Raw genomic sequence first — 42,367 nt, forward strand, 5'->3', positions numbered from 1 at the left:
CGCGCCGGTAACGGCGAGGCCGGAGGTGGCTCGATCACCGCCTTCTATACCGTGCTGTCCGAAGGCGATGACCAGCAAGACCCGATTGCCGACTCGGCGCGGGGTGTCCTCGATGGCCACATCGTGCTGTCCCGGCGTCTGGCCGAGGAGGGGCACTACCCGGCCATTGATATCGAGGCTTCGATCAGCCGGGTCATGCCGCAGGTGGTCAGCCCCGAGCAGATGACCGAGGCGCAGCAGTTCAAGCAGCTGTGGTCGCGCCTGTCGCAAAGCCGCGACCTGATCAGCGTCGGTGCCTATGTGGCCGGCGGTGATGCCGAGACCGACCTGGCCATTGCCCTGCAGCCACGCCTGGTGCATTTCCTGCGCCAGGGCCTGAACGAAAACGTTGGCATGCAACAGAGCCGCGAGCATCTGGCCAACGTGTTCGCCCAGCCTGCGACTGGCGGCTGATAGGCCATGGCCCAGCCCAGTCGTGCCGCGCGCCTGGCACCAGTGGTGGAAATGGCCGAAAACGCCGAGCGTCAGGCTGCCCAGCGCCTGGGGCAGTTCCAGCAGCAGGTGAACATGGCCCAGGCCAAGCTCAGTGAGCTCGACCGCTTTCGCGAAGATTACCAGTTGCAGTGGATCAACCGTGGCGGGCAGGGCGTGTCCGGTAGCTGGCTGGTCAACTACCAGAGCTTCCTTGGTCAGTTGGAAGCTGCCATGACCCAGCAGCGCCAAAGCCTGGCCTGGCACCAGAGCAACCTGAAGAACGCCCGGGGCACCTGGCAGCAGGCTTACGCCCGGGTCGAGGGCTTGCGCAAGCTGGTGCAGCGCTATATCGATGAAGCGCGAGTGGCCGAAGACAAACGTGAACAGAAGCTGCTCGACGAACTGTCCCAGCGTTTGCCGCGTCACGACCGCTACTGAGGCAGGTATTGGTCGCCAAGGGTTGCCGCTGGGTGGCTGGGCTGCTAAACCTTCTAGTTGTCTGTAATCGTCGTAACGGAAGGAATCGCCTACATGGCAGTTGAATCTGTGGTGTCCCAGGATGGGAAAAAGCTGACGATCAAGGTCAAAGGGCGTTTTGACTTTGGCAAGCATCAGGAGTTTCGCAATGCCTATGAGCACAAGCCAGCCAGGCCGGACTCGGTAGTGGTAGACCTCAAGGAGGCGACCTACCTCGACAGTTCAGCGCTGGGCATGCTGCTGTTGCTGCGTGATCATGCCGGGGGTGACGAGTCGGATGTGCGGGTGGTCAATGCCAGTTCCGACGTGCGCAAAATCCTGGCTATCTCCAACTTTGACAAGTTGTTTGACATCAGTTGAACCAGGTCTGTGCTGATGTCGAGGCGCTCAGCGTACTGATCGCCGAAGATGGCGCGGCCGATCGCTTGCTGCTCGCCACCATCGTACGCAAGCAGGGGCACCAGGTGCTCACTGCCGAGAATGGCGAGCAGGCGGTTGCCCTGTTCGCCGAGCGGCGCCCGCATGTCGTCCTGCTCGATGCCATGATGCCGGTGATGGACGGCTTCGAGGCGGCCCGGCAAATCAAGGCCCTGGCGGGTGAGGCGCTGGTGCCGATCATCTTTCTGACGTCGTTGAGCGAAGAGCAGGCGCTGGTGCGCTGCCTGGAGGCGGGTGGTGACGATTTTCTGGCAAAGCCTTACAGCCCGGTGATCCTGGCCGCCAAAATCAAGGCCATGGACCGCTTGCGCCGGCTGCAGGCAACGGTGCTTGAGCAACGTGACCAGATTGCCCGGCATCACAATCACCTGCTCAACGAGCAGCGGGTAGCCAAGGCGGTATTTGATCAGGTGGCCCATGCTGGCTGCCTGAGTGCGCCGAACATCCGCTACCTGCAATCGCCCTATGCCTTGTTCAACGGTGATTTGCTGTTGGCCGCCTACACGCCGGCTGGCGACATGCATGTGTTGCTGGGGGATTTTACCGGGCATGGCTTGCCGGCCGCGGTCGGCGCCATGCCCCTGGCCGAAGTGTTCTACGGCATGACGGCCAAGGGCTACGGCCTGGCCGAAACCCTGCGGGAGATGAATGCCAAGCTCAAGCGCATTCTGCCGGTGGACATGTTCTGTTGTGCGCTGCTGCTGAACCTGAGCTTCCAGAGGCGGGTGGTCGAAGTGTGGAATGGCGGCATGCCCGACGGCTACCTGTTGCCGGCCAGTGGGGGCGAGCCGCAGCCGCTGGTGTCGCGGCACCTGCCGCTGGGCATCCTGGCGCCTGAGCAGTTCGACGACACCACCGAGGTGCTGCCGCTGGCGTTGGGAGAGCGGTTGTTCTTGCTGTCGGACGGGGTGGTCGATACCAGTGATGAAAACGATCAGTTGTTTGGCGTCGAGCGCTTGCGCCGGGTGCTGGCGGCCAATCGTCAGCCGGCGCTGTTGTTCGAAGAGGTGCTGCAGGCGCTCGACGGCTTTCGCGGGCGCTCGCGCGACGACGTCAGCCTGCTGGATATCGAGGTGGTGGAGCCGCAACTGTCGTCGCCGTTGCCTGTGATCTATTCTGATAGTGGCCAGTCCAGCCCGCTGGACTGGTCATTGCAGTTCGAGTTTCGTGCCGAGACGCTCAAGCGCTTCAACCCCTTGCCTTACCTGCAGCAGTTGCTGCAGGAAATTCACGGCCTGCGGGCTCAGGGCGGGGCGCTGCACAGCGTGTTGACCGAACTGTATTCCAATGCCCTGGAGCACGGGGTGCTGGGCCTGGATTCTGCGCTCAAGCGCGATGCGCGCAGCTTTGCCAGCTATTACCAGATGCGCAACGAGCGTCTACAGGCGCTGAGCGCAGGCTTCATCCGCGTGCACCTGCGGGTTGAACCTCTTGGTCAGGGCGGGCGTCTGATTATCGAGGTCGAAGATAGCGGCAAGGGCTTCAATGTGAGTAAAGTGCTGGCCAGGCCTGTGTCCGAGCAAGGGTTGTGCGGGCGCGGGCTGAATCTCGTGCGCCGCTTGAGCCGGCGTGCCGAATGGGCCGACGAGGGGCGCCGCGCATGCGTGGAGTTCGCCTGGGAGGCTCAGGCATAATCCAACTTGATCAAGGAGTGAGCAAGTGTCCGACATTCACATCGATCGCAAGGTGCTTAGCGATTTGCAGGAGGTCATGGAAGATGGCTACCTGTACTTGCTGGAAACCTTTCTTGACGATTCCGAAAAACGCCTCAGCCAGTTGCATGAAGCGAAAAACGCCGACGAGCTGGCGCATGCCGCGCACAGCTTCAAGGGCAGTAGCAGCAACATGGGCGCCTTGGCGTTGGCCGAGTTGTGCCGGCAGCTGGAAGACCGGGTCAATAATGGGCCGCTGCAGGGGATCGAGGATCTGATCAATCAGATCGACCGCGAGTATTCGGCGGTGCGTCAGTTATATCGCGAAGAGCGTCGGCGCGTATCGATCGGCTGAGCAAATTGTGGCGTCAGTAATGGAACCTGGCGCGACTTTTGCGTGAACTTCGCCAACTTACGCTTTCGACCCCTGTAGTGGAGACGCCTACATGCCCGTCGCTTCCAATTCCCTGCTGCAAGCCAGTGCGCCGGCAAAGCCATCGCGCGTCGCTACCGGCGCGCCGGAAAAATCGCCGCAGGCCTCCAACGACAAGGCTGGCGGCTTTTCTCAGGTGTATGCCAAGGAGTCTCGCGAGGCGAACGCTACGGCTGGCGACCCGCCGCTGCGGGAAAACGCCAGCGCCACGCCTGCCTCCGTCAACGACGGCAAGAAAACCGCCGGTGATGACGCGAAGGTTGCCGATAGCGGCAAAAAGTTGCCTGAGGAGCAGGATGGCGCTGAAGCGGATCCGGCGCTGAGCGCAGATCCGACCTTGCTCGACTCCAGCCTGGTGGCTGGCCAGGTGACCGATGCGCAGCCGGGCGCCCAACTGATTCAGGCCCAGGCCGAAGCGGTGGCGCCAGTGGTGCAGGCTGCTGCGCAGCTTCAGGTACAGCCTGCGGTCGTGGCGTCGCCGGCAGCAGAAGCTGTGCTTGAACCGCAGGCTGCTTTTGACCCTGAGGCAGATCCTCTGGCCGACCTGCCGGCCTTGCGCCTGGCCCTGGAGCAGAGTGCCCAGGCCCAGGGCACTACCTCCACCCACGCGGCCAAGCCTGCTGCTGCCCAGCCTGAGGCGATGCCTGCCCAGCCTGCCGTCAATACCCTGGCGGCCCTGCTGGACAAGCCGGGTGCCGATGCCGAGCAGGGTGAGCCGGGCGAAAAAGCCTTCAGCGGCCTGATCGATGATGGGCTCAAGGACCTGAAAAGTGCTTCGAGCGATACCCGCGTCGACAACTTTGCCGAGCGCCTGAGCAGCCTGACCCAGGCGGCCACGGCCAAGACTGCCAATGCCGTGCCGGTGGCGACGCCGCTCAACCAGCCGTTGGCGATGAACCAGGGCGGCTGGACCGAAGGCCTGGTCAACCGGGTCATGTACCTGTCCAGCCAGAACCTCAAGTCGGCGGATATCAAGCTTGAGCCCGCCGAGTTGGGGCGCCTGGACATCCGCGTCAACCTGGCGCCGGAACAACAGGCCCAGGTGACCTTTGTCAGTGGTCATGCCGGGGTGCGCGAAGCGCTGGAGAACCAGGTGCACCGGCTCAAGGAAATGTTCGCCCAGCAGGGGTTGGGGCAGCCGGACGTCAACGTCGCCGATCAGTCCCGTGGCGGGCAGCAGCAGGGCGCCCAGGATGCACCGAAGTTCAGTGGCGTGGCGGCGCGGCGCAATGAAGCTGGTGAATCCGCTGAAATTGCACCGGGCGCAATGCCGGTCGAGCAGCAGTCGGTTGTGGGCTCCAGCGCGGTGGATTACTACGCCTGATTGGCTGCGGTCTTTGTGGGAGCTGGCCTTGCCAGCGATGCAAGGCGCAGCCTTGCCCTTCCAGGTTGGCATAACACTTGCTCAACCCTCGCCATGTGACTGAAATCTCCGATGAATGACGGATTATTGGCATGGCGAAGAGCGAAGCAGAGAAAGACCCCGCCGCAAAAGGCAAACTCAAGCTGATCCTGCTGTTGGTACTGGCGTTGTTGCTGGCCGTCGGTCTGTCGGTTGGTGCCACCTGGTTCTTCCTGCACCAGTCCGAGAGCAAGCCGGCCGTCGATCCGGCCCTGGCCAACCTTAAGCCTGCGGCCATCTACGAGCCCCTGGCGCCAGCGTTCGTGGTCAACTTCAACCAGAACGGCCGCCAGCGTTTCATGCAGGTGAGCATCACCATGCAAGGCCGCGACCAGGCTGCACTGGATGCCCTCAAGGTGCACATGCCGGTGATCCGCAACAACCTGGTCATGCTGTTCTCGGGGCAGGGGTTCGATACCCTGGCCAGCCCGGTCGGTCAGGAGATGCTGCGTCAGAAAGCCACTGCCAGTGTCCAGGAAGTGGCACAGAAGGAAGTCGGCAAGCCGGTCGTCGACCAGCTGCTGTTCACCAATTTCGTATTGCAGTAGGAGCCCCAGATGGCCGTGCAGGACCTGCTGTCCCAGGATGAAATCGATGCCTTGCTGCATGGCGTCGACGATGGGCTGGTGCAAACCGAAAGCAATGCCGAACCCGGCAGTGTCAAAAGTTATGACCTGACCAGTCAGGATCGGATCGTCCGCGGACGCATGCCGACCCTGGAAATGATCAACGAGCGCTTCGCCCGCTATACCCGCATCAGCATGTTCAACCTGCTGCGTCGCTCCGCCGACGTGGCGGTGGGCGGCGTGCAGGTGATGAAGTTCGGCGAATACGTGCACTCGCTGTACGTGCCTACCAGCCTCAACCTGGTGAAGATCAAGCCGCTGCGGGGTACCTCGCTGTTCATCCTCGACGCCAAGCTGGTGTTCAAGCTGGTGGACAACTTCTTTGGCGGCGACGGTCGTCACGCCAAGATCGAAGGGCGTGAGTTCACCCCGACCGAGCTGCGCGTGGTGCGCATGGTCCTGGACCAGGCTTTCGTCGACCTCAAGGAGGCCTGGCAGGCGATCATGCCGGTCAACTTCGAGTACATCAACTCCGAGGTCAACCCGGCCATGGCCAACATTGTCGGGCCGAGCGAGGCGGTGGTGGTCTCGACTTTCCACATCGAGCTCGACGGCGGCGGCGGTGACCTGCACGTGACCATGCCGTACTCGATGATCGAGCCGGTGCGCGAGATGCTCGACGCCGGTTTCCAGTCCGACCTGGACGACCAGGACGAGCGCTGGATCAAGGCCCTGCGCGAAGACGTGCTGGACGTCAGCGTGCCGCTCAGTGCCACGGTTGCCCGTCGCCAGCTCAAGCTGCGCGACATCCTGCACATGCAGCCGGGCGACGTGATTCCGGTCGAGCTGCCGGAAGAGCTGATCCTGCGGGCCAACGGCGTGCCGTCGTTCAAGGCCAAGCTGGGTTCGCACAAGGGCAACCTGGCCCTGCAGATTATCGATCCGATCGAGCGCCGCTGAGGCGCTTGTGGTTCCAACTCCGAATTGATTGCCCGTCGAGGACAAAATGGCTAACGAAAACGATATCACCTCCCCGGAGGAGCAGGCCCTGGCCGATGAGTGGGCTGCGGCCCTGGAAGAAACTGGCGACGCCGGGCAGTCCGATATCGACGCCTTGCTGGCTGCCGATGCCGGCAATACATCGCCCAACCGCCTGGCCATGGAAGAGTTCGGCAGCTCGCCGCGCAGCAACGAGCCGGTCACCCTCGATGGTCCGAACCTGGATGTGATCCTGGATATCCCGGTGAGCATTTCCATGGAAGTGGGCAGCACCGAAATCAACATCCGCAACCTGCTGCAGCTCAACCAGGGGTCGGTGATCGAGCTCGACCGCCTGGCCGGCGAACCGCTGGACGTGCTGGTCAACGGCACCCTGATCGCCCACGGCGAGGTGGTCGTGGTCAACGAAAAGTTCGGCATCCGCCTGACTGACGTGATCAGCCCAAGCGAACGCATCAAGAAGTTGCGCTGAGTGAGCAGGCTCCTGCGCAACGGCCTGGCCCTGTGTGGTGGCCTGTATGTGGATGTCGCCCTGGCCGCCGTTACGCAGCCGGCCGCTGCCGTGGTGGCGCCGACGGCGAGTGGCAGCGCGGCGGGGCAGTTGACCCAGCTGGTGCTGGGCTTGCTGTTGGTGCTGGGGCTGATCTTTTTCCTGGCCTGGCTGCTGCGCCGGGTGCAGAACGCCGCACCGGGCAGTGCTCAGGTCATCGAGATCCTCGGCAGCCGTTCGCTGGGGCCGCGAGATCGCCTGCTGCTGATACAGGTTGGCAAGGAGCAGATTCTCATCGGCCATTCGCCAGGCACAATCGAGGCCTTGCATGTATTGGCCGAGCCAGTCGAAGTGCCCGTCAGCGCGCGTCAGGCAACACCAGAATTCGCCCAGCGCTTGATGGAGCTGATGGGCAAGGATCAGAAGGGAAGATCGTGATGGGCGCGTTGCGCATGATGTTGACGCTGGCGCTGTTGCTGGCGGCGCCAATGGCTTTGGCGGCTGATCCGCTGTCGATTCCGGCGATCACCCTGTCCAGCGGGGCAGACGGGCAGCAGGAGTATTCGGTCAGCCTGCAGATCCTGCTGATCATGACGGCGCTGAGCTTCATCCCGGCGTTCGTCGTGCTGATGACCAGCTTCACCCGCATCATCATCGTCTTCTCCATTCTGCGCCAGGCCCTGGGCCTGCAGCAGACCCCGTCGAACCAGATCCTGACCGGCATGGCGCTGTTCCTGACGATGTTCATCATGGCGCCGGTGTTCGACCGGGTGAACCAGGATGCCCTGCAGCCGTACCTGAGCGAAAAGCTCAGCGCCCAGGATGCCATCAGCAAGGCCCAGGTGCCGCTCAAGGACTTCATGCTGGCGCAAACCCGCGAGAGTGACCTGGACCTGTTCATGCGCCTGTCCAAGCGCACCGACATCGCCAGCCCTGATCAGGCGCCACTGACCATCCTGGTGCCGGCCTTCGTCACCTCGGAGCTCAAGACCGCGTTCCAGATCGGTTTCATGATCTTCATCCCGTTCCTGATCATCGACCTGGTGGTCGCCAGTGTGCTGATGGCCATGGGTATGATGATGCTCTCGCCGCTGATCATCTCGTTGCCGTTCAAGATCATGCTGTTCGTCCTGGTCGATGGCTGGGCGCTGATCATGGGTACCCTGGCCGGCAGTTTCGGCGGCGTCTGACGTCGCGAGGAGAAGTAGTCCATGACCCCTGAAGTGGCTGTCGACCTGTTTCGTGACGCGCTGTGGCTGACCACCCTGATGGTGGCCATCCTGGTGGTGCCGAGCCTGCTGGTGGGGCTGGTGGTGGCCATGTTCCAGGCCGCCACGCAGATCAACGAACAGACCCTGAGCTTTCTGCCGCGCCTGCTGGTCATGCTGATCACCCTGATCGTGGTCGGGCCCTGGCTGGTGCAGAAGTTCATGGAATACATCCTGTCGTTGTACGGCAGCATTCCGCAACTGATTGGTTGACCTGGCCGTGCTCGAGCTCACCGATGCGCAGATCAGTACCTGGGTGGCCAGCTTCATCCTGCCGCTGTTTCGCGTCACCGCTGTGCTGATGACCATGCCGATCTTTGGCACCACCCTGGTGCCGGCGCGCATTCGCCTGTATTTCGCCCTGGCGATTACCGTGGTGATCGTCCCTGGGCTGCCGCCCATGCCTGAGGTCAATGCGCTGGACCTCAGGGCCCTGCTGCTGATCGCCGAGCAGATCATCATCGGCGCCCTGTTCGGCATGGCGCTGCAGTTGTTCTTCCAGATTTTCGTGATTGCCGGGCAGATCGTCGCGATCCAGATGGGCATGGCCTTCGCCTCCATGGTCGACCCGGCCAACGGTGTCAACGTCGCGGTGGTCAGCCAGTTCCTGACCATGCTGGTGACCTTGCTGTTCCTCGCTATCAACGGCCATCTGGTGGTCTTCGAGGTGTTGACCGAAAGCTTTACCACCTTGCCGGTGGGCGGCGGCTTGCTGGTCAACCATTTCTGGGACCTGGCCGGGCGCCTGGGGTGGGTGCTGGGTGCGGCGATGCTGCTGGTGTTGCCGGCGATTACCGCGCTGCTGGTGGTCAACATTGCTTTTGGTGTGATGACGCGTGCAGCACCGCAACTGAACATCTTTTCCATCGGCTTTCCGCTGACCCTGGTGCTGGGGTTGGTGATCTTCTGGATTACCCTGGCCGATATCATTCCTCACTACCATTCGCTGGCCTCCGAGGCCCTGCAATGGCTGCGTGAACTGGCACGGGCGCGCTGAGCATGGCAGAGAGCGAAAGCGGTCAGGACAAGACAGAAGACCCCACCGAGAAGCGCAAGAAGGACGCCCGCGAGAAGGGTGAGATCGCCCGTTCCAAGGAGCTCAACACTGTCACCGTGACCCTTGCCGGGGCGGGTGCATTGCTGGCGTTTGGCGGTGGCCTGGCGCAAACCCTGATGGAGTTGATGCGCACCAACTTCACACTGTCGCGCGAGGTGCTCATCGATGAGCGCTCCATGGGGATCTTTCTCATGGCGTCCGGCAAGATCGCCCTGCTGGCAACCCAGCCGGTGCTGTTGGTGTTGTTGATTGCCGCGATCATCGGCCCGGTGTCGCTGGGCGGCTTTCTGTTTTCCAGCAGCTCGCTGGCGCCGAAGTTCAGCCGCATGAACCCGCTGTCGGGGATCAAGCGGATGTTTTCGGTCAACGCCTTGTCCGAGCTGCTCAAGGCCCTGGCCAAGTTCTTCATGATTCTCATCGTCGCCCTGGCGGTGCTCTCGGCCGATCGCGATGACCTGCTGGCGATTGCCAACGAACCGCTGGAGCAGGCCATCATTCATAGCGTGCAGGTGGTGGGCTGGAGTGCCCTGTGGATGGCCGCCGGCCTGCTGATCATTGCCGCCGTCGATGTGCCGATCCAGCTCTGGCAGGCGCACAAGAAGCTGCTGATGACCAAGCAGGAAGTGCGTGACGAGTACAAGGATTCCGAGGGCAAGCCCGAGGTCAAGCAGCGTATTCGCCAGTTGCAGCGCGAAGCTTCGCAGCGGCGGATGATGGCGGCGATCCCCGAGGCCGACGTGATCATCACCAACCCGACCCACTATGCGGTGGCGCTCAAGTACGACCCGGAGAAGGGCTCGGCGCCGCTGTTGCTGGCCAAGGGTGCCGACTTCATTGCCCTGAAGATTCGCGAGATCGCCAACGAGCACAAGATCCAGGTGCTCGAATCGCCGGCGCTGGCGCGTTCGATCTACTACTCCACCGAGCTTGAAGAAGAGATTCCCGCCGGCTTGTACCTGGCAGTGGCCCAGGTGCTGGCCTATGTCTACCAGATCCGCCAGTACCGCGCCGGCAAGGGCAAGCCGCCAGAGCCGCTCAAGGACCTGCCGATCCCGCCAGACCTGCAACGCGATTCCTGATCGACATTGCTGGCCTCATCGCTGGCAAGGCCAGCTCCCACAGGGGTTGTGCGTGCAGGCTCATTGTGGGAACCAGCAGCCCCGAGCCACTCAAACCACCTCGTTCAACAAAGTTGGAAAGCTTCTTGCAAAGGCAGCGCAGCGCGCCTCAAAGGCGTCAAAGTTTTGCTTGAGCTAACGAGGAATACCGGTGGATCGCTCTCAGTTAATCAACAGTGCCCGTAGCAACCTGGTCGGTCTAGGCCGGGGCAACCTGGGTGTGCCGCTGTTGCTGCTGGTGATGCTGGCAATGATGATGTTGCCGATCCCGCCGTTTTTGCTCGACGTGTTCTTCACCTTCAACATCGCCCTGTCGATCGTGGTCCTGCTGGTCTGCGTCTATGCCTTGCGCCCGCTGGACTTCGCCGCGTTCCCGACCATCCTGCTGGTGGCAACCTTGCTGCGCCTGGCGCTCAACGTGGCGTCCACGCGGGTGGTGATGCTCCATGGTCACGATGGCCACGAAGCCGCCGGTAAGGTGATCCAGGCCTTCGGCGAGGTGGTGATCGGCGGCAACTACGTGGTCGGTATCGTGGTCTTCGCGATCCTGATGATCATCAACTTCGTGGTGGTCACCAAGGGTGCCGGGCGTATTTCCGAGGTGAGCGCGCGCTTTACCCTCGACGCCATGCCCGGCAAGCAGATGGCCATCGACGCCGACCTCAACGCCGGTCTGATCGACCAGGCCCAGGCCAAGGCGCGCCGCGCCGAAGTGGCCGGGGAGGCCGAGTTCTACGGTTCGATGGACGGTGCCAGCAAGTTTGTCCGCGGTGACGCCATCGCCGGCCTGCTGATCCTGTTCATCAACCTGATCGGCGGCATGGCCGTCGGCATGTTCCAGCACAACATGACCTTTGCCGATGCCGGCAAGGTCTACGCCTTGCTGACCATTGGTGACGGTTTGGTGGCGCAGTTGCCATCGCTGTTGCTGTCCACTGCGGCCGCGATCATGGTTACCCGCGCCTCGGGCTCCGAGGACATGGGCAAGCAGATCAACCGGCAAATGTTCGACTCGCCCAAGGCCCTGGCGGTCTCCGCCGGCCTGATGATCGTCATGGGCCTGGTCCCGGGCATGCCGCACGTCGCCTTCTTGAGCCTGGGCCTGCTGGCCGGCGGTGGCGCCTACCTGGTCTGGCGCAAGCAGAACCAGGCCAAGGTCAAGGCCCTGGAAGAGGTGCAACGCCAGCAGGACCTGCTGCCGTCGCCACAGCGCGCCATGGAAACCAAAGAGCTGGGCTGGGATGACGTCACCCCGATCGACATGATCGGCCTGGAGGTCGGCTATCGGCTGATTCCGCTGGTCGATCGCAACCAGGGTGGGCAGTTGCTGGCGCGGATCAAGGGGGTGCGCAAAAAGCTCTCCCAGGACCTGGGCTTTCTCATGCCTACGGTGCACATTCGCGACAACCTCGACCTGGCGCCCAGCGCTTACCGCCTGACCCTGATGGGGGTGATCCTGGCCGAGGCCGAAATTTACCCGGACCGCGAGCTTGCGATCAACCCGGGGCAGGTGTTCGGTACCCTCAACGGCATTGCCGCTCGCGACCCGGCCTTTGGCCTGGAAGCGGTGTGGATCGACATCAACCAGCGCAGCCAGGCGCAGTCGCTGGGCTACACGGTGGTGGACGCCAGTACCGTGGTCGCCACCCACCTCAACCAGATCCTGCACAAGCACTGTCACGAGCTGATCGGTCACGAAGAAGTGCAGCAGTTGCTGCAGGTGCTGGCCAAGGCCTCGCCCAAGCTCGCCGAAGAATTGGTGCCGAGCGTCATTTCATTGTCGGGGCTGCTCAAGGTCCTGCAGGCATTGCTCGCCGAGCAGGTTCCGGTACGCGATATTCGCAGCATTGCCGAGGCTATCGCCAACAACCCGGCCAAGAGTCAAGATACCGCCGCATTGGTGGCGGTGGTGCGCGTCGGATTGTGTCGCGCTATCGTGCAAAGCATTGTCGGCGTTGAGTCCGAGCTGCCTGTCATCACCCTTGAGCCAAGATTGGAACAGATTTTGCTCAATAGTTTGCAAAGGGCTGGGCAAGGCCAGGAAGACGGTGTTCTTCTGGAGCCGAGCATGGCCGAAAAGCTTCAGCGTTCGTTGATCGAAGCCGCCCAGCGTCAGGAGATGCAAGGGCAGCCGGCGATCCTCCTGGTCGCAGGACCGGTACGAGCCATGCTGTCGCGCTTCGGTCGCCTGGCTGTACCGAATTTGCATGTTTTGGCGTACCAGGAAATACCTGACAACAAGCAAGTTACCATCGTCGCCACAGTGGGCCCGAACGGCTGAGGTAGTGGGTTATGCAAGTTAAGCGTTTTTTCGCCGCCGATATGCGTCAGGCCATGAAGCTGGTTCGCGATGAGCTGGGGGCCGAGGCCGCCATCATCGGCAACCGACGGATTGCTGGCGGTGTCGAGCTGACGGCTGCGCTGGACTACAAGCTGTCCGCCCTGGCGCCGCGGGTGCCGAACGTCGAGCTTGAAGACGAGCTGCGCAAGACCCAGTCGCGCATCGTCACCGCCCAGGCCGAACTGAGCAGTCGCAGCGAGAGCGAAGACGCCAACCGTCAGCTGTTTGCCGGCCTGCCGCTGACCGCTTCCGAGCCGTTGATCGACCCGCAGGTCGAAGCGCCGGTGGTGTCTGCTGCGCCGGCGGCTGCCCCGATCGATCCACGCCTGTTCGACTCGATGCGTTCGGAGTTGTCGGGCCTGCGCGAACTGCTTGAAGTGCAGCTCGGCTCGCTGGCCTGGAGCCAGTTGCAGGGCAACAAGCCACAGCAGGCCAACCTCTGGCGTCGCTTGCAGCGCATTGGCCTGTCCGGCCCGATTGCCCGTGAACTGCTCGAGCTGACCACCGAAATCGAAGAGCCGCGCCACGCCTGGCGCATGCTCCTGGCGCATCTTGCACGCATGATTGAAGTGCCGGAAATCGAACCTATCGAAGAAGGCGGTGTCATTGCCATGGTCGGTCCGGCCGGCATGGGCAAAACTACCACCCTGGCCAAGCTCGCGGCGCGCTATGTGCTCAAGTACGGCGCGCAGAACCTGGCCCTGGTGAGCATGGACAGCTTTCGCATCGGTGCCCAGGAGCAGCTCAAGACCCTGGGGCGGATTCTCAACGTCTCGGTCACTCACGTCGACCCGGGCCAGTCGTTGGCCCAGGCCCTCGACCCGCTGCTGCGCAAGCGCGTGGTGTTGATCGATACCGCCGGCCTGCAGGCCAGCGACCCGGCGCTGCGCATGCAGCTTGAAACCCTTGCCGGACGCGGGATTCAGGCCAAGAATTACCTGGTGCTGGCAACCACCAGCCAAAAGCAGGTGCTCACCGCCGCCTACCACAGCTACAAGCGCTGCGGCCTGGCCGGTTGCATCCTGACCAAGCTAGATGAAACCGCCAGCCTCGGCGAAGTATTGAGCCTGGCGATCAGTCACGAATTGCCGGTGGCCTATCTTACCGATGGCCCGCGCATTCCTGACGACCTGCACCTGCCGCGCCGGCACCAGTTGGTCAGCCGTGCCGTGAGTGTGCAGGTGCAGGACGAGCCCAGCGAAGAGGCCATGGCCGACATGTTCGCTGATCTCTACCACAGCTCCGGCAAACGCGTGGGCTGAGGTGAATATGAATACGTTGCAAAGTACCTACATCAATGGTCTGCCAGGCATTTTTCAGGTGTTGAAAGCGCAGCCCAGTCATGTGGCCTCGGTCTAAGTAAGACAAGGTAAAGAACAAACATGGGTAGCATGCATCCCGTACAGGTGATCGCCGTGACCGGCGGCAAAGGTGGCGTCGGCAAGACTAATGTGTCAGTGAACCTGTCATTGGCGCTGGCTGAGCTTGGCCGTCGGGTCATGCTGCTGGACGCCGACCTGGGGCTGGCCAACGTTGACGTGCTGTTGGGCCTGACGCCCAAATGCACCCTGGCCGATGTCATCGAAGGCCGTTGCGAGCTGCGCGATGTGCTGCTGCAAGGCCCTGGCGGTGTGCGCATCGTGCCGGCGGCTTCGGGTACGCAGAGCATGGTGCACCTGGCCCCGGCCCAGCACGCCGGCCTGATCCAGGCCTTCAGCGAGATCGGCGACAACCTCGATGTACTGGTGATCGATACCGCTGCGGGTATCGGTGACTCGGTAGTCAGTTTTGTCCGCGCCGCCCAGGAAGTACTGCTGGTGGTGTGCGACGAACCTACCTCGATCACCGACGCCTATGCGCTGATCAAGCTGCTCAACCGCGATTACGGCATGAACCGCTTCCGTGTCCTGGCGAACATGGCCCAGAGCCCGCAGGAAGGGCGCAACCTGTTCGCCAAGTTGACCAAGGTCACTGATCGCTTCCTCGATGTCGCCCTACAATACGTCGGTGCGGTGCCTTACGACGAATGCGTGCGCAAGGCGGTGCAGAAGCAGCGAGCGGTCTATGAAGCCTTTCCGCGTTCCAAGTGCGCGCTGGCGTTCAAGGCCATTGCCCAGAAAGTCGATAGCTGGCCGCTGCCTGCCAACCCACGGGGGCACCTGGAGTTCTTCGTCGAGCGTCTGGTGCAACCGACGAGTGCGGGTCCGGTGCTATGAACGCCAGCGGTTATCGGATGTACAGCAAGGCTTCGCGTGATGCCCAGTATGAGTTGATCGAACGTTACGCGCCGTTGGTCAAGCGTATCGCCTACCACCTGCTGGCACGGTTGCCGGCCAGTGTGCAGGTCGAGGACCTGATCCAGGCCGGGATGATCGGCCTGCTCGAAGTCGCCAACAAGTATGACGCGAGCAAGGGGGCCAGTTTCGAGACCTACGCCGGCATCCGTATTCGCGGGGCCATGCTCGATGAAGTGCGCAAGGGCGACTGGGCGCCACGTTCGGTACACCGCAATACCCGCATGGTCAGTGACGCGATTCGTGCAATTGAAGCAAAAACCGGCCGCGACGCTAAAGATCACGAAGTTGCTGCCGAACTTCAATTGAGTCTCGATGATTATTACGGGATTTTGAATGACACCCTGGGCAGCCGCCTGTTCAGTTTCGACGACCTGTTGCAGGACGGCGAACATGAAGGCCTGCACGAGGACGGTGCCAGTGCCCAGCTCGAGCCTTCGCGCGATCTGGAGGACGAGCGTTTTCAGGCAGCCTTGGCCGATGCAATCGCCAACCTGCCGGAGCGTGAGCGTCTGGTCCTGGCGCTGTACTACGACGAAGAACTCAACCTCAAGGAGATCGGTGAGGTCCTGGGGGTGAGTGAGTCGCGTGTCAGCCAGTTGCACAGCCAGTGCGCGGCACGTTTGCGTGGCCGCCTGGGGGAATGGCGGGCGCGTTGAACACCGGTTCGATGCAGTCGTGAAATGTAGTGCCGAATTGATTGAATGCGCGTTCCGCGCTGAACGCGTTAAAGACTGCTTGGAGGTCTAATTGAACAAAGACATGAAAATCCTCATCGTGGACGACTTTTCGACGATGCGGCGGATCATCAAGAACCTGTTGCGTGACCTGGGCTTTACCAACACCCAGGAAGCCGACGACGGCAACACTGCGCTGCCGATGCTTGAAAGCGGCCATTTCGACTTTCTGGTGACCGACTGGAACATGCCTGGCATGTCCGGTATCGATTTGCTGCGCAAGGTGCGTGCCGACGAGCGCCTGAAGCACCTGCCGGTGCTGATGGTGACTGCCGAAGCCAAGCGCGAGCAGATCATCGAAGCCGCCCAGGCCGGGGTCAACGGCTATGTGGTCAAGCCATTTACCGCCCAGGTGCTGAAAGAAAAGATCGAAAAGATCTTCGAGCGCGTCAATAGCTGAGGTACGCCACGGGGGCGCTATGGAGCAAACACAATCATCCTTGGGCGAGTTTGAGTCGACACTCAAGAAACACGCCAAGGAACTGGTCGACAGCCTGGAACGAGGCAAGTTCGGCGATGCGGTGCAACTGATCCATCAGCTGAACCAGACCCGTGACCTAGGCCTGTACCAGGAAGTCGGCAAACTCACCCGCGAGCTGCACAGCGCGATCGTCAGCTTCCAGATCGACCCGCACATGCCGCAGGCCGAGGAAGTGTCGCAGATCACCGATGCGACCGAACGCCTGTCCTACGTGGTCAAGCTGACCGAGGGCGCGGCCAACCGCACCATGGACCTGGTCGAAGCCAGCACGCCGGTACTCAACGAACTGAGCGACGAGGCCAAGGCGCTGAGCGTCGACTGGCAGCGCTTCATGCGCCGCGAAGTGGCGGCACCGGAGTTCCGTGAGCTGGCCAAGCGCGTCGACAGTTTCCTGACGCGTAGCGAGGAGGGCAGCCGCAAGGTCGCCGGGCACCTCAATGACATCCTTCTGGCTCAGGACTATCAAGACCTGACCGGCCAGGTGATCAAGCGCGTCACGACGCTGGTCACCGAAGTAGAAAGCAATCTGCTCAAGCTCGTGCTGATGGCAAGCCAGGTCGACCGTTTTGCCGGTATCGAACATGACCACCAGCAGCTGCGCGCTGAAAAAGATCAAGAAAAACATCCGACTCGGGGTGAAGGTCCGCAGATTCATGCCGATAAGCGTGAAGACGTCGTGTCCGGTCAGGACGATGTCGACGATCTGCTGTCCAGTCTGGGTTTTTAGGGAGCACGTTTAATGAGCTTCGGCGCCGATGAAGAAATCCTTCAGGATTTCCTGGTAGAAGCCGGCGAAATTCTTGAGCAACTGTCCGAGCAACTGGTCGAGCTGGAAAGCCGTCCGGATGATGCCGACCTGCTCAATGCGATCTTTCGCGGTTTTCACACTGTAAAAGGGGGCGCCGGCTTCCTCCAGCTCAACGAGCTGGTGGAGTGCTGCCATATCGCCGAGAACGTGTTCGACATCCTGCGCAAGGGTGCCCGGCGCGTTGACGCCGAACTGATGGACGTGGTCCTGGAAGCCCTGGACACGGTCAACAGCATGTTCGGCCAGGTGCGCGAACGCACCGATATCACACCTGCCACCCCCGAGCTGCTGGCGGCGCTGTCGCGCCTGGCCGAGCCTGCCGGGGAAGACGAAGTGGCGGTACCTGCGGCTGAACCCGAGGTGGTTGAAGCGCCAGCGGCCGAGGCCGAGGCGGATATCACCGACACCGAATTCGAACAGCTGCTCGACTCGCTCAACGCGGTCAAGGCCGAAGCCGAGGCCCAGGTGGCCGAACCTGGCAGTGACGAAATCAGCGACGCCGAGTTCGAATCGCTGCTCGACCAGTTGCACGGCAAGGGCCAGTTCGCCGCCGACAACCTCGGTGCCGGCGCGCCAGCACCCGCCGCAGCACCTGCTGGCAGCGACGCCAGTGGCGATATCACCGATGACGAATTCGAAGCGCTGCTCGATCAGTTGCACGGCAAGGGTACCTTTGCCGTCGATGCACTGCCGGGCGCCGCTGCCGCCCCTGCGCCTGCCGCCGCGCCTGCCGCGGACGGCGAGCACATCTCCGAGCACGAGTTCGAAGCGCTGCTCGATGAGTTGCACGGCAAGGGCAAGTTCGCCCCGGATGCCGTAGCCGCTGCTGCACCTGCCGCCACCGCAGCGCCAGCCAAGGCTGCGGCCAAGCCTGCGCCGGCAGCGGTCGCCAAGGCTGCTGCGCCAGCCCCGGCTGCCAAAGCGGCTGCACCGGCACCTGCGCCTGCACCTGCACGCCAGGCCGCACCGGCTGCCGAGAAGCACCCGGCCAGCGAAACCGAGACCACCGTTCGGGTCGATACCGCGCGGCTCGACGAGATCATGAACATGGTCGGCGAGCTGGTGCTGGTGCGTAACCGCCTGGTGCGCCTGGGCCTGAACAGCGGCGATGAGGCCATGTCCAAGGCTGTGTCGAACCTCGACGTGGTCACCGCCGACCTGCAGACCGCGGTGATGAAGACCCGCATGCAGCCGATCAAGAAGGTCTTCGGGCGCTTCCCGCGCCTGGTTCGCGACCTGGCCCGGCAGCTGAAGAAAGAGATCAACCTGGAGCTGGTCGGTGAAGAGACCGACCTCGACAAAAACCTTGTCGAGGCCCTGGCCGACCCGCTGGTGCACTTGGTGCGCAACGCCGTCGACCATGGTGTCGAGACCCCGGAAGAGCGCGAGGCCTCGGGCAAGTCCCGTGGCGGCAAGGTGGTGCTCTCGGCCGAACAGGAAGGCGATCACATCCTGCTGTCGATCTCCGATGACGGCAAGGGCATGGACGCCGACGTGCTGCGCGCCATCGCGGTCAAGCGCGGGGTGATGGACAAGGACGCCGCCGACCGCCTGAGCGAGACCGAGTGCTACAACCTGATCTTCGCCCCGGGCTTCTCGACCAAGACCGAGATCTCCGACGTGTCCGGGCGTGGCGTGGGCATGGACGTGGTGAAAACCAAGATTTCCCAGCTCAACGGCTCGATCAACATCTACTCGACCAAGGGCCTGGGTTCGAAGATCGTCATCAAGGTGCCGCTGACCCTGGCGATCATGCCAACGCTGATGGTCATGCTCGGCAACCAGGCGTTCGCTTTCCCGCTGGTCAACGTCAACGAGATCTTCCACCTCGACCTGTCGCGCACCAACGTGGTCGACGGCCAGGAAGTGGTGATCGTGCGCGACAAGGCCTTGCCGCTGTTCTACCTCAAGCGCTGGCTGGTCAGTTCGGCCGCTCATGAAGAGCAGCGCGAGGGCCATGTGGTGATCCTTTCGGTGGGCACGCAGCGTATCGGCTTCGTCGTCGATCAGCTGGTGGGCCAGGAAGAAGTGGTCATCAAGCCGCTGGGCAAGATGCTCCAGGGCACCCCGGGCATGTCGGGCGCCACCATTACCGGTGACGGGCGCATTGCGCTGATCCTCGACGTTCCGAGCATGCTCAAGCGTTACGCCGCCCGGCGTATTTGATTCTGGTGGCGCGGCGCATATGCCGCGCCCCCTAATGGAGTGTTTATGGCAGTCAAGGTCCTGGTGGTGGATGATTCCGGTTTCTTCCGCCGCCGTGTCTCGGAAATTCTTTCAGCGGACCCGACTATCCAGGTCGTCGGTACCGCGACCAACGGCAAGGAAGCGATCGACCAGGCGCTGTCGCTCAAGCCCGACGTCATCACCATGGACTATGAAATGCCCATGATGGATGGCATCACCGCTGTGCGTCACATCATGCAGCGTTGCCCGACCCCGGTGTTGATGTTCTCCTCGCTGACCCATGAGGGCGCCCGCGTTACCCTTGACGCCCTGGATGCCGGTGCGGTCGATTACCTGCCGAAAAACTTCGAAGACATCTCGCGCAACCCCGAGAAGGTCAAGCAACTGCTGTGTGAAAAGGTTCATACCATTTCCCGCAGCAACCGTCGTTTCAGCGCCTACGCCAGCCCCGCGCCAGCCCCGGCACCGAGCCCCCAGCCGAGCGTCAGCAGCCTGGGCAGTACGCCTGCGCCACGCGCCGCAGCCCCGGCACGTGCCAGCGCAGCGGCGGCCAGTTCGTCGCCAGCGCCCAAGCGCAAGCCGTACAAGCTGGTGGCCATTGGTACCTCCACCGGCGGCCCGGTGGCCCTGCAGCGGGTTCTGACCCAGCTGCCGGCCAATTTCCCGGCGCCGATCGTATTGATCCAGCACATGCCGGCGGCCTTCACCAAGGCCTTCGCCGAACGCCTCGACAAGCTGTGCAAGATCAGCGTCAAGGAAGCCGAGGACGGCGACATCCTGCGCCCGGGCCTGGCCCTGCTGGCCCCGGGTGGCAAGCAGATGATGGTCGATGGTCGCGGCACGGTGAAGATCCTGCCGGGCGATGAGCGCCTGAACTACAAGCCGTGCGTGGACATCACCTTTGGCTCGGCGGCCAAGTCCTACGGCGACAAGGTGCTGTCGGTGGTGCTCACCGGCATGGGCGCCGATGGCCGCGAAGGCGCGCGCCTGCTCAAACAGGGCGGCAGCACGGTGTGGGCCCAGGATGAAGCCAGTTGCGTGATCTATGGCATGCCCATGGCCATCGTCAAAGCCAACCTGGCAGACGCGGTGTACAGCCTGGACGAGATCGGCAAGCACTTGGTCGAGGCCTGCGTCTGATGGATGTCTTGAGCCTAATCGGGATCATCCTGGCATTTGTCGCCATCGTTGGTGGCAACTACCTCGAAGGCGGTCACCTGTCGGCGCTGCTCAACGGTCCGGCGGCGTTGATCGTGCTTGGCGGCACGCTGGCGGCAGCCTTGCTGCAATCGCCGATGAGTGCCTTCAAGCGTGCGCTGCAGATTGTGCGCTGGATTATCTTTCCGCCACGGGTCGACCTGGCCGGCGGCATCGATCGGGTGGTCAACTGGTCGCTGACCGCGCGCAAGGAAGGCCTGCTGGGCCTTGAAGGGGTGGCCGATGCCGAGCCGGACCCGTACGCGCGCAAAGGTTTGCAGTTGCTGGTCGATGGCGCTGAACCCGAGGCCATCCGCAGCATCCTCGAGGTCGACTTCTACACCCAGGAAAGCCGCGATGTGCAGGCTGCCAAGGTGTTCGAAAGCATGGGCGGCTATGCACCGACCATCGGTATCATCGGTGCGGTGATGGGCTTGATCCACGTGATGGGCAACCTCGCTGACCCGTCGCAGTTGGGCAATGGCATTGCCGTGGCCTTCGTCGCCACCATTTATGGTGTCGCCAGTGCCAACCTGATCCTGCTACCGATCGCCAACAAGCTCAAGGCCCTGGCCCTGCGCCAGTCGCGCTACCGGGAAATGCTCCTGGAAGGTTTGCTGTCGATCGCCGAAGGCGAGAACCCGCGCTCGATCGAGCTGAAGCTTCAGGGCTTCATGGAGTAACACATGGCGCGCCGTCGACAACCCGAAGAGCATGAAAACCACGAACGCTGGCTGGTGTCCTATGCCGACTTCATCACCTTGCTGTTCGCCTTCTTCGTGGTCATGTATTCGATTTCCTCGATCAACGAGGGCAAGTACAAGGTCATTTCCCAGGCCTTGATCGGCGTGTTCAACGACCCCGAGCGAAGCATGAAGCCGATCCCCATCGGCGACGAGCGCCCGCTCAGCGTCAAGCCGGCCGAGCCGTTGATCAAGGACAGCGAGCAGGTCGATGCGGGCCTGGCGCAGGCCAGCAGCGACCCCCTCAAGACCATCACCGATGATGTGCGCGACGCCTTCGGCGACCTGATCAAATCCGACCAGATGACCGTGCGCGGCAACGAGCTGTGGGTCGAGATCGAACTCAATTCCTCGCTGCTGTTCGGCAGCGGCGACGCCATGCCCAGCGATGTGGCGTTCAACATCATCGAGAAGGTGGCGAGAATCCTCAAGCCGTTCGCCAACCCGGTGCATGTCGAAGGCTTTACCGATGACCTGCCGATTCGTACCGCGCAGTACCCGACCAACTGGGAGCTGTCGTCGGCGCGGGCGGCGAGTATCGTCCGTCTGCTGGCCATGGAAGGGGTGAACCCGGCGCGCATGGCCTCGGTCGGCTATGGCGAGTTCCAGCCGATTGCCGCCAACGACTCTGCCGAAGGCCGCGCGCGTAACCGACGGGTGGTGCTGGTGATCTCGCGCAACCTGGAGGTTCGCCGCAGCCTGACCGGTACTGGCAGCGCCAATGCCACCCCGGATGCGGCCATGAAGCGGGCTGGCACACAAACTGCACCGGCAGCGGTAGCACCGACGGTGGGCGACAATCGCGTCAATTCCCCGTCACCGACCCTATAACCGATCCCGGCAGGGCAGGCTGCCGTACCGGGAGGAAGCAACGCAATGAGAGTCTGGGCAGTAGCCAATCAAAAAGGTGGAGTCGGCAAGACCACCACGTCCATCGCCCTGGCCGGCCTGCTGGCCGAGGCGGGCAAGCGCGTGGTTGTCGTCGACCTCGACCCGCACGGGTCGATGACCAGCTATTTCGGGCATAACCCCGATGCGCTGGAGCACAGCTGCTACGACCTGTTCCTGCACAAGGGCACGGTGCCCGAAGGCTTGCCCGGGCAATTGCTGCTGCCGACCAGTGACGAGAAGATCTCGCTGTTGCCGTCGAGCACCGCCCTGGCCGTGCTCGAGCGTCAGTCGCCGGGCCAGAGTGGCCTGGGCCTGGTGATCGCCAAGTCTCTGGCGCAGCTGTGGCAGGATTTCGACTACGCCATCATCGACAGCCCGCCATTGCTCGGCGTGCTGATGGTCAACGCCCTGGCGGCCAGCCAGCAACTGGTGATCCCGGTGCAGACCGAGTACCTGGCGGTCAAGGGCCTGGAACGCATGGTCAGCACCCTGGCGATGGTCAACCGCTCGCGCAAGCAGGCCTTGCCCTATCACATCGTGCCGACCCTGTTCGACCGCCGCACCCAGGCCTCCATGGGCACCTTGCGGGTGCTGCGCGACGCCTACCCCGAACATATCTGGCAGGGCTACATCCCGGTCGACACGCGCCTGCGTGATGCCAGCCGGGCCGGGCAGACGCCGTCGCAATTCGACGGTAAAAGCCGCGGCGTGGTGGCCTACCGTGCGTTGCTCAAGCACCTGCTGACGCAGAACCTTGCCTTGCAGGTGGCCTGATGAATCGCCCTCAACAGCTTGCCAGCCGGCCACAACTGGCCTTGCAGAGCTACCTCGATGGCTTGCTGCAGGAGGCCACCGAAGAACTCGACGAGGTGCTGCCGGTATCGGTCGAGCCGGACGAATTCCAGGCGGCGGTACGTGAAGAGCAGGCCCGTGATGCCCAGGTTGCGGCCCAGGCGGCGGTGACGCCTGCGCCACGGCCATTTGCCGAACCGCCGCGGCCGGTGTTGCCGCTGACCTTGCCACCGGTGGTCGAGCCGGTAGTCGAGCCCGTAGTCGAAGCGCCCCAGCCGCTGGCCGAGGTTGCCCAGGTTGCGCCGGTCGAGCCGCTGGTGGACGTGCACCTGCCGCCAGCCCCCAATCAACCGGTACCGCCGGCCACTATCGACGGCCGTCCGGCCTGGGCCGCCGAGCCGTTCGAATGCCTGTTGTTCGACGTCGCGGGGCTGACCCTGGCGGTACCGCTGGTGTGCCTGGGCTCGATCTACTCGCTGGCGGGCCACGAATTGACACCGTTGTTCGGCCAGCCGGACTGGTTCCTCGGCATCCTGCCCAGCCAGAGTGGCAACCTCAAGGTCCTGGACACCGCCCGCTGGGTCATGCCCGACCGTTATCGGGATGACTTTCGCCAGGGCCTGCAGTACGTGATTTCGGTTCAGGGCTACGAATGGGGGCTGGCGGTGCATCAGGTCAGCCGCTCGTTGCGCCTGGACCCCAACGAGATCAAATGGCGCAGCCAGCGCGGCCAGCGGCCATGGCTGGCCGGTACCGTAATCGAACACATGTGCGCGCTGCTCGACGTCGCCGAACTGGCCGAGTTGATCGCCAGTGGCGCAGTCAAGCAGCTGCACGACACCCATAAATAATCGGCCGCATCTGCCGCGACCGCACTGAGCACACCGCCGATGGCGGATTTTGAGGGATAGGGGAATGAAAAAATCGTCTGCACAAGGTTCCGAAGATCCGATCCTGCAGTGGGTGACCTTCAAACTGGACAACGAGTCCTACGGCATCAACGTGATGCAGGTGCAGGAAGTCCTGCGCTACACCGAGATCGCCCCGGTCCCGGGGGCCCCGAGCTACGTGCTGGGCATCATCAACCTGCGCGGTAACGTGGTTACCGTGATCGACACCCGCCAGCGCTTCGGCCTGCTGTCCAGCGAGATCACCGACAACACCCGTATCGTCATCATCGAGGCCGACAAGCAAGTGGTCGGCATCCTGGTCGACAGCGTTGCCGAAGTGGTTTACCTGCGTCAGTCGGAAATCGAGACCGCACCGAATGTCGGCAACGAGGAATCGGCCAAGTTCATCCAGGGCGTGTGCAACAAGAACAACGAACTGCTGATCCTGGTCGAGCTGGACAAGATGATGACCGAGGAAGAGTGGTCCGAGCTGGAGAACATCTGAGTTGATCCTTGAGGTTGCAGTCATATTTCTGGCGCTGCTGTGGGCGGTCAGCCTGTGGTTCTTCCTGAACTACAGCAAGCGCCAGCGTGAGCTGGCCGCGCAACAGGCCCAGGGCGATGCCGTGCGCGACCAGCGCATCAAGGACCTGGGCAAACGCCTGGACGACTACCAGAACGGCAGCGTGCGCATGGGCGAAGCCTTGCACGAGCTGCGGGCGGTGGTTGCCCCCTTGCCGGACAAGCTCCTGCAACTGGAGCAGCGTGACCCCAACAGCCTGTCGTTCGCGCAAGCGGCGCGGCTGGTGGGCATGGGTGCCAGCGTCGATGAACTGACCCAGTCCTGTGGCTTGACCCAGGCTGAGGCGGAGTTGATGAGCAAGTTGCACCGCAGCTGAGGGTTGCAGTGAATTGATCGCGGGGCAAGCCCGCTCCTACGGTACGTGTAGGAGCGGGCTTGACCCGCGATGCTTTTCAGGGCCCCGGCAATCTCAGGTCGGTAGGGGTGATATCGCGCTCCTGCGGGCCCTCGTCAACAAAGCCCACCGGCACCTTGCCCTTGAGCTGCCAGGCGAAGGCGATGATTTCGGCAATGGTCAGGTACAGGGCCTCGGGAATCTGGTCGCCTAGCTCCATGCGCGCTAACAGGCGCACCAGTTCGGCGTTCTCGTAGATCGGTACTTCGTGCTCGCGGGCAATCGCCAGGATTGCCTCGGCCAGCTCGTCGTCGCCCTTGGCACTGAGGGTCGGGGCCTGCTGGCCGTCATAGGTCAGGGCAATGGCCTGGCGTGGGCTTTTATCAATCATGCTTGTTCATCCACCCAGCGTTGTTCCAGGTGCGTGCGTGGTCCTTGGGGCGGTGTGCCGTGATGGCACTGCAGTTCGCCGACGTTCAGGCCGCGCGCCAGCAGACGCTCGCGCAAGTGGCCGAGCTGGCTTTCGATCAGCTGCGCGGTGCTCGGCAGTTCGGCCCACAGCTGGCTGGACAGGCTGCCTTGGCTGATTTGCGCCTGCACTTGCAGTGGCCCCAGCGGATGCAGGTCGAAAGACAGCTCGATGCGCCAGAGCATCTCCAGCGGGTCGCGGCGCTCGCGTTCCGGGTCGCTTTGCTGCTCCGGGGTTTCTTCGCGCTGCAGTTTCATTTGCAGGGGCATGAAGTCCTGGCCGGTGCGCAGCGGGATTTCCAGTTGCCAGGTGGTCTGCAGGTTGCCATCGGCGGTGGTGCCGGTCTGTTCCAGGCTTGCCAACTGATGGCTTTGCAGGCGCGAGATGGTTGCAGCGGCCAGGCGCAGCAAATGCTCAAGGTCACCTTCACCGTCCTGGCTCTGCAGCAAGCGCGAGGGCAGGGGAAAGCCACCGGGATGTGGCCGCGGGCTGACCTGGCCGAGCATGCCCAGGGCATTGCGGACCATGCCGGGCATCACCTGGGCCAGGGTGCTGGCGGCAGCGCCCGGGTTGAACGTGGCGTTGCCGGGCAGCCCCGGCAACAGTTGCGCCACCAGGCGCACCACCTGGGCCTTGAGGTCGGGGGCAAGCGCGGCTGGCAGCCCGGCCAGCAGCTTGGCCTCAAGAAACACGCCGCTGTTGTTCAAGGCCTGTGCCAGGCCCTTGGGGTCGCTGAGCTGGCGCACATCCGGCAGGCTGGCCAATAGTTTGTCTACCGTGGCGCGCAGTTCGTTGGGCTGGCTGTTGTCGCGTGGCAGCTGTTGCAGGGTATTGAGCAAACCCTGCAGGGACGCTTGGCGACTTTGCTGGGTGCTTAGCTGCTGGCTGATCGCCAGTTGCTCCTGGCGCCCGCTGAGCGGTACGAAGCTCAGTGATTGATCACTCTGCACCCGAGCGCTGAGCAAGCTGCCTACTGGCAATGGGCGCGGGCTGTCGATGGCCAGGGTAGCGTCGGCCTGGGGGCCGCCGAGCAGGGTTACCAGCGAGCGGAACTGCGCCAGTTGGCCGGCGTTCTGCGGCAGTGCCTGGCTTGTCAGCACCTTGCCTTGCAGCAGGGAGCCCACCGGCAGTTCGCGGGTGTCGATGCGGGTCAGGGTGGCCACGTTGCTGGCAATGGCCTGCTGCACGCTGATGGTCAGGTTGGCGCTGCTGCTCTGGCTCACCGTCAGCTGGCTGCCCTGGGCCAGGGGCAGGGTGCTGCTGGCCTGGACGTTGGTCTGCTTGCCGTTGTCCAGGGTGAGCTTGAGCAGCATCTGGAAGTCCTGACCGACCTGGCGCAGGGTCAGCACTTCGGCCTTGGCGGTTTCGCCCGGGGCCAGCAGCGCCTGTTGCGGCTGCAGCAGGCGCAACAGTTCGGCGGTCATTGCCGCGCGTAGCGGCGGGTTGGCCGGGATCAGTGCAGCTAGGTTATTGATTTCGCCTGTCATCCGCTCGCAACCTGTTGAAATAGCCCTCTTTACAGTAGGACATCACATGTATAATGCCGCCCGATCTTTGGCGATCAGCGCGGCCGGGCCACATCGTCGTTGCCAGTATAACGGCAAGGCCGGGACCGACTTGAGACAGGCATCCCAAGCATAAGGCGAAACCGTGACCCCTCATCTCCAAGCCGTGGGCCTGGCCTGCGAGCGCGACTGGCGAATGCTCTTCGAAAACCTCGAGTTGCACCTGGGCGCAGGCGACATGCTGCAGATCAGCGGCCCCAACGGCAGTGGCAAGACCAGCCTGCTGCGCCTGATGGCCGGCCTCATGAGCCCGACGGCCGGGCAGATCCGCCTCGATGGCAAACCGCTGGCCGAGCAGCGCAACGAGCTGGCGCGCATCCTCTTGTGGATCGGCCATGCCGCCGGTATCAAGGACGTGCTCAGCCCCGAGGAAAACCTCGCCTGGCTCTGCGCCCTGCATCGCCCGGCAGCGCCTGCGGCAATCCGCGAGGCCCTGGACGCGGTCGGGCTGCGTGGCTTCGAAGACGTGCCTTGCCATACCCTGTCGGCCGGCCAGCAACGCCGCGTGGCCCTGGCCCGCCTGTACCTGGACAGCCCGCCGCTGTGGATTCTCGACGAACCCTTCACCGCCCTCGACAAGCAGGGCGTGGCCCAGCTTGAAGCGCACCTGGCCGCCCATTGCGAGCAGGGCGGCATGGTCGTGCTGACCACCCACCACACGCTGGAACGCAAACCGTCCGGTTACCGTGAACTGAACCTGGGGCAGTGGGCCGCATGAGTGTGTTTGTGCTGTTGTTGCGCCGTGAAGCGCGTCTGTTGTGCCGACGTCCCGCCGAACTTGCCAACCCGCTGGTGTTCTTCGCCATCGTCGTCGCCCTGTTCCCGTTGGCGGTCGGTCCTGAGACTCAATTGTTGCAAACCTTGTCTCCGGGACTGGTCTGGGTGGCAGCGCTTTTATCGGTTCTGCTCTCGCTGGACGGGCTTTTCCGCAGTGATTTCGAGGATGGCTCGCTCGAACAGTGGGTCCTTTCGTCGCACCCCCTGCCTCTTCTGGTGCTGGCGAAAGTGCTGGCACACTGGGCCTTTTCCGGCCTGGCACTGGTATTGTTGGCACCCTTGCTGGCACTGATGCTAGGTTTGCCTGCTGCTTGCCTGCCGGTACTGCTGGCATCGCTTTTGCTCGGTACCCCGGTACTGAGCCTGTTGGGCGCCGTGGGTGCGGCTCTGACAGTCGGTTTGAAACGTGGCGGCCTGCTGCTGGCGCTACTTATTTTGCCGTTATATATCCCGGTATTGATCCTGGGCAGTGGCGCCTTGCAGGCGGCATTGCAAGCTATGCCGGCGACCGGTTATCTGCTCTGGCTTGGCAGCCTGACCGCCCTGGCAGTAACTCTGGCACCCTTTGCAATAGCGGCTGGCCTGAAGATCAGCGTCGGCGAATAATGAGGTCTGGGCACTGCCCAGCAAAGACCCTGGATGTACCGTGATGAAAAGCAGCGCAATCAGCTGGACGTGGTTTCACAAACTGGGTTCACCCAAATGGTTCTATTCCATCAGCGGGCGGATGCTGCCGTGGCTGGCGATTGCCGCCCTGCTGCTGATCGGCGTCGGCATGGTCTGGGGCCTGGCCTTCGCGCCGCAGGACTACCAGCAAGGTAACAGCTTCCGGATCATCTACATCCACGTGCCGGCGGCGATGCTCGCCCAGTCCTGCTACGTGATGCTGGCGGTGGCCGGTGTGGTGGGCCTGGTCTGGAAGATGAAAATAGCCGACGTTGCCCTGCAGTGCGCGGCGCCCATCGGTGCCTGGATGACCGCCGTGGCGCTGGTTACCGGCGCCATCTGGGGCAAGCCGACCTGGGGCAGCTGGTGGGTCTGGGATGCGCGACTGACGTCGATGCTGATCCTGCTTTTCCTGTACTTCGGTCTCATTGCCCTGAGCCATGCAATCAGTAATCGTGAGAGCGCGGCCAAGGCCTGCGCGGTGCTGGCCATTGTCGGGGTGATCAACATTCCGATCATCAAGTATTCGGTGGAGTGGTGGAACACCCTGCACCAGGGCGCCACCTTCACCCTCACCGAAAAGCCGGCGATGCCCGCCGAAATGTGGCTGCCACTGCTGCTGTCGGTGTTGGGCTTCTACTGCTTCTTCGGCGCCGTGCTGTTGCTGCGCATGCGCCTTGAAGTGCTCAAGCGCGAGGCGCGCGCCAGCTGGGTCAGGGAGGAAGTAATGAACAGCCTGGGTCGGGAGATGGCGCGATGAGCTTTGCCTCCTTCAGTGATTTTCTCGCCATGGGCCATCACGGCCTGTACGTCTGGTCAGCCTACGGCATCTGCCTGCTGGTGCTGGCCTTCAACGTCGCCTCGCCGGTATTGGCCAAGCGTCGTTACCTGCAAGAACAGGCGCGCCGTCTGCGCCGGGAGAACAAACCGTGAATCCGCAGCGTAAAAAGCGTCTGTTCATCATCCTCGGTCTGCTGGCCGGCATCGGCGTCGCCGTGGGCCTGGCCCTGAGCGCCCTGCAGCAGAACATCAACCTGTTCTACACCCCGACCCAGATCGCCAACGGCGAAGCACCGCTGGACACCCGTATCCGCGCCGGCGGCATGGTCGAGAAAGGTTCGCTGCAACGCTCTGGCGACTCGCTGGACGTGCGCTTCGTGGTCACCGATTTCAACAAGTCGGTGCCGATTACCTACCGCGGCATCCTCCCGGACCTGTTCCGCGAAGGGCAGGGCATCGTCGCCCTGGGCAAGCTCAATGCCGAAGGCGTGGTGGTGGCCGATGAAGTGCTGGCCAAGCACGACGAGAAGTACATGCCGCCGGAAGTCACCAAGGCCCTCAAGGAAAGCGGCCAGGCCGCCGCCACCGATGCCGGAGCCAAGCCATGAATGCGGCACTGATCATTCCTGAACTGGGCCAGCTGGCGATGATCCTGGCGATCTGCTTCGCCTGCGTCCAGGCCAGCGTTCCGTTGCTTGGCGCCTGGCGTGGCGACAGCCTGTGGATGGGCCTGGCGCGCCCGGCGGCCTGGGGCCAGTTCGCCTTCCTGGCATTTGCCTTCGCCTGCCTGAGCCACGCCTTCATGACCGACAACTTTTCGGTCGCCTATGTTGCCAACAACTCCAACAGCGCCTTGCCCTGGTACTTCAAGTTCAGCGCCGTGTGGGGCGCCCACGAAGGCTCGCTGCTGCTCTGGGCGATGATCCTCGGCGGCTGGACCTTTGCCGTGTCGATCTTCTCCCGGCAATTGCCACAGGTGATGCTGGCGCGGGTGCTGGCCGTCATGGGCATGATCAGCGTCGGCTTCCTGTCGTTCCTGATCATCACCTCCAACCCGTTCAAGCGCCTGCTGCCGCAGGTACCGAGCGACGGCGCCGACCTCAACCCGCTGCTGCAGGACATCGGCCTGATCGTCCACCCGCCGATGCTGTACATGGGCTACGTGGGCTTTTCGGTGGCCTTTGCCTTCGCCATTGCCGCCTTGCTCGGCGGCCGTCTGGACGCCGCCTGGGCCCGCTGGTCGCGGCCGTGGACCATCGTTGCCTGGGCCTTCCTCGGTATCGGCATCACCCTCGGTTCCTGGTGGGCGTACTACGAACTGGGCTGGGGCGGCTGGTGGTTCTGGGACCCGGTCGAGAACGCCTCGTTCATGCCCTGGCTGGTCGGCACCGCGCTGATTCACTCGCTGGCGGTCACCGAGAAGCGCGGCGTGTTCAAAAGCTGGACGGTGCTGCTGGCCATCGCGGCCTTCTCCTTGAGCCTGCTGGGCACCTTCCTGGTCCGTTCCGGGGTATTGACCTCGGTGCATGCCTTTGCCTCGGACCCCGAGCGCGGCATCTTCATCCTGATCTTCCTGTTGTTCGTGGTCGGTGGTTCGCTGACCCTGTTCGCCCTGCGCGCACCGGTGGTCAAGAGCCAGGTCGGCTTTGCCCTGTGGTCGCGGGAAACCCTGCTGCTGGCCAACAACCTGGTGCTGGTGGTGGCGGCTTCGATGATCCTCCTGGGCACCCTGTACCCGTTGATCCTCGACGCCCTGACCGGGGCCAAGCTGTCGGTCGGCCCGCCGTACTTCGATGCGCTGTTCATCCCGTTGATGGCGCTGCTGATGGTGGTAATGGCGGTGGGCGTGATCGTGCGCTGGAAAGACACCCCGAGCAAATGGCTGCTGGGCATGCTCACCCCGGTGCTGATCGCCAGCGCCGTGCTGGCGCCGATCGGCGGCCTGCTGGTGGATGATTTCGACTGGCAGGTGCTGACCACCTTCGCCCTGGCCGCGTGGATCATCCTCGCCGGTGCCCGCGACATCCTCGACAAGACCCGCCACAAAGGCCTGTTCAAGGGCCTGCGGGGCTTGAACCGCAGCTACTGGGGCATGCATGTCGCGCACCTGGGGCTGGCGGTGTGTGCCCTGGGCGTGGTGCTGTCGAGCAACAACAGTGCCGAACGCGACCTGCGCCTGGCGCCGGGCGAGTCGGTGGAGCTGGCCGGTTACCAGTTCATCTTCGAAGGCGCCAAGCACTTCGAAGGGCCGAACTTCACGTCCGACAAGGGCACCGTACGGGTGATCGAGAACGGCCGCGAGATCAGCGTGCTGCACCCGGAAAAACGCCTGTATACCGTGCAGCAGTCGATGATGACCGAAGCCGGTATCGATGCCGGTTTCACCCGTGACCTCTATGTCGCTCTCGGCGAGCGGCTGGACAACGGCGCCTGGGCCGTGCGGGTGCACGTCAAGCCGTTCGTGCGCTGGATCTGGCTGGGCGGCCTGTTGACCGGCCTCGGTGGCCTGCTGGCGGCGCTCGACGGGCGTTATCGAGTCAAGGTGAAAACCCGTGTGCGTGAGGCACTGGGCATGTCTGGAGCAACTGCATGAAGCGTTGGATCATGGTGCTGCCGCTGGCGGTGTTTCTGCTGGTGGCGGTGTTTCTCTACCGCGGCTTGTTCCTCGACCCGAGCGAACTGCCGTCGGCGATGATCGGCAAGCCGTTCCCGGCCTTTGCCCTGCAATCGGTGGACGGCAAGCCGCTGACCGAAGCCGACCTGCTCGGCAAGCCGGCGCTGGTCAACGTCTGGGCCACCTGGTGCCCGTCGTGCAAGGTCGAGCATCCATACCTGAACAAGCTGGCCGAGCAGGGCGTGGTGATCCACGGGGTCAACTACAAGGATGACAACGCCGCCGCTCTCAAGTGGCTGGCCGAGTTCCACAACCCTTACCAGCTGGATATCCGCGACGAGCAGGGCAGCCTGGGCCTGGACCTTGGGGTGTACGGCGCGCCGGAAACCTTCCTGATCGACGCCAAGGGCATCATCCGCTACAAGCACGTCGGCGTGGTCGATGCCAGCGTCTGGCGCGAGCAACTGGCGCCGCAATACCAGAGCCTGGTCGATGAGGCCAAGCCATGAAGCGCTGGCTGGCAGCCGCTGTGCTCGGCCTGAGCCTGGCCGGGGTGACCCAGGCGGCGATCGACACCTATCAATTTGCCGATGAGGCCGAGCGCGCCCGTTATCACGAGCTGACCAAGGAACTGCGCTGCCCCAAGTGCCAGAACCAGGACATCGCCGACTCCAACGCGCCGATTGCCGCCGACCTGCGCCGGGAGATCTTCCGCATGCTCGGCGAAGGCAAAAGCAACCAGCAGATCGTCGACTTCATGGTTGATCGTTACGGCGACTTCGTCCGTTACAAGCCGGCCTTGAGTGCCCGCACCTGGTTGCTCTGGTTCGGCCCCGGCGTGTTGCTGCTGGGCGGCTTTACCGTGCTCGCGCTGATCGTGCGCAAGCGTCGTGGCCAGGCTGGCGCAGGTAACGCCGACCTTTCCCCCGAGGAGCGCGAGCGCCTCGCCAAATTGCTGGACAAAGAACACAACCATGACTGATTTCTGGCTTGCTGCAGGCCTGCTGTTGCTGGTAGCCCTGAGCTTTTTGCTGATCCCGGTGTTGCGCGGCCGTCGTGCGCAGCAGGAAGAAGACCGCACCGCCCTCAACGTTGCCCTGTATCAGGAGCGCGTCGCCGAGCTGGCTGCCCAGCAGGCCGCGGGTGTGCTCGATGCCGAGCAGTTCGGCAAGGGCCGCGACGAGGCCGCGCGCGAGCTGCTGGCCGACACCGAGGGCGCCGAACCGCAACGCCTGGGCCGCCTGGGCAAGCCCTTGCCGCTGCTGGCCGCGGTGCTGGTGCCGTTGATGGGCCTGGGCTTGTACCTGCACTTTGGCGCCAGCGAGCAGGTCGAGCTGACCCAGCAGTTTGCCAAGGCGCCGCAATCCATGGAAGAAATGACCCGTCGCCTGGAGCTGGCGGTAAAGGCCCAGCCGGATTCGGCTGAAGGCCTGTACTTCCTCGGTCGTGCCTACATGGCCCAGGAGCGTCCAGGTGACGCGGCCAAGGTTTTCGAACGTGCCGTGGCGGTTGCCGGACGTGAGCCGGAGCTGCTCGGGCAGTGGGCCCAGGCGTTGTACTTTGCCAACAACAAGCAGTGGAATGCCCAGACCCAGGCCCTGACCGACGAAGCGCTCAAGGCCGACCCGAACGAAGTCACCAGCCTCGGCTTGCTCGGCATCGCCGCCTTCGAGAGCGAGCACTATCAGCAAGCCATCGGCTACTGGAACCGCCTGCTGGCGCAATTGCCCGAGGGCGATGCGTCGCGGGCAGCGCTGCAGGGCGGGATCGAGCGCGCCAGCGAGAAGCTCAAGGCCGGCGAGGGCAAGGCCGCACCGGCGGTCGCCGAGCAGGCCACGGCACGCCTGAAGGTACGGGTGGAGCTGGCGGCGGCGCTCAAGGACAAGGTCAGGCCCGATGACACCGTGTTCATCTTCGCCCGCGCAAGTGCAGGCCCGCCGATGCCGCTGGCGGCCAAGCGGGTGACCGTGGCCCAGTTGCCGATCGAGGTCGAGCTGAGCGACAGCGACGCGATGATGCCGAACATGAAACTGTCGAGCTTCCCTGAAGTCCAACTGGTTGCGCGCATCTCTCGTGCTGGCCAGCCGACCCGTGGCGAATGGATCGGGCAGGGTGCTCCCCTGGCCAGCAGCACCACCACTGCGCAGCACCTGACCATCGACCGCCCGGACCAGTAAGAGATCGACTATGAACAGCATCGCCCGCCTGACCCTTCTATCCCTGGTTGTGGGCTTGAGTGCATGTACCGTTCATCAGCCCTCCGAACCCACCGCGCCGCCGATCGAGACCCTGCCGCCGGGCCCGAGCACCAAGCCTGCGCCCAAGCCGGGCGCGGTGCCGAGCAAGCCAGCCGTGACCCCGGTGCCCAAGCCGGTGCAGCGCACTTCACCGAGTTTTGCGCCACCGCCCGGTGGCGCCAGCCACTGGGACCCGCGCCTGGGCGTGTACGTGCTCGACGGCAAGCCCAACACTTTCTACCGCCAGCGCACCTACTACCGCTGGAACAACGGCTGGAGCTGGTCGACCAACCTCAACGGCCCGTGGCAGGAAACCGACAGCAGTGGCGTGCCGGGCGGCCTGGGCCGGGCTTTCGCCCAGTAGCCTGAAGTCCGCATAATGCCCCCTCGCGAATAGCCCGGGGGCATGGCATGACACAGACGGTATTGGTGCTGGTAGAAACGGTCGACGACTACCTGCCGCTCTTGGAGAACAATGGTTTTCGCCTGATTCGCGCGCAGACCCCGGCCTTGCGCGCCGAGGCCATTGCCCGCCATGGCGGGGAGATCGACGCGGTACTGACCCGTGGTCCGCTGGGCCTGTATGCCGACGAGATCGACGCCTTGCCGGCACTGAAGATCATCTGCGTGATCGGCGCCGGTTACGAGCAGGTCGACCTGACAGCGGCTGCTGCGCGCGGCATCACCGTGACCAATGGTGCCGGCGCCAATGCCACGGCGGTCGCTGACCATGCCATGGCCTTGCTGTTGGCGGTGGTGCGCGACATTCCCCGCGCTGATGCCGCGATTCGCCGTGGTGAGTGGAACCGGGTGATCAGTCCGTCGGTCAGCGGCAAGCGCCTGGGGATCCTCGGTTTGGGCGCAGTCGGCCTGGCGATTGCCAAGCGCGCGGCGCAGGGCTTCGAGATGCAGGTGAGTTACCACAACCGAAATCCGCGTACCGATGCCGCTTATCACTACTGCGACAGCCCCTTGGCATTGGCCCGCGCATCGGACTTTCTGATCGTCGCCACCCCGGGCGGCGCCCATACCCGCCAGTTGGTCGACAAACCGGTTCTTGAAGCCCTTGGCGCGGACGGCTTTCTGGTCAACATCGCCCGTGCCAGCGTGGTCAATACGGCCGATCTGGTCGAGGCCTTGGCGTCGGGGGTGATTGCTGGCGCGGCGCTGGATGTGTTTGATCAAGAGCCCGCAGTACCTGATGCCTTGAAGGCCTTGGGCAATGTGGTGCTGACCCCGCACGTCGCCGGTCAGTCGCCGCAGGCTGCGCGCGATACCGTGCAGTTGGTATTGAAGAACCTGCAGGCATTCTTTGCCGGCGCGCCGGTGTTGACCCCGGTCTGTGGATAACAGCTGCTAGACTTGCCGGCTACCTCTCCCAGCAAGGAGCCTTGACCATGTCCCTGGAAAAACACGGCAGCTGCCTGTGCGGCGCCGTCAAACTCAGCGTCAGCCTGGAGAAAGCCAGCGTCAACGCCTGCCATTGCAGCATGTGCCGGCAGTGGGGCGGAGGGCCGTTCCTGTCGGTGCATTGCGCTGAGCCGGTGCAGTTCACCCGCGGCCAGCCGGTGTTCCATGACTCATCCGACTGGGCCCAGCGCGGTTTCTGTGGCACCTGCGGCACGCACCTGTTGTACCGGCTGAAATCTGGCAATTTCGATGCGGTGTCGGTCGGTGTGCTGGAGGGCGATACCGACTGGATCTTCGATCTGCAGGTGTATGTCGACAAGAAACCGGGCTACTACTGTTTTGCCAACCGGACCGAGGAAATGACCGCCGCGCAGGTCGAGGCCATGTTCAGCTAAGCGCCAGTAACCATGCCTCGAACACTTGGGCCGCCGGCGAGCGCAGGGCCTGTTTGTCGTGCACCAGGTAGTCGGCTTGCCCGGTGTGCACGACAAACGCTGACACCTGGCGGATCGAGCCGGTGTCGATCCGCTCGCGGGCCATGAACTCCCAGCCCAGGCCTACGCCCATTCCCTGCATGACCGCATCGAACACCAGGTTGACCTGGTTGAACGTCACCGCATTTGCCGGCGCCTGGTAGCGCAGGCCCTGATGGGCGAACCAGTCCTGCCAGTCCAGGCAGTTCCAGGCCGAGGCATCCAGTTGAATCAACGGCAAGGCCTGCAACTCGCTCAGTGAATGCACGGCGGGCAGGGCCCGCTTGACGCTGGCAATGGGGTAGATGGTCTCGTCGAACAGCTTGCTGGCCTTGAGCGAGCTCCAGTGGCCATGGCCGTAGAGAATGCCGAAGTCGTAGTTGCCGATATCGCTCTCGCTGATTTCGTTGCTGGCGTGAATGTTCACCGTCAGCTCCGGGTGCTGCTCGTTGAAGCGCAGCAAGCGCGGGAACAACCAGTACTGGGCCACCGCGTGGGTGCAGATGACGCTGACGTTGCGGCTGCCGTGGCCGCTTTTCAGGCGCAGCACATTGGCCAGCAGGCTTTCGAGCATGGGCTCGACGATGGCGTTGAAGCCGTCGCCTGCCGGCGTCAGGGCAATGCCCCGGGCACGGCGTTCGAACAGCACCGCGCCCAGGTGCTCCTCCAGCACCTTGATCTGTTTGCTCACCGCGCTCTGGGTCAGGTACAGCTCGCTGGCGGCACGGGTAAAGCTGCCGGTACGCACCACGGCCTCGAAGGCGATCAGGGTGTCCAGTGGTGGCAGGTGACGGCTGAAGCGGCTCATGTGGCGATCCGGTCTGGGGAATGGCTGAATCATAAAGTCGATGCTTTCAGCGTTAAAGGTATTCCTCAGGGGAATGCCTGCATGCCGAATGATCTTTTGTCCAGACGTTATCCAGGCGGTAGCCTGCGCACTTCTTTGAACAGGAGCAGGCACGTGAAACGGGGTGTGGTCTATGCCGGTACAGCCGGTGCGATGTGGGGGCTGGTGCTGATGGTGCCGCAGCTGTTGCCGGAGTTCAGCCCGGTGCTACTCAGTTGCGCGCGCTTCGTGCTGTTCGGCCTGGTGACGCTGGTGTTGGCGATTCCCATGCGCAAAGCCCTGAAACGTCTGACCTTGAGCGACCTGTGGATGATCGGCCGCCTGGCCCTGATCGGCAACCTGCTGTATTTCATCTGCCTGGTGGCGGCGATCCAGCGGCTGGGCGTGGCGCCGGCGTCGTTGATCGTCGGCGTGCTGCCATTGACCATCACCCTGTATGGCCGCCACGACAGCGGCGGGGTGGCGCTGCGGCAATTGTTGCTGCCGCTGGGCCTGATCCTTGCCGGTATGCTCTGCATCAACCTGCAGACCTTTGCGCTGGAGCCCGGGGCGGTGGCCGACAAGCTTGCCGGTGTGCTCTATGCCCTGGGCGCGCTGGCCTGCTGGACCTGGTACGCGGTGCACAACAGCCGTTACCTCAAGCAGTGCGGGCATTTTGATAGCCATCAGTGGTCGGTGCTCAGCGGAGTGATGACCGGCGTGTTCAGCCTGGTACTGGTGGCGGTGCTGGCGCTGTGGCAGCCGGCCCCGTTGCAGGTCCAGGCGCCGCCTGAGCGTTGGGCGCTGTTCTGGCTGTACAGCCTGGGGTGCGCGGTGTTCGGCTCGTGGCTGGCGGCGGTGTTGTGGAATGCCGCGTCCAAGCGTATGCCGCTGACCCTGAGTGGCCAGTTGATCGTCTTCGAAACCCTGTTCGCCTTGCTCTACGCCTTCATCTGGCGCCAGAGCGGCCCGAGCCTGCTGGAGGGGGCGGCGATTGTCCTGGTGATCGGCGGCGTGTGCTGGTCGATGCGCCAGCATGAGCCGGGCAGGGCGCCAGCGACTGCCTGAGGCCCGTGTGGGAGCGGGTTTGCCCCGCGATGCCATGATGGTCATGGGCCTTGCAAAACCCCGCCAACCCTGCGAAAACGCTGGCCACCAAAGGCATATTCCGCTTCAACGAGGTCAAGCATGAGCAGCGAACTGCAAATCATCGATATCCAGCCAGGCAACGGCAAAGCCGTGGTCAAGGGCGCGCTGATCACTACCCATTACACCGGCTGGCTCGCCGACGGCAGCGAATTCGATTCTTCCCACAGCCGCGGCAAGCCGTTCCAGTGCGTGATCGGCACCGGCCGGGTGATCAAGGGCTGGGACCAGGGCCTGATGGGCATGCAGGTCGGCGGCAAGCGCAAGCTGCTGGTGCCGGCGCATCTGGGCTATGGCGAGCGCAGCGTAGGCGCGATCCCGCCCAATTCGGACCTGACCTTCGAGATCGAACTGCTCGAAGTCCTTACCCGCGACGATTGATACAGGAGCACCCTGCATGGATGCAGTCATTCAAGAGCAGCCTTCTGGCTGCGGTATTGCCGCCTGCGCCGCCCTGGCGCAGATCGATTATGCCCAGGCCCGGCAGTTGGCCAATTCACTCGGTATTCATGCCGAGGACCCGCAATTGTGGTCCGACGCCACCTACGTACGGCGCTTGCTGAGCCACCTGGGCATTACCGCCAATGCCGAGCAGACCCTGTTCAGCAACTGGCAGGCGCTGCCCAACCGGGCACTGCTGGCGATCAAATGGCGCTTGCACAACGGTCGGCCCTTCTGGCATTGGGTGGTGTTCGTGCGTGAGGCCGGTGAGTGTTACGTGCTGGACTCCAAGAAGGCCCTCAAGCACAACCGCCGGCAGGATTTCGGCCGGATGAAACCGAAGTGGTTCATCGCCATCGGCACCTGACAGCCGTCTTAATTCAGCAACATCACCACGCTACAGTGGCCTCAGGCTCAGGGCCGAGCCTTCAGGGATCGAACCAATCGGCATTCTTGCACTCTGAAGCATGCCCGATTCCATGGACGGAACATCAGACAGGGATCCCCCCGCGGCTTCGGCCGCGGGGTGGCACAGGCGGGTCAGCCTCAACCCTTTTGCTGTGAAGAGCCCTATGAAGTTGCCGTCCCTGTTCATGCGTCACCGTCACGCCGCGTTGTCCCTTGCTCTGCTTGCCGGTGTCGGCCTGCTGGCCGTCGAGGCGGTGGAAAGTCGCGCCGAACCTGTGGACGGTGTGCAGACCCTGGTGTTCCTGCGTCACGCCGAAAAACCCGGCGAAGGCCTGGGGCAGCTCAATTGCCAGGGCCTCAACCGTGCCCTGGACCTGGCCACGCTATTGCCAGAGAAATTCGGCAAGGCCGACTACGTGTTCGCCGCCAACCCGTCCCGGCAGGTTGAAGAGGGCAGCAAGGACGACGCCTACAGTTACATCCGCCCGCTGATGACCATCAGCCCCAGCGCCATCAAGCTCGGCCTGCCGGTCAATATCGACTTCGCTGCCAATGACACCGGCGAGCTGGCCGACGAGCTGCTGCAGGACAAATACCGCAACGCCACCGTCTACACCGCCTGGTCTCACGGCTACCTGCCGGAACTGATCAACAGCGTGGCCGGCAAGGCGCTGGGGGAGAAACGGGTGATCACCGAGGACTGGGACGGCGGCGATTTCGACTCGATGTATGTGCTGACCCTGACCTGGCACGACGGCAAGGCCAGCCTGCTCAGCCGCAACTACAAGCAGGGCCTGAACAACGGCGAGCACACCTGTCCGAGCTGATCCTCAGTTCAGTGCTTCGAACTGCCCCTTGGCTTCGCGCCACTCAAATACCTTGCCCAGGCAATAGCTGCTGGCTTCCAGCAACACCTGGGTGCTGCCGCCCTCGAGCCGCACCTTGAGGGTGTCAATGCCCTGACTGTGGCAGTCGGGCAGATCGACCTCGAGGGTTTGCACGCGCTTGCCGCTGGCCTTTTCCATGACCTCGATGGTTTTCACCCGGTCATGGTCATCGGCCAGCGGGATCTGGAAATAGAAGCGCTCGGTGGACGCCGCCTGGGGTAATGACGGGGTGCCGGCAGGCCAGACTTGCTGATGACCGAAGTCAGCCACCAGGCGCAACTCCAGGGGCAACTGCCTGGCATTGGCGTAGGCTGTCCAGGTGCCGAGCATGGGCTCTCTGGCGGCGTTGCCATCGGGGTTGTAGAACCTCAGTCGAGCGGTGGGCAAGCCGCCGCTGTCCAGTTCATCCATGAACAACTGGCGGCTGTAGTTCACCGAGCGCTTGAGGCGGATCGGCGTGCGATAGCGATCGTAAAAGTAGAAGCCGTGCTTGTAGTCGTTGGTTTTCTCGATCACCAGGGTGATCGCTTGCTTGCCCAAGGTGCCGTGGTACACCGACTGGTAGGCCTGGGCGCCAAGGCTCAGGCCGAGCAGCCCGACGGCCAGCAGGCACTTGCGTAGTGTGCTCATCGGTTGCGCTCCATGGCTTGCTGCTCAGTCTTGAGCGCGTAGCGATCGCTGGCCGGTTGATAGACGTAGTACTGCACGGCCTTGCCGGCAGCGCCACCGCTGGCCAGTTGGCCCACCGGGGTGGCCTTGAAGTCAATCACGCCATCGCCGTTGAAGTCGGCAAAGCTCAGGCTGGCACTGCCTTGAAAGAACAACGCCAGGTTGTCGATGACCTGCACGGTCTGGCCGCTGGTGCGATCAATGATACTGATGCTATCGACAGTGCCGACGTACTCGCCTGCGCCCTTGTGCGCGTGCACGCGAAATAGCCGGCGCCCGTCCAATGGCAGTTGCAGCAATTGGCCCTGCCAGGACGAATCCTGGCGGTCGCTGAAACGCGTAACACGTTTGAGCTGCAGGGTTTGCCGTTCGCGGGTGCGCAGGTTCACCCGGGCACCGCGCAGCTCGCGGTCGTGGGTAAAGACGAAAGGCTGAATCAGCAGTGCGCAGGAGGGCAGGTCAGGGTTGTTCAGGATGTTGATCAGCAGCGGCAAGCGATGGTCGTAGGGCGTGCGCTCAAGCGGGATCAGCCATTGGCGCTGCGGTTCCAGCCAGTAACCCTCGATGGTCTTGTGCTGGGCGTCGTAGGTCAGGGCGACTTCGATTTCGGTGTCGCCCTGGGTGCCCTGATAGACGTGCACGGGCGGCACAGCCAGGACGGCGGCGCTGCTCAGCAGCGTGGCAACGGTAATGAACAGGCGAACCATGCTGCGATCCTTGCAAGGGTAGGGGCGCAAGGATGGGCTGCTTGCCAGCGCTTTTCAAGGCATGGCTAGCGGCTGACCCGGGCGATCTGTTCATGGGCCCGCTCGCTGAATAGCCGCAACAGGTCGTCGAGGGTATGCGGCTGGCTCTCGTTGGCACGGGTCAAGGCATACAGGGTAATGGGCAGGGCGGGATTCAACGGCCGCACCAGCGTTTGCGCCGAGCCCTGGGCGGTAAACGGATCGATCAACGCCAGCCCTGCACCGGCTTCGACCATGGCCCGGGCCAGGGAATAGGTCTGTACGCGGATGCTGATTCGCGGTGCCGGCTCCAGGCTCTTCAGGTAATGGCCGACCTGGGCGGCCAGCGGGTCGCTGCTGCTCAGGCCGATCAACGGCGCATCGGCCAGGGCTTCAACCGCCAGCGGTACGCCCTGGCGGTCTTCGCGCCAATAGCCCTTCGGCGCCAGTGCCACCAGCATGCCATGGGCCAGGGGCTGCACATTCAAGCCGGGATGTTCGGGATGGCGCAAGGTCAGGGCGACGTCGATCTCGCGCATCAGCAACTGCTGCACCAGCTCGCGGCTGTGCAAGCTCGACAGTTCGCACTCGGACTGTGGATGGCGCTCGGCCCACTGGCTGATCACCGGGGGGAACAGCGACAGGGCCAAGGCCGGCGTTGCCCCGATACGCAGGGTCATGCCCGGTTGTCGGCGCAGGCTGGCGGCCAGGCGGCGAACGCCCTCAACGCTGTCGCTGACCTTGTCGACCTCACGTTCCAGCGCCAGGGCCTCCGGGGTGATCTGCAACTTGCCGCGCACGCGCAAAAACAGCGGGAAGCCCAGCTGCGCTTCGGCGTGCTGGAGAATCTTCGACACCGCAGGCTGCGTCACGTGCAGCAACTGCGCGGCGCCGCTGATGGAGCCGGTCTGGCGGATGGCCTGGAACACTTCGATATGACGCAAGCGCATGGGGCGGCCCATAACCTTTGTTTATGCTTTACCCATTTTTATTCATTATCGCCAGGCTGTCACCGGGCCTAGTCTGAAGGCCTTCGGATTGGCGGATGAAAGCACATGGCACAGCGGGTAACGGTGATCGGCGGCGGCGTCATTGGTCTGGCAACGGCCTACGCCCTGGTGCGTGACGGCTTTGCCGTCGACCTGATCGAGGCACGTGACAGCCTTGCCAGCGGCGCCAGCTTTGCCAACGGCGGGCAGTTGTCTTATCGCTATGTTGCACCCCTGGCCGATGCCGGGGTGCCGTTGCAAGCGCTGGGCTGGCTGCTGCGCCGCGACTCGCCACTGAAACTGCGCCCGCGTCTGGACCTGGCGCAATGGCGCTGGATGGGGGCCTTCATGGCCGCATGCCGCAGTTCGGTCAATCGTGCCAATGCCGCACACTTGCTGCGCCTGGCCCTGCACAGTCAGAGCACGTTGATGCAATGGCGCGAGGAAGACGCACTGGATGGGTTCGCCTGGCGGCGTAACGGCAAGTTGGTGACCTTTCGTAACCGCGCAAGCTTCGCGCATGCCCGCCAGCACCTGCTCGACCCGCAAGGCCAGCGCGTGCTTGATGGGCAAGAGATCGGCGCGCTGGAGCCGGCCTTGGCCAATGCCCCTTTCATCGGCGGGGGGGTTTTC

At 63.4% G+C, this 42,367-nt stretch carries 51 protein-coding genes (1 of these 51 cut by a window edge); 45 read left to right on the forward strand and 6 right to left on the reverse strand.

The annotated features are described in order from the left end of the window. The 28 genes from fliI to UW3_RS0120105 all read left to right on the forward strand — a co-directional run. On the forward strand, window positions 1-453 hold the 3' portion of the coding sequence (fliI, locus tag UW3_RS0119965) for a flagellar protein export ATPase FliI (RefSeq protein ID WP_010224999.1). Its footprint begins 909 nt before the window's first position; the window shows 453 of its 1,362 coding nt (coding positions 910-1,362); its start codon lies off the left edge, out of view; the stop codon is at window positions 451-453. Between the two features lie 6 nt (window positions 454-459). Then, entirely contained in the window at window positions 460-912 is a 453-nt protein-coding gene (fliJ, locus tag UW3_RS0119970; RefSeq protein WP_010225000.1) for a flagellar export protein FliJ, read from the forward strand. A gap of 93 nt (window positions 913-1,005) precedes the next feature. Further along, the gene (locus UW3_RS0119975) at window positions 1,006-1,311 is read left to right on the forward strand and encodes an STAS domain-containing protein (protein WP_010225001.1); all 306 of its coding nucleotides are present in this window, start codon (window positions 1,006-1,008) and stop codon (window positions 1,309-1,311) included. Continuing rightward, window positions 1,308-3,023: an ATP-binding SpoIIE family protein phosphatase gene (locus UW3_RS0119980; RefSeq protein WP_010225002.1), complete on the forward strand. Its 1,716-nt coding sequence runs from the start codon at window positions 1,308-1,310 to the stop codon at window positions 3,021-3,023. The genes UW3_RS0119975 and UW3_RS0119980 overlap by 4 nt, the downstream gene beginning before the upstream one ends. A 25-nt stretch (window positions 3,024-3,048) precedes the next feature. Beyond that, the gene (locus UW3_RS0119985; RefSeq protein WP_010225003.1) at window positions 3,049-3,396 is read left to right on the forward strand and encodes an Hpt domain-containing protein; all 348 of its coding nucleotides are present in this window, start codon (window positions 3,049-3,051) and stop codon (window positions 3,394-3,396) included. A 91-nt stretch (window positions 3,397-3,487) separates the two neighbouring features. Further along, complete coding sequence (locus UW3_RS0119990) at window positions 3,488-4,798, forward strand: flagellar hook-length control protein FliK (protein ID WP_010225004.1); 1,311 nt, start codon at window positions 3,488-3,490, stop codon at window positions 4,796-4,798. 131 nt (window positions 4,799-4,929) lie between these two features. Continuing rightward, on the forward strand, window positions 4,930-5,424 hold the full coding sequence (fliL, locus tag UW3_RS0119995) for a flagellar basal body-associated protein FliL (protein WP_010225005.1): 495 nt from the start codon (window positions 4,930-4,932) through the stop codon (window positions 5,422-5,424). 9 nt (window positions 5,425-5,433) lie between these two features. After that, complete coding sequence (fliM, locus tag UW3_RS0120000) at window positions 5,434-6,402, forward strand: flagellar motor switch protein FliM (protein WP_010225006.1); 969 nt, start codon at window positions 5,434-5,436, stop codon at window positions 6,400-6,402. A gap of 46 nt (window positions 6,403-6,448) precedes the next feature. Next, entirely contained in the window at window positions 6,449-6,913 is a 465-nt protein-coding gene (gene fliN, locus UW3_RS0120005) for a flagellar motor switch protein FliN (RefSeq protein WP_010225007.1), read from the forward strand. A gap of 12 nt (window positions 6,914-6,925) precedes the next feature. Then, window positions 6,926-7,369, forward strand: a complete 444-nt coding sequence (fliO, locus tag UW3_RS0120010) for a flagellar biosynthetic protein FliO (protein WP_085989528.1) — start codon at window positions 6,926-6,928, stop codon at window positions 7,367-7,369. Beyond that, window positions 7,369-8,121 carry a flagellar type III secretion system pore protein FliP gene (gene fliP / locus UW3_RS0120015; RefSeq protein ID WP_010225011.1) on the forward strand — a complete coding sequence of 251 codons (753 nt, stop codon included), beginning with the start codon at window positions 7,369-7,371 and terminating at the stop codon, window positions 8,119-8,121. The genes fliO and fliP overlap by 1 nt, the downstream gene beginning before the upstream one ends. A 21-nt stretch (window positions 8,122-8,142) precedes the next feature. Next, window positions 8,143-8,412, forward strand: a complete 270-nt coding sequence (gene fliQ / locus UW3_RS0120020) for a flagellar biosynthesis protein FliQ (RefSeq protein ID WP_010225013.1) — start codon at window positions 8,143-8,145, stop codon at window positions 8,410-8,412. 1 nt (window position 8,413) lies between these two features. After that, window positions 8,414-9,196, forward strand: coding sequence for a flagellar biosynthetic protein FliR (gene fliR, locus UW3_RS0120025; protein ID WP_026001414.1), 783 nt, complete (start codon window positions 8,414-8,416; stop codon window positions 9,194-9,196). A gap of 2 nt (window positions 9,197-9,198) precedes the next feature. Continuing rightward, window positions 9,199-10,335, forward strand: coding sequence for a flagellar biosynthesis protein FlhB (gene flhB / locus UW3_RS0120030; protein ID WP_010225018.1), 1,137 nt, complete (start codon window positions 9,199-9,201; stop codon window positions 10,333-10,335). Between the two features lie 190 nt (window positions 10,336-10,525). Beyond that, window positions 10,526-12,655 (forward strand): flagellar biosynthesis protein FlhA, encoded by a 2,130-nt coding sequence (gene flhA / locus UW3_RS0120035; RefSeq protein WP_010225019.1) that lies wholly within the window; start codon window positions 10,526-10,528, stop codon window positions 12,653-12,655. An 11-nt stretch (window positions 12,656-12,666) separates the two neighbouring features. Further along, on the forward strand, window positions 12,667-13,977 hold the full coding sequence (flhF, locus tag UW3_RS0120040) for a flagellar biosynthesis GTPase FlhF (RefSeq protein WP_010225021.1): 1,311 nt from the start codon (window positions 12,667-12,669) through the stop codon (window positions 13,975-13,977). Between the two features lie 120 nt (window positions 13,978-14,097). Continuing rightward, on the forward strand, window positions 14,098-14,931 hold the full coding sequence (fleN, locus tag UW3_RS0120045; RefSeq protein WP_010225023.1) for a flagellar synthesis regulator FleN: 834 nt from the start codon (window positions 14,098-14,100) through the stop codon (window positions 14,929-14,931). Next, window positions 14,928-15,668, forward strand: coding sequence for an RNA polymerase sigma factor FliA (gene fliA / locus UW3_RS0120050; RefSeq protein WP_010225024.1), 741 nt, complete (start codon window positions 14,928-14,930; stop codon window positions 15,666-15,668). Before fleN ends, fliA begins: the two co-directional genes overlap by 4 nt. Window positions 15,669-15,771: 103 nt before the next feature. Further along, window positions 15,772-16,146 (forward strand): chemotaxis response regulator CheY, encoded by a 375-nt coding sequence (locus UW3_RS0120055; RefSeq protein WP_036990294.1) that lies wholly within the window; start codon window positions 15,772-15,774, stop codon window positions 16,144-16,146. Between the two features lie 19 nt (window positions 16,147-16,165). Continuing rightward, window positions 16,166-16,954, forward strand: a complete 789-nt coding sequence (locus UW3_RS0120060; RefSeq protein ID WP_010225027.1) for a protein phosphatase CheZ — start codon at window positions 16,166-16,168, stop codon at window positions 16,952-16,954. A 12-nt stretch (window positions 16,955-16,966) separates the two neighbouring features. Beyond that, complete coding sequence (locus tag UW3_RS27365) at window positions 16,967-19,201, forward strand: chemotaxis protein CheA (protein ID WP_010225028.1); 2,235 nt, start codon at window positions 16,967-16,969, stop codon at window positions 19,199-19,201. Window positions 19,202-19,246: 45 nt separating this feature from the next. After that, entirely contained in the window at window positions 19,247-20,362 is a 1,116-nt protein-coding gene (locus UW3_RS0120075) for a protein-glutamate methylesterase/protein-glutamine glutaminase (protein WP_010225029.1), read from the forward strand. Further along, a complete protein-coding gene (locus tag UW3_RS0120080) occupies window positions 20,362-21,102 on the forward strand; it encodes a flagellar motor protein (RefSeq protein ID WP_010225031.1) in 741 nt (246 codons plus the stop codon). Before UW3_RS0120075 ends, UW3_RS0120080 begins: the two co-directional genes overlap by 1 nt. 3 nt (window positions 21,103-21,105) lie before the next feature. Next, entirely contained in the window at window positions 21,106-21,993 is an 888-nt protein-coding gene (gene motD / locus UW3_RS0120085; protein ID WP_010225033.1) for a flagellar motor protein MotD, read from the forward strand. Window positions 21,994-22,038: 45 nt separating this feature from the next. Then, window positions 22,039-22,827, forward strand: coding sequence for a ParA family protein (locus UW3_RS0120090; protein WP_010225035.1), 789 nt, complete (start codon window positions 22,039-22,041; stop codon window positions 22,825-22,827). Further along, window positions 22,827-23,696, forward strand: a complete 870-nt coding sequence (locus UW3_RS0120095) for a CheW domain-containing protein (protein ID WP_010225039.1) — start codon at window positions 22,827-22,829, stop codon at window positions 23,694-23,696. The genes UW3_RS0120090 and UW3_RS0120095 overlap by 1 nt, the downstream gene beginning before the upstream one ends. A gap of 64 nt (window positions 23,697-23,760) precedes the next feature. Further along, window positions 23,761-24,240 (forward strand): chemotaxis protein CheW, encoded by a 480-nt coding sequence (locus UW3_RS0120100; protein ID WP_010225041.1) that lies wholly within the window; start codon window positions 23,761-23,763, stop codon window positions 24,238-24,240. A gap of 1 nt (window position 24,241) precedes the next feature. Further along, window positions 24,242-24,634, forward strand: a complete 393-nt coding sequence (locus UW3_RS0120105) for a DUF2802 domain-containing protein (protein ID WP_010225042.1) — start codon at window positions 24,242-24,244, stop codon at window positions 24,632-24,634. A gap of 76 nt (window positions 24,635-24,710) precedes the next feature. Here UW3_RS0120105 and UW3_RS0120110 read toward each other — a convergent pair whose 3' ends face one another. Continuing rightward, window positions 24,711-25,043, reverse strand: a complete 333-nt coding sequence (locus UW3_RS0120110) for an EscU/YscU/HrcU family type III secretion system export apparatus switch protein (RefSeq protein ID WP_010225044.1) — start codon at window positions 25,041-25,043, stop codon at window positions 24,711-24,713. Continuing rightward, window positions 25,040-26,608, reverse strand: coding sequence for a flagellar hook-length control protein FliK (fliK, locus tag UW3_RS0120115; protein ID WP_010225046.1), 1,569 nt, complete (start codon window positions 26,606-26,608; stop codon window positions 25,040-25,042). The genes UW3_RS0120110 and fliK overlap by 4 nt, the downstream gene beginning before the upstream one ends. Before the next feature lie 163 nt (window positions 26,609-26,771). Between fliK and ccmA the strand changes: the two genes are divergently transcribed. Genes ccmA through UW3_RS0120175 form a run of 12 tightly spaced genes read left to right on the forward strand, consistent with a single transcriptional unit; the run spans window position 26,772 to window position 35,565 of the window. Continuing rightward, window positions 26,772-27,404 (forward strand): cytochrome c biogenesis heme-transporting ATPase CcmA, encoded by a 633-nt coding sequence (gene ccmA, locus UW3_RS0120120; RefSeq protein WP_010225047.1) that lies wholly within the window; start codon window positions 26,772-26,774, stop codon window positions 27,402-27,404. Continuing rightward, the gene (gene ccmB / locus UW3_RS0120125) at window positions 27,401-28,069 is read left to right on the forward strand and encodes a heme exporter protein CcmB (RefSeq protein WP_026001415.1); all 669 of its coding nucleotides are present in this window, start codon (window positions 27,401-27,403) and stop codon (window positions 28,067-28,069) included. Before ccmA ends, ccmB begins: the two co-directional genes overlap by 4 nt. Before the next feature lie 43 nt (window positions 28,070-28,112). Beyond that, window positions 28,113-28,889, forward strand: coding sequence for a heme ABC transporter permease (locus UW3_RS0120130; protein WP_010225049.1), 777 nt, complete (start codon window positions 28,113-28,115; stop codon window positions 28,887-28,889). Beyond that, entirely contained in the window at window positions 28,886-29,062 is a 177-nt protein-coding gene (gene ccmD, locus UW3_RS0120135; RefSeq protein ID WP_010225050.1) for a heme exporter protein CcmD, read from the forward strand. The genes UW3_RS0120130 and ccmD overlap by 4 nt, the downstream gene beginning before the upstream one ends. After that, a complete protein-coding gene (gene ccmE / locus UW3_RS0120140) occupies window positions 29,059-29,517 on the forward strand; it encodes a cytochrome c maturation protein CcmE (RefSeq protein ID WP_010225051.1) in 459 nt (152 codons plus the stop codon). Before ccmD ends, ccmE begins: the two co-directional genes overlap by 4 nt. A gap of 11 nt (window positions 29,518-29,528) precedes the next feature. Next, on the forward strand, window positions 29,529-31,502 hold the full coding sequence (locus tag UW3_RS0120145; RefSeq protein WP_174242323.1) for a heme lyase CcmF/NrfE family subunit: 1,974 nt from the start codon (window positions 29,529-29,531) through the stop codon (window positions 31,500-31,502). Further along, the gene (locus UW3_RS0120150) at window positions 31,499-32,032 is read left to right on the forward strand and encodes a DsbE family thiol:disulfide interchange protein (protein ID WP_010225053.1); all 534 of its coding nucleotides are present in this window, start codon (window positions 31,499-31,501) and stop codon (window positions 32,030-32,032) included. Before UW3_RS0120145 ends, UW3_RS0120150 begins: the two co-directional genes overlap by 4 nt. Next, window positions 32,029-32,505 carry a cytochrome c-type biogenesis protein gene (locus UW3_RS0120155; protein WP_010225054.1) on the forward strand — a complete coding sequence of 159 codons (477 nt, stop codon included), beginning with the start codon at window positions 32,029-32,031 and terminating at the stop codon, window positions 32,503-32,505. Before UW3_RS0120150 ends, UW3_RS0120155 begins: the two co-directional genes overlap by 4 nt. Further along, window positions 32,498-33,700, forward strand: a complete 1,203-nt coding sequence (gene ccmI, locus UW3_RS0120160) for a c-type cytochrome biogenesis protein CcmI (RefSeq protein ID WP_010225055.1) — start codon at window positions 32,498-32,500, stop codon at window positions 33,698-33,700. The genes UW3_RS0120155 and ccmI overlap by 8 nt, the downstream gene beginning before the upstream one ends. A 10-nt stretch (window positions 33,701-33,710) precedes the next feature. Next, a complete protein-coding gene (locus UW3_RS0120165; RefSeq protein WP_010225056.1) occupies window positions 33,711-34,124 on the forward strand; it encodes a hypothetical protein in 414 nt (137 codons plus the stop codon). 47 nt (window positions 34,125-34,171) lie between these two features. Next, window positions 34,172-35,110: a 2-hydroxyacid dehydrogenase gene (locus UW3_RS0120170; protein WP_010225057.1), complete on the forward strand. Its 939-nt coding sequence runs from the start codon at window positions 34,172-34,174 to the stop codon at window positions 35,108-35,110. A 47-nt stretch (window positions 35,111-35,157) separates the two neighbouring features. Continuing rightward, window positions 35,158-35,565: a GFA family protein gene (locus UW3_RS0120175; RefSeq protein WP_010225058.1), complete on the forward strand. Its 408-nt coding sequence runs from the start codon at window positions 35,158-35,160 to the stop codon at window positions 35,563-35,565. Here UW3_RS0120175 and UW3_RS0120180 read toward each other — a convergent pair. After that, window positions 35,558-36,451 (reverse strand): LysR substrate-binding domain-containing protein, encoded by an 894-nt coding sequence (locus UW3_RS0120180; RefSeq protein ID WP_010225059.1) that lies wholly within the window; start codon window positions 36,449-36,451, stop codon window positions 35,558-35,560. The two genes, UW3_RS0120175 and UW3_RS0120180, sit on opposite strands and share 8 nt — an antisense overlap. A gap of 153 nt (window positions 36,452-36,604) precedes the next feature. Between UW3_RS0120180 and UW3_RS0120185 the strand changes: the two genes are divergently transcribed. The 4 genes from UW3_RS0120185 to UW3_RS0120200 all read left to right on the forward strand — a co-directional run bounded on the left by UW3_RS0120185 (window position 36,605) and on the right by UW3_RS0120200 (window position 39,291). After that, window positions 36,605-37,537 carry a DMT family transporter gene (locus tag UW3_RS0120185; protein WP_010225060.1) on the forward strand — a complete coding sequence of 311 codons (933 nt, stop codon included), beginning with the start codon at window positions 36,605-36,607 and terminating at the stop codon, window positions 37,535-37,537. A 120-nt stretch (window positions 37,538-37,657) separates the two neighbouring features. Next, window positions 37,658-37,996: an FKBP-type peptidyl-prolyl cis-trans isomerase gene (locus tag UW3_RS0120190; protein ID WP_010225062.1), complete on the forward strand. Its 339-nt coding sequence runs from the start codon at window positions 37,658-37,660 to the stop codon at window positions 37,994-37,996. Between the two features lie 16 nt (window positions 37,997-38,012). Continuing rightward, the gene (locus UW3_RS0120195) at window positions 38,013-38,423 is read left to right on the forward strand and encodes a hypothetical protein (protein WP_010225064.1); all 411 of its coding nucleotides are present in this window, start codon (window positions 38,013-38,015) and stop codon (window positions 38,421-38,423) included. Window positions 38,424-38,628: 205 nt separating this feature from the next. Continuing rightward, on the forward strand, window positions 38,629-39,291 hold the full coding sequence (locus tag UW3_RS0120200; protein ID WP_010225066.1) for a hypothetical protein: 663 nt from the start codon (window positions 38,629-38,631) through the stop codon (window positions 39,289-39,291). 3 nt (window positions 39,292-39,294) lie between these two features. Here UW3_RS0120200 and UW3_RS0120205 read toward each other — a convergent pair whose 3' ends face one another. From UW3_RS0120205 to UW3_RS0120215, 3 genes are all read right to left on the reverse strand, one after another. Continuing rightward, entirely contained in the window at window positions 39,295-39,981 is a 687-nt protein-coding gene (locus UW3_RS0120205; RefSeq protein ID WP_010225069.1) for a hypothetical protein, read from the reverse strand. Next, window positions 39,978-40,727 (reverse strand): hypothetical protein, encoded by a 750-nt coding sequence (locus tag UW3_RS27370; RefSeq protein WP_010225071.1) that lies wholly within the window; start codon window positions 40,725-40,727, stop codon window positions 39,978-39,980. The genes UW3_RS0120205 and UW3_RS27370 overlap by 4 nt, the downstream gene beginning before the upstream one ends. A 65-nt stretch (window positions 40,728-40,792) precedes the next feature. After that, window positions 40,793-41,695: a LysR family transcriptional regulator gene (locus UW3_RS0120215; protein ID WP_026001418.1), complete on the reverse strand. Its 903-nt coding sequence runs from the start codon at window positions 41,693-41,695 to the stop codon at window positions 40,793-40,795. 105 nt (window positions 41,696-41,800) lie between these two features. On the opposite strand from UW3_RS0120215, the gene UW3_RS29795 reads away from it, so the two are divergent. Next, window positions 41,801-42,367 (forward strand): FAD-dependent oxidoreductase (locus tag UW3_RS29795; RefSeq protein ID WP_010225075.1); only part of this gene is annotated, 567 nt, incomplete at its 3' end.

This window comes from Pseudomonas donghuensis (assembly GCF_000259195.1).
Taxonomy (GTDB): domain Bacteria; phylum Pseudomonadota; class Gammaproteobacteria; order Pseudomonadales; family Pseudomonadaceae; genus Aquipseudomonas; species Aquipseudomonas donghuensis.

What these genes read in the sequence shown, in the direction of transcription:
- fliJ (WP_010225000.1), top strand. Translation starts at nt 460, where the DNA reads ATGGCCCAGCCCAGTCGTGCCGCGCGCCTGGCACCAGTGGTGGAAATG.
- UW3_RS0119975 (WP_010225001.1), top strand. Translation starts at nt 1,006, where the DNA reads ATGGCAGTTGAATCTGTGGTGTCCCAGGATGGGAAAAAGCTGACGATC.
- UW3_RS0119990 (WP_010225004.1), top strand. Translation starts at nt 3,488, where the DNA reads ATGCCCGTCGCTTCCAATTCCCTGCTGCAAGCCAGTGCGCCGGCAAAG.
- fliL (WP_010225005.1), top strand. Translation starts at nt 4,930, where the DNA reads ATGGCGAAGAGCGAAGCAGAGAAAGACCCCGCCGCAAAAGGCAAACTC.
- fliM (WP_010225006.1), top strand. Translation starts at nt 5,434, where the DNA reads ATGGCCGTGCAGGACCTGCTGTCCCAGGATGAAATCGATGCCTTGCTG.
- fliN (WP_010225007.1), top strand. Translation starts at nt 6,449, where the DNA reads ATGGCTAACGAAAACGATATCACCTCCCCGGAGGAGCAGGCCCTGGCC.
- fliP (WP_010225011.1), top strand. Translation starts at nt 7,369, where the DNA reads ATGGGCGCGTTGCGCATGATGTTGACGCTGGCGCTGTTGCTGGCGGCG.
- fliQ (WP_010225013.1), top strand. Translation starts at nt 8,143, where the DNA reads ATGACCCCTGAAGTGGCTGTCGACCTGTTTCGTGACGCGCTGTGGCTG.
- flhB (WP_010225018.1), top strand. Translation starts at nt 9,199, where the DNA reads ATGGCAGAGAGCGAAAGCGGTCAGGACAAGACAGAAGACCCCACCGAG.
- flhF (WP_010225021.1), top strand. Translation starts at nt 12,667, where the DNA reads ATGCAAGTTAAGCGTTTTTTCGCCGCCGATATGCGTCAGGCCATGAAG.
- fleN (WP_010225023.1), top strand. Translation starts at nt 14,098, where the DNA reads ATGGGTAGCATGCATCCCGTACAGGTGATCGCCGTGACCGGCGGCAAA.
- fliA (WP_010225024.1), top strand. Translation starts at nt 14,928, where the DNA reads ATGAACGCCAGCGGTTATCGGATGTACAGCAAGGCTTCGCGTGATGCC.
- UW3_RS0120055 (WP_036990294.1), top strand. Translation starts at nt 15,772, where the DNA reads ATGAAAATCCTCATCGTGGACGACTTTTCGACGATGCGGCGGATCATC.
- UW3_RS0120060 (WP_010225027.1), top strand. Translation starts at nt 16,166, where the DNA reads ATGGAGCAAACACAATCATCCTTGGGCGAGTTTGAGTCGACACTCAAG.
- UW3_RS27365 (WP_010225028.1), top strand. Translation starts at nt 16,967, where the DNA reads ATGAGCTTCGGCGCCGATGAAGAAATCCTTCAGGATTTCCTGGTAGAA.
- UW3_RS0120075 (WP_010225029.1), top strand. Translation starts at nt 19,247, where the DNA reads ATGGCAGTCAAGGTCCTGGTGGTGGATGATTCCGGTTTCTTCCGCCGC.
- UW3_RS0120080 (WP_010225031.1), top strand. Translation starts at nt 20,362, where the DNA reads ATGGATGTCTTGAGCCTAATCGGGATCATCCTGGCATTTGTCGCCATC.
- motD (WP_010225033.1), top strand. Translation starts at nt 21,106, where the DNA reads ATGGCGCGCCGTCGACAACCCGAAGAGCATGAAAACCACGAACGCTGG.
- UW3_RS0120090 (WP_010225035.1), top strand. Translation starts at nt 22,039, where the DNA reads ATGAGAGTCTGGGCAGTAGCCAATCAAAAAGGTGGAGTCGGCAAGACC.
- UW3_RS0120095 (WP_010225039.1), top strand. Translation starts at nt 22,827, where the DNA reads ATGAATCGCCCTCAACAGCTTGCCAGCCGGCCACAACTGGCCTTGCAG.
- UW3_RS0120100 (WP_010225041.1), top strand. Translation starts at nt 23,761, where the DNA reads ATGAAAAAATCGTCTGCACAAGGTTCCGAAGATCCGATCCTGCAGTGG.
- UW3_RS0120110 (WP_010225044.1), bottom strand. Translation starts at nt 25,043, where the DNA reads ATGATTGATAAAAGCCCACGCCAGGCCATTGCCCTGACCTATGACGGC.
- fliK (WP_010225046.1), bottom strand. Translation starts at nt 26,608, where the DNA reads ATGACAGGCGAAATCAATAACCTAGCTGCACTGATCCCGGCCAACCCG.
- ccmB (WP_026001415.1), top strand. Translation starts at nt 27,401, where the DNA reads ATGAGTGTGTTTGTGCTGTTGTTGCGCCGTGAAGCGCGTCTGTTGTGC.
- UW3_RS0120130 (WP_010225049.1), top strand. Translation starts at nt 28,113, where the DNA reads ATGAAAAGCAGCGCAATCAGCTGGACGTGGTTTCACAAACTGGGTTCA.
- ccmD (WP_010225050.1), top strand. Translation starts at nt 28,886, where the DNA reads ATGAGCTTTGCCTCCTTCAGTGATTTTCTCGCCATGGGCCATCACGGC.
- UW3_RS0120150 (WP_010225053.1), top strand. Translation starts at nt 31,499, where the DNA reads ATGAAGCGTTGGATCATGGTGCTGCCGCTGGCGGTGTTTCTGCTGGTG.
- UW3_RS0120155 (WP_010225054.1), top strand. Translation starts at nt 32,029, where the DNA reads ATGAAGCGCTGGCTGGCAGCCGCTGTGCTCGGCCTGAGCCTGGCCGGG.
- ccmI (WP_010225055.1), top strand. Translation starts at nt 32,498, where the DNA reads ATGACTGATTTCTGGCTTGCTGCAGGCCTGCTGTTGCTGGTAGCCCTG.
- UW3_RS0120165 (WP_010225056.1), top strand. Translation starts at nt 33,711, where the DNA reads ATGAACAGCATCGCCCGCCTGACCCTTCTATCCCTGGTTGTGGGCTTG.
- UW3_RS0120170 (WP_010225057.1), top strand. Translation starts at nt 34,172, where the DNA reads ATGACACAGACGGTATTGGTGCTGGTAGAAACGGTCGACGACTACCTG.
- UW3_RS0120175 (WP_010225058.1), top strand. Translation starts at nt 35,158, where the DNA reads ATGTCCCTGGAAAAACACGGCAGCTGCCTGTGCGGCGCCGTCAAACTC.
- UW3_RS0120180 (WP_010225059.1), bottom strand. Translation starts at nt 36,451, where the DNA reads ATGAGCCGCTTCAGCCGTCACCTGCCACCACTGGACACCCTGATCGCC.
- UW3_RS0120190 (WP_010225062.1), top strand. Translation starts at nt 37,658, where the DNA reads ATGAGCAGCGAACTGCAAATCATCGATATCCAGCCAGGCAACGGCAAA.
- UW3_RS0120195 (WP_010225064.1), top strand. Translation starts at nt 38,013, where the DNA reads ATGGATGCAGTCATTCAAGAGCAGCCTTCTGGCTGCGGTATTGCCGCC.
- UW3_RS0120200 (WP_010225066.1), top strand. Translation starts at nt 38,629, where the DNA reads ATGAAGTTGCCGTCCCTGTTCATGCGTCACCGTCACGCCGCGTTGTCC.
- UW3_RS0120205 (WP_010225069.1), bottom strand. Translation starts at nt 39,981, where the DNA reads ATGAGCACACTACGCAAGTGCCTGCTGGCCGTCGGGCTGCTCGGCCTG.
- UW3_RS27370 (WP_010225071.1), bottom strand. Translation starts at nt 40,727, where the DNA reads ATGGTTCGCCTGTTCATTACCGTTGCCACGCTGCTGAGCAGCGCCGCC.
- UW3_RS0120215 (WP_026001418.1), bottom strand. Translation starts at nt 41,695, where the DNA reads ATGCGCTTGCGTCATATCGAAGTGTTCCAGGCCATCCGCCAGACCGGC.